We start from the raw sequence: 43,759 nt of genomic DNA on the forward strand, positions 1-43,759 counted from the left end.
GGTTGGATAATAACAAGCGTAATAATCGGATTAAATGCAGTTCTTTTATATTTAACATTTACAGGAAATGTTTAGAGATATTTAGTAAGGTTCTAAAATAAAACCTATAAGCAGTAGTTCATAGATTTACTGCTTATAGGTTTTATTTTTTGCCTAAACATTATAACCATTTCAATAGTTTTTAAAATGGATATAAATATTGAGTATTTGGATTAGGATCTTTTTCTATATGTTCCACTACTATAACTGACTTTACTGCATAGTTAACAGTTTCAGTCTTAAGCTTTCCCTTTATTTTTATCCATGTATCCTTATCATAAGTTTCTAGGTTATTACTATCACATTTAATTCCTACAACTTGTAAATCAGCTGCACAGCATGCCATTACAAATCGACCTATTATAAATTCATTATCTTTTAACTTTTTATCTTTATAAACAAACCCTGTTATTTCTATTTCTTTCCCCTCATATTTATCTGCTTTTTCTATAAGCTTATTAATGGAATGTAGAAAATTGTTAGCATCCACTTCTATAACATTATTTTTTCTGTATAGATTATCATCTTCATCCTGTCCATCACTTTCAGTTTTTTGATCCGATGAATCAACTTTAGAATTATCATAAGTTAAATAAATATTTGATAGTGCATTTGAATTTGTATTTATGTCATCAGTTTTTATTGAAGAATTTGCACTAGCACTTTGCATAAAAAATATCATAATTAATGGAATTATAAAAATCACATAATTTTTATATCTCATTTTCTTTTTTTTGATATGGTAGCTATCTGTAATTAGAAATATTGCAACCATAAACATTGCTACCATCCCAAAAATTGCAAATGGAATAATTCTCGGATGTACATACATTATTATTTCATTATTCCGAATGATTCTAAAGTAAAATACCACAAAACACAATAATATTAGTATTTTAATAATTATATCCGAATTTAATTTTTTCATATACTACCTCTTTCAATCAATCTATTAATATATGGATAATACCTATAAAATATACAACTACATATCCAGTTATTTTTCAATATTCCTAAGCTAATTTACAATTAATCAAAACACCAAATGACACCACAAGAATAATAAATATTAACTTTAATACAAATTTCTTTTTAAAGCTTCCAAAGAGCATAATTGTATTTTTAACATCTAACATAGGTCCAACTACCAAAAATCCCATTATGGAGTTTATCGAAAATAGTTTTAAAAAACCTTTAGCAACAAACGCATCTGAAGTTGAACAAACTGAAAGTAAAAAAGATAATAAAATCATTACTATAAGCGAAATTCTGTTATCATTTGAAATATACATATTACTATTTATAAGTGCTATATTTTGAAAAATACTAGATAAAAAAGTACCAATAATCATAAATTTACCTATATTAAAAAATTCATCTCCTGCATGAATAAATATTGCTTTAATTTTTTGCAGTTTACTTTTTGAATAATCATATTTATCATTACAAAAACCACAATCACATTCAACTATATCAGTATCATTTTTCAAAATCTCTTCATCTTTTTTTATGCTAAATTGCATAATTAACCCTACTAAAATTGATATTATTATTCCAGTAGCTATCCTGTAAATTACTACAGATTTCATTCCTGGAAAAGCATAAATAGTTGCAATAATTGCTATTGGATTTACAATTGGTGCTGCTAACATAAAAGTAATTCCTGCTGCTATAGGAATTTTCTTTTTCATAAGTCCTTTAACTATAGGGATTGTCCCACAATCGCATATTGGAAATAATAAACCTGCAAAAGCTGCAATTATACAAGATACAAGAATATTCTTTGAAAATATTTTAATAAACGTATCTCTAGATATACAAATTTGTATTATTGAAGATACAAAGCTCCCAATAAGAATGAAAGGAAACCCTTGAATCAATATGCTTATAAACACATCATAAAACTTTTTAAATCTATCTAAATATACACTAGATATCTTAATATTTAATGTTGTCAGTGTAATTAAAAAAGTACATAAAAACATTACAAGACTTAAATATAGCAAAGTCTTAAAAACAAAAAAATCATGCTTTTTTATCTCTACATATTCTTCTTCATTTGATTTTCCCTTATTTATTATGGTGACATGTTCCAGAATATTAGCCGTTTCATTAATATTTTCAATTTCTTTTTGTATACTTGAAAATTCTTTTTTCTCTAACTGATTTGTATTGTTTAAGATTATGGTTTCACTATTAAAAATATGAGTACTAACTATACTTTTCATATTTCGAAAATACATAGAAAATTTTATTACATCAATTATACTTATTATGTCATCAATTTTACATATTTTTTTTATACTTTTCTCATTAAATATATTAATAATATTAGTAGAATTTTCCATACCATTTACTTCAATAAAAATTCTATTTGGAGTATATTTACTTATAATTTTTTTTATATAATCTGCATTGATTTCTTCATCTTCATCATTTTTCATTACTATAATTTGGTTTTGATTATTTGAGTTATTTTTTATTTCACAGTTTCCAAATTCATCTTGGATAACTACAATAATTTTATTTTGTAATTCTTCCCCTTGTAACCTAGAATTTATAAAACTCGTTTTTCCAGAGCCAAGAAATCCAATCACTATTTCTACTTTTATGTTCATATTTCACCTCAAAAAATACCATTTAAATTATTTATAAACCTCTTTAAATAAGTAATTTAACTTACTTTTATTTATATTACTTCCAATAATACATATCTTACTAATTTCTTGCTCATTTATATCACTTATTGCAAATTTTCCAGGTACATAATGAAATTGAATGCACTTTCCTGCATCTAATTTTACTATACCTTTACCTCTTAATATAAAACCATAATCTTTGTCTTTTGTAATCTCTTCAAATAAGTCTTTTAATTTATACTTACTAAATTCTTCTTTTGTTTCTAATGACCAAGTACTAAACATACTCTCTGCGCTATGATTATTCTGCTTTACATATGTAGCACTTACTAAATTATTTTTACGAATTACCTTATAATTTTTGAATTGCTCTTCTTCGTCTATTCTTCTATCTTTCTCAAAATTTATTATTTTACTAAAATCTATTTTATTTAATGCTTCTCTAATTATTTTCGCATAAGGATTTATTTCTTCTATTATGCTTACTGTTTCTTTAATTTTTTCTTCAGAAACAGTTTCTATTCTAGTTAAAATAATTATTTTTGCATTTTTAATTTGATCTTTATAAAATTCCCCAAAATTTTTTATATATGTTTTCGCATTAAAAACATCTAAAACTGTAACTAACATATTAAGTTTAATATTACAATCATCATATAAACTTTCACATGCTTTAATCACATCGCTTAATTTTGCCACTCCTGAAGGTTCAATTAATATCCTTTCCGGAGAGTATAAGTCTATTATACTTATAATAGACTCTTTTAAATCACCCGTAAGACTACAACATATACAGCCCGATTTTATTTCTTTTATATTAAGCTTCAACTCTTTTAAAATATCTCCATCAATTGAAACTTCCCCAAATTCATTTTCTATAATTGCTATTTTTTCATCTTTAAATTTCTCATCAATTAACTTTTTTATTAAAGTAGTTTTTCCTGCACCTAAAAATCCAGATATTATATCTATTTTGGTTTCCATATAAGCTCTCCTTATTGCGACAAATTTGCATTTTCATTTAAATAAATTATATCCTCGTATCTATAAAATTACAAGAATAGTACTCGCATATACCATTCTTGTAATAAATTCTTAATATATATTCTATATTTAACTGCATTATAATTTTCTGTACAATAAAAATAGACTGCGCTATTTTCAGTTGGTATTTTTAGCATAAATAGCTCCACAAATATTAACTGAAAATTAACACAGTCATATATAGTTATTTTATAATTTTAAATTCATATCCTTGTCCCTTTAAATACTCTATTATTCCTGGCAAAGCTTTTGCTGTTTCTTCTTTTCCATAAGTATCATGCATTAATATTATTGCTTTTTGTCTACCTGCCACAGTTTTTATAACTTCTTGTTTTAATTGCTCTGCATTTTTAGGCGCGCCTTCTGCATCTCCGGATAACGCATTCCAATCAATTTGATGATAATCTTTGTCATGCAGTGCTTTATCCATAGCTTCTGCACCTTTAGGATCATTTTTATCCCATGTCATTTTTCCACCTGGAAATCTAACAGCTCTTGTTGAAAAATCTTGTCCTAAAATATTTTTTAGAGATTGGCTTGTCTTCTCAAAATCAGACATACAATTCTCCAAATTTATCTTTCCATTTGGATATAAATAGTTATAATCATGGGAATAAGTATGATTACCTATTGCATTACCTTCATCAAATTCTCTTTTTACTAAATCTTTGCTTGCCTGGTCTTTATCTATGTATTTTCCTATAAGAAAGAAAGTTGCATGCACATTTTCTTTCTTAAGAATATCCAATATCTGTGGAGTAACTGTTTCTGATGGTCCATCATCAAAAGTCAAATAAGCAACTTTTTTACCATCAGCACCATCAGGCATTTGTCCTTTCATCTGTTGATCCAAGTATTTTTCTACAAAGGCTGCATTTTCAACTTCAGAATTACTTTCTGTTGTAAGTGCATTACTAACCGTTTCATTTTTATTCTGATTATCACTTGATCCAGACTTTGTATCTTGGTTAGCCTCTAATGCTTGTACTGCTTGTTTATTTGTTGAAAATCTCTGTGCTATTATGGCACTTACTATTACGACAAATATAGAAATAATAATAAATAAAATAGTAATTCTTACTCTTTTGATGTTCTTATATTTGTTTCTATTATACCTATTGCTATACTTCATTTTTCATACCTCTTATGTTTTAATGAATTTTTTACCACTTTAATGATTTATTATCATAAAAAAGACTTTTTCACATTGTCTATATTATAGTATAAGTTTTTAAGTAATTTTATACTATAAAAAAACTGATTTTTTCAACTGGAAATTCAAGTATTTCATACAACTAAAACCATTCTTTACAATAGCTTCTCTTTTTATAAAACAAATTCCTCAAAACTCCAAATCCAAAAGCACGCTCTAACATATCAAAATAATGATATTAAAAAATGCAATTCATAAAAATGAACAGTAATTTTTAGACTGTTCATTAAATTAACTATATAAAATACTTATATCATTACAAGTAATTATTCTAAAATACCTTGTGTAAATTCATCTAAATCTACATTACTGCTTATTCCCTTAACAAATCCTGTATCACTGTATTGATGTCCAACTCTTGAAAACCATATACTATTTGTTGGCAAATTGCTAAGTGGTGTATTATTATAATTTGCTTCCCATAAAGGATAACCAGATAATCTTCCATCTAAATTACTTATGAAACTACTATATGTATATATACCTATATTCATATTACTTATTTTCTTAAATTCAGCTATAAATCTTAAAGTATAGTCCATAACATCAAATCCTGTTGACTCTACATCTAACATTGGTTTCAAATCATTTTTTTTATCTTTTATACTATTATAAAAATTATCAGCTTGAGTTTCTGGAGCGCTTGTCCCAACTAAAAAGTGATAAAACCCAACCTTTAATCCATTAGCCGAAGCCCCATTATAATTAATCTGTAAATATGGATCAACATATGTTGTACCTTCAGTTGCTTTTATATACACTAATTGAACTCCACTTGATTTTACTGCATTAAAATCTATAATACCATCATGATTACTAATATCTATACCATAATATTTACTAGAAGTATTTCCACTGCCAGTAGATACAGAAGAATTTTCACTAGATGTTCCATATCTCTTACCATCAGATCCAATCTTATATCCATCTATTGTAGTGTCGGTAAGCATTCTTCCTGTAGCTATATCTAAATAATAATCACTTCCATTTGATATAACCCATCCTGTTGCCATGGAACCATCATTATTTAAGTAATACCATGTTCCACCAAGATTTATCCATCCTTTTGCCATAGCTCCAGTATCATATAAATAGTAGTTTTTCCCACTTATTGTAATCCATTCTGTTGCCATCTCTCCACTAGCATTAAAATAATACCAGTAACCATTCACATAAATCCATCCATTTACCATCGAACCATTATCATAAAACATATACGTCTTATTGCTTATATTATATAAACCTGTTACCATGCTTCCATCACCTTGAAGGAAATACCAACTGCTATTATCTTTAATCCAACCAGTTTCTATCCTTCCACTTTTGTCAGCATAATACCATTTATTATTTACCTTTATCCATCCACCATTAGCATACATGGCTCCTGAATTAGTTAAATAATATAAGCTTGAACCATCAAATTGAATTCCTGTTGCCATAGCTCCTGAGCTAGTTAAAAAGTACCACTGATTATTTATCTGTTTCCAGCCTGTAACCATAGCTCCTGAGTTATCTAAATAATACCAGGCACTACTATCATATAACCAGCCAGTTACCATCTTTCCGTCACCTTTTAGGTAATACCAATTACTATCAGGTTTAATCCATCCAATTGCCTTAGTATTATCTGATTTATAATAATACCAAGCTCCATTTTCATTTTTCCACTCAATAGTTGATGTTATGTTAGGCTTGCTATCTCCAGTTTTAGTTATACTTTGCGGATTATTTACTGGAATAACATTTAATACATTAAGTGCAGCTGGTTTACTTTCAGGTGTTCCTGGATTTGGTGCTGCACTTGATGATTGACCGCTATTACTTGTATTTTCCACATCCGTAGTAGCAGCTTGTCCCCTTATTGTCGGAATTAAACATAAAACAACAATAAAAGTTAAAATAAATGTAATGAGTTTCTTTTTAATATTCAAACTAACCTACCCCTTATTTATGTAATTAAAATTCTGCTTTTAGGTATTTTATTTAATAACTATCTTTATCATAATGTAATCGACAAATTATTACAACACATAATTTACTTGAAACCAAAATAATTAGAAACTTTTACTTAAATTTTAATTAAATCCATATTTTATTATTAAATTTTGTTTTTATAATAAAATAGTCTTTGCTTCTATTCATTTGATAAACATTTATATATTGCATCTAAATTATATCTCATAGATTCTATATAATCTTTATCATCTTCTTTTGATTCTAGTGTTAAGATTGGCACAACATCTGCACCAACTTCCTTGGCTAAAGTTTCTGATACTTTTGGACTTGCAAGTGATTCAGAGAAAACAATTTTTATATTATTCTCTTTACAAAAGTTAACCAAATCTTCTAATTGCTTTGGAGTTGGTTCTCCTTCCGCAAATAGATTTTCTACTGATTTTTGTGTTAATCCAAAATCTCTGCATAAATATCCAAACGCTGCATGTCCTGTTATAAAGTCCTTTTTACTTAATGTATCAAATTTAGGTTTATATTCATTATATAAACTTTCCAATTCACCTTTAAACTTATTATAATTATTCTCATAATAATCTTTGCTCTTTTCATCTAGTTTAACAAGAGCATTTTTTATATTTTCAGATTGTATTTCTGCATTTTTTAAACTTAACCAACTATGAGGGTCAATAGCATCCCCCTCGTTTCTTGCTTGTGCACCATTACTTGAGTCAACAATAAGCGTATCTTTATCTTTAATTACATCATTAACTTTATCTACCCATGTCTCCATTCCTAGTCCATTATAAATAAAAGTATTACTTGTAGTTAACTCTTCTAGATCTTTAGCTGTAGGTTCATAATCATGCGGCTCCACATTATCTGGCACTAGACAAGTAACATTTGCCTTATCCCCGGCAATCTCTTCTGCAAATTCTTTCAACGGATATATTGAAACCACAATACTTAATTTATCATTCTTTGTATTTTGTGTCGTAGTTTTTGTATTAGTTCCACAACCTATTAGAGTAATACCAATTAGCATAGCTAAAACTCCTGAAATAATTTTCTTTTTCATATTCTCCCTCCACATGCATATGATTTGCATTTGCATTTTTTATTTAATAATATTACTGTTAAAGTTTAAATATGTCAAGAGTAGTTAAAGCTTACTTAATTTTATTTATCATAATAAATCAACAATTTGCATATTAATAAAAATAATATTTTTATGTAAATATCTTTATTGAAATATTCCATATCGGGTAATATAATCCATATGAACACAACTACAAATTCATTGCAACAAGGAGGGCTTATACGAAAACTAAAATCAATATAAATATTTAATTCTCTGAAATTATAATAATAAATCTTTATATCATTATAAATAATTCAAATAACAATAAGCTAAACGGTATATTTAAAAGATTAAATTTATTTAATAAATGTTTTGAGGTAGATTATGAATATAAAAGTTGAAATAGTATTAGGCTTTCTTGAATCAGGTAAAACTACTTTCATAAATTCCATGCTTAAAAGTGATGAACTACAAAATGAAACTATTGTGGTTATTCAAGATGAATTTGGTAAATGTGAAATAAAAGCTGACTTTAATAATTCAAAAAGAAACAATAAAATTATTGCAATAAAAAATGACGGAAATGGTGATATTACTGCAAATTATATAAAACAAATCATACAAGAATATTCTCCAGATAGAATTTTCATCGAAGTAAATGGCATGAAAAATTCTAATGCTATTATTGATATATTTAATGATAAAAATATAAAAAAATTATGCAAAATTGATGACATAATAACTGTAATTGATGTGAAAGAGTTTTCTATACTTTTTAGAAATATGAAAGGTATGCTAGTTCCTCATATTTTTAATAGCAATACTATAGTCTTAAATAATGTAAACAAATTAAACAAAAAAGAATTTATAAATATTCAAAAAGAAATTAGAAATATTAATGAAACGGCTCGCCTTCTAGAACATGTTTCTTTATTAAATGTAAAAGAACTTTATCAAGAAGAATATATAGAAATTAGCCAAAATCAAAATTTTTATTTAAAAACATTATTTTATATAAGTTTACTAATGTTTTTATTTATCTTCTTAACAACCTTATCAATGTCTGATGCTAGTATATATACCAAATATTTTGATGAGTTTAAAAGATTTTATACTGTATTTATAAGTATCTTAATTCAAGGTTTTCCCTTTATCTTAGTTGGAAGTTTTGTATCTGCAATAATACAAATTTGTATATCCAGAGAAACCTTTATTAAAATATTTCCAAAAAATATTTTTTTATCGTGTATAATTGCTGCTTTGGCAGGTTTATTATTTCCTATATGTGATTGTGGGACAATTCCTGTTGTTAAAGGTCTTATAAAAAAGAAAATTCCTCTAGCTGCTGGAGTTACTTTCATGTTGGCAGCACCAATAGTAAATCCAATAGCAATTATCTCAACTGTATATGCTTTTCAAGGAATGAAATCAGTAGTAATTTATAGAATAATTGCCGGAATAATAATCTCTATTTTAGTAGGTTTAATTATGCAATTTTGTACAAAGAAAAACGAGAGTATTTTAAAAAGTGATGATACTATAATTGATTGTAGCTGCGGCTTTTGTGATGATAATTATGTTTATTCTAAAAGTAAATTGGACAAGATTAAAGCAGTATTTATTCATGCAGGAGATGAATTTTTTAATATAGGTAAGTTTATGATTATTGGTACATTTTTATCTAGTATTTTTCAAACTATAGTATCCATAAATAATAATATGTTTGTTCCAAAGGATAGCAGAATTTCACTTTTATTAATGATGCTATTATCCTTCTTACTTTCAGTTTGTTCAACTTCAGATGCATTTATTGCAAAAGGCTTTTTAAAACAATTTTCAATAAATTCAATAATGGGTTTTCTAGTAGCAGGCCCTATGCTGGATATTAAAAACACCATTATGCTTTTTGGCAGTTTTAAAAAGAAGTTTGTACTTAAATTAATATCTACCATTCTTTTAGTATCATTTGGAGTTCTTATTAATCTTAAATTACTCTAGAGTACTGAGAATTATTTATCAGTAAATTATATCATAAGACACCATAACGTTAATTTGGAGATGAATAATATGAAAAAATTAAATTTAGATATAGTTATTAAAATATTAATATTATTGGTTTTTTCGGCGTTTTACTTTAGAATTATTAGAAATAATGAAATAATAATGTATGTACATCCAAGAATGATTCCATTTGTTATTTTTGGAATGATATCAATGTTTATAATTGCACTATTTCTAATTCCAGACAGCTTCCGTAATAAAAAAAAGAAAATCAAGCTTAAAAATTATATAATTTTTATATTTCCATTAATTATGATATTTTTTATGCAAAATACTAATACAAACTCTGCGGTTACAACAGGTGATGTAAATATAAATTCTAATACTTCATCAAATACTGATTCTTCTAAAAGTTCAAATATATCTCCTAATCAAAATAATGATTTGAAGAGCACTTTGCTCGCTAACTCAACCTATGAATTATATAGCGGGAAAACCGAAAGTGACGGACAAGGCATCCAAGATAAAAATCAACTAGACATTGAAAATAATATTATACAAATAAATCTTAAAAATTTCGTACCTTCTCTTGATGTGATTCTAGGAAATCCTGATAAGTATATAGGTAAAGAAATAGAAATGTCAGGTTTCGTATATAAAGGCAAAGATTTAGATTTAAAAGGAAATGAATTTATACTAAGTAGATTTATGATGGTGTGTTGCGCGGCTGATCTACAAGTTGCAGGAATTGAATGTGATAGTAATAATCTAGGATCTTACGATAATGGTACTTGGATAAAAGTAAAGGGGAAAATTAAAACTGATACTTCTGGAGATGAGGTGGATCCAATTATAGTTGCTGAACAAATAGAAAAAGATCCTAATCCAGATACTTCTTATGTATATCCATTTTAGAAAATATGGATATATGTTTTTTTCTAACAAATAGCCTCATACTGATTTCATGATATGAGGCTTTCAATATTCTAACAAAAAAGTCTAAGTTATCTATGGTACAGTTTACCGTAAATAACGTAGACTATTTCTATGCTACAACATTTAAGAATACTGTGAACTAAATTTTGCATTGGCGTGTATTTCAGGTAATATATATTAAACTATAAAATACAATATACGAATAACTACTTTTTATCCCATTCCGGTACCATCAGTTCAGTATTGCCGCAGTTAGGACATTTACCATGCGTTTACCCATTGAATGAAAGGTAAAAATATAATTAAAAACACTTATTTTAAAGCTTGAACCACATTTAAGTCAGATAAAATTTTTATAAAAGTGCAGCCTTTCTTATTTCTTTAAAATCCTACATCAAGATAAAAAAAGCCTTACGATTTAGGCGTTAAATAGTCCGTCCTTTTCTTCAAAAAGAATTTCTACTTGCTTTTTACCTTCGAGTTCATTGTTAAAATATTTTTGTATTCTTTCCATTTCAGAACTTTTTAAAAGTTCTCCAATATCAGATACACGGTTTTTAATTGTTTGATGACTAGGATTGCAAAGCACTGAAGAGTCATTTTGTTTGCTCACATTTCTAAAGGATTCTGCTGACGCTTCGTTTACTAAATTTACAGCTTGCTTAAGAGTTGATTTTCCAAAAAAATCAATATCTAATGCTTCGTCCAATAAAAATGTTGTCTTAGATTCAGCTCTACTTATTTTCTCTCTATAATATCTGCGCTTATAAGTTACACTACCAAAGGAAGTATTTATGGTACGTTTTCTTTTTATATCTATAAATTCCTTTATCTCTGCTATTAAATATTTCATCATCAATGCTTTCTAAAATTTTTCGAAAAATATCAGTACCTATTTCATAGAGAAATTCTGCAATTTTTTTCTCAATAATATTGAATTATAAGTCGCTATATTCTATACTATTACACATATAAATCCCTCCATTCAATATGTTTTGTTCTTAATTATATTGTAATAGGGATTTATATGTTTGGGGAGATATTTTTCAATTATATGGAATATCTTCCTTTATTTTTGCCTACAAAAATTTTACGAACACATGTAAATATTTTGTCAATAATATCTATTTAAACATAATTTTTTGGTTATTTAAATAGTATTTTATCGCTCTATATAAATTATCTAAATACTATCTCTATTTGGTGCAGAAAGATACACCAACTTAATGACTGCATAATTTATGAAGAATATGTACTTATATTTCACAGAATAACTTTTAACTCTTATTTATATAGAATATTAAGAAAAGTATTTATCTTATTTTTGTCATTCTATATATAATTATGAGTATCACAATAATTAAACCTGAACCATATATAAGTTGGTTATATTTTGCTAACCATCTTGGTAGAAATATATCAAATCCAATTTCAGGATTATCAATATATTTATATCCCAAAATTGTTAAAGGGCATTTTCCTTTATAAATTATCAAAATTACAACTTCAATAATTTCAAAACCAATTGCAATCCATAAATATAAATCTATCTTATTATAAATTCCTGCATATAATATATAGCAAAATATAAAAACATAAAAGGCCCATATTATTGTATGTATCAGTTTCAAATAGAATAATTTCTTATCCACATTTCTTCCTCCATTTAAATAAATGTTTACTTCTCCATAATAACTGAAGAATAGAGAAAATTAAAACAGCTACAATATCATGTAATTCTTGTAGCTGTTATTTTAATGATTTGTGAATGGTTTAAATATTAAACTACTTGTACTCAATTACTGCATTGTACTATACAGGTTCATCCTATTTAAAGTGCTTACCTAATAGCTTAATCATGTTTGCTACAAAATCTAACTGATTATCATTCAGATCATGCAAAAGCACCTTAATCTTATCATATTTAGAATTAGAAGTCTGATTTGTATTAAGTAATGAGTCAATAGAGAGTTCAAACACTTCTGCAATCTTGCATAACTTTTCTATACTAACCCCCCTATCTCCTCTTTCAACAAGCCCTAAAAATGAAGGAGATACATTTATGATTTCAGCTAGCTCTTCTATAGTTAGTTTTCTTTTCATACGTTCTTCTCTAATACGTACTCCAAGAATTTTTATATCAAATTCCATTAGAATCACCTCATATTGAGGTTATCTTTTTTATATTACTCACTCCATCAACTATAAGAATTATAATTTAAATTCTTGTAGAATTATTTTTATTATTCGATATAATATATAGTAGGCTTTGTTTTATGTAAAATTAACCTTAAAAATAATTATTATAGCATTAATACATGTCTGGATTATGTTGAAAATTGCAGTAATTTATATAAAAGATGTAGTAATACTCTATCTAATTAATAACTTTAGATGCTATTTATATATATTACATAAGATGATCTACTGTAATTGAGATCAATCGCTTTAGAAAGGACGGTAATGACATGACTGGTTTTGATTTATCAGTATATAGTAACAAAAAGGATTTTTTAATTAACAACTTAAATAAGCTATCAGAAATAGCTTCTGACTTAGGAATTGAGGATACAGCAATCTATATTCAAAAATCAATTTCAGAACTTAAAGATGATAAATTTAAAATTGTAGTAGTAGGTGAATTCTCAAGGGGCAAATCTACTTTTATAAATGCACTCTTAGGTAAGAGAATATTTCCTGCCGCTACTAAACCTACAACAACAATTTTAAATAAAATTTCATATAGTGAAATCCCATCTTACAAAGTTGTGTTTAAAGATAATGAAAACTCATTTAGAAATATTACTGAAGATGAATTCAAAAAAATAGTTGCTCCTAAAGAGCCTATTATTGATGATGAACAATCTGAACTTGATTATGAAAATGCTCTGAGGGAAATAAGTAAAATTTCTTATGCAGATATAGGGTATCCAACAGAATTATGCAAAGGAGGTATTGAAATAGTAGATACACCTGGTACAAATGATCTTGATGCTGCTAGAGAAGAGATTACATATAGATTTATTCCTGAATCAGATGTAGCTATTATGCTACTGTCAGCAAATCAAGCATTAGCAGACTCAGAAATGCATTTTTTAAAAGATAGAATTTTAAAAGCAGATATTCAAAAAATATACTTCGTAATTAACTTTAAAGATAGAATAAGAGACGAAAGAGATCAATTAAAGATAATTGATTATGTAAGAGAACATTTAGAGCCTGTTATAAATAACCCAAAAGTTTTTATGGTATCTTCAAAAGGTGCATTAACTTTTAGGAGATCATTTAATAACGAAGAAGTAAAAGGTGAAATTCCCACTATTGAATCAACTGGATTTGTGGAGCTTGAAGAAAATATGTCAGAATTTCTATCAAATGAAAGAGGTAATATAAAATTATCTAAATATATAGAACGAGGAATTAGGATAAGCTCAGATTTAAGAAAAAACTCTATAGCTATTTCTTTAGGAACATTAGATATTGGTATTAATGAACTACAACAAAAGATAGATAAATTAAAACCAGAAGTTGATAGAGTACGATATATCTGCAATGATTCTATTAATGATTTTAAAAGAATTCTTATGAATCATGGCACTGAAATACAATCAGAATTTCGTAGAGGTCTAGAAAGAATAGCTCATGCTGCAGTAAATGCTATTGATAACTACACCGGTGATCTAAATAAAAATGATATCGCTAGAGCTGTTGAAAATACAGTTGCACCACTACAAACAGATTTGCAAGATAGAATAAGTAAGCACCAGCAGGATTTAATACTTGATGAAATTAATAGATTAAATAGAAAACTTGCCTATGAGTGGGAATCTATCAACGACTCAATTTATAATGAATTAATAGCTGGATCATCACAAATTACTCTTTTAGAAAACCAGAAAAATAATTCATCAACCTATTCAAAAGATGATCTTAAACAATTACTTGCTAACCCTCTATTCCTTTCAGCATTTGTATTTAGAAGTATATTAATTAATCATCCAATTTTTGCAATAGGGGCTTTTATAGCTGGTTCTATATCATCTGTTTTTAAGAAGCTAAATAGAGGTAAAGAACTTACAAAAATAAAAGCCGAAATTGATAAGGATCATCGCGAATCTATTCCCAAATTAATAAATTCATTTAACTCTCAATGGCAAGAAAGCGTAACTGATATAGTTGAGATTATTAAAGAAGAATTAGATAGAAAATACGATGGTATTGAACAACAATTAAATTCAATTTTAGGTGAAAGGTTCAAGGAAGAAGTAAAAGTTGATGAAAAAAGGAAAGTTCTACATGAACAAGATAAGTTGTTAGAGGCTATAATTAATGATTTAAAAGAACTATCCACTAGTTTGACATAAACAATAAAGTCACAGAAGGGAATTTTAATGGGTAAATTATCTAGTATGTTATATAATTTTCAAAGGTGGCAGAGTTTTAAATTATTTTAAAACACTATCTAGTGTTGATAAAAATAAGATAATCAAAAGAGCAGTAATAAATCTGTAAATAAAGTAGTGTATAAAAACACACATAAGATTATAAGAAAACTAAAAGACATAGGATTACAGGAGGTCTGTATGGAGTTCAAACATAAATTAATGATTGCAAGTCTTATTATGATATTAGGGATTTTCTGCCCTATAATATGGATTATAGCTTTCATTGTGTTATATTTTAAGTTTAATAAAAACAATTAGAGGATGATTTACAATGTTTACAGATGTAGATAAAAAAGCAGAAGATAAATGTGGAACAGGTTGTTTAATCATTAATGCTGAAGGCAATCTACTATTAAGGTTGAGATGCAAAAGGGTGTTCACCATTAATGAAATTAAGGAGGATTATTGTTAATGAAAAATTTTGAAGACTTAAAAAATGAAATGCAACATTGTATTGAACGGTTAATTAGCGAAGTTATCGTCTTTATTCCCGAAACAATACAAAAAAAATATGCTGAAGACTTGTTGGAGGATTTACAAAATGAATTCTATACAGTTGTAATACTTGGTGAATTTAAGAGAGGTAAATCAACATTTGTAAATTCTTTATTGGGAGAAAATATATTACCTGTTGATGTCACTCCAACCACAGCAACAATAAATGCTATACTTTGGGATAATGAAAAATATATGTCTGTTTATAAAACAGATGGGTCAGTTGATACTTTAGAACTGAAAAATGAAAATTTAAAGAATTACGTTGCAGGCGCTGAATTTGATCCTGCTTCAATTCAGTATATAAAGCTAGGAATGTCTGCTAATATTCTAAAAAACAAAGTTGTTTTAGTAGATACTCCCGGTGTTGATGATTTGAATCAACAAAGAGTTGATATTACATATAAATTCATTCCAAGAGCTGATGCGGTACTATTTCTACTTGATGCTACTAACCCGGTAAGAAGGACTGAAAAGGAATTTATTGAAGATAATCTTTTAAGTAATGGAATTGATAAAATAGTATTTATTGCTAACTTCTTTGACCAGATAGACGAAGAAGAAGCTGAAGATGCTATTGAAGATATATCAAATAGACTTAGGAATGCATTAGGAGACAAAGACGTTCAATTGTTTGGCCTTTCCGCTAGACAAGCTCTTGATGCTAAAGTAAATGAAGACAACGAACTTCTTGAAATGTCTGGACTTTCAAAGGTGGAAAATGCACTAACCAAAATAATTGAATCAGGAACTCAAACTGAAGAAAAGATGGTCCGCTATAAGAAAAGATTACTAATGATATTAAATGCTTTGGAGCGAGAACTCAATTCATTAATTCACTTAGAAGGTTCAAGTATAAAATACCTTGATAATGAACTTAAAAGTATATCCCAATTAATAAAAGAAGAAGAAAAGCGTAAGGCTTCTTTAGATGAATATGTACGAAGACAGGAAAATGAAATGCTTGCAATAGTACGTAAATCTGTAAACTATTTTGGAGAGAATCTCAGAAACGACCTATATGATATGGTAGAAGATTATAAAGGTTCAGATTTCAAAAGTTTTATTGAAAGACAAATACCTAGAATAATAAAAAGAGATATTAATAGATGGATTCAACAGAACATGGCCGCTATAAGCAAAATGCTTCAAATGCTTGAAAATGAGCTTGCTTTAGGCTTAGCAAGACACTTTAACACTGCAATAACTAAACTTAACACTCATAAAGTGGGTAATGATATAGATAGCAATAATTTATTCACCTTTCAAATTGAAGCAGAAGATATATCAAAAACTCCATTAATGGCTGGAATATTAGCTGCAGCTGCATCAGGCTTAGCATCCATCCTTGCCGGTCCTATTTTAATGCCTTTTATAGGAATGGCTGGATTTCCATTTATTCAGAAGAAAATGCTTGAAGACAAACTCGCAGAAGCTAAGAATAAGCTAAGACCAGAGTTAAATATAGCAATAGATAACGTTATAGAAAACTTTAGTTCCTGTTTAGATGAACTAATTCTCAATAAAACTCATGAAATTAAAAATGCTTGCAGCATAACCTACGATCGCCTTCTATCTTCTATAAGCTTAAAAATTCAAAATGAAATTAATGAAAAGCAAAATGTAAAAATAAACTCACAAGATAAACTTAACAACCTTAACAAAGGTATAAGCATAATTAATGAAATTATGACTATTTTAAACTAAAGGAGGATCTTATCATGAATAGTGGTATTTTTAATGTATTTGATAATATTTTTGGCGATCATGATGTATACTCAGATGGCCATCAAATATCTCATTCTGAAAAGAATATCTTTGGTGGAGAAGATATATATTCCAATGGTCATAAAGTAATCCACACAGAAGCTAATTCGCTTGGTGGTAAAGATATTTATACTAATGGTCATCAAATTGTACATACAGAACCCAATATATTTGGAGGTGATAATATTTATAATCACGGACATTTGATAAGTCATACAGAAAGTAACATCCTAGGCGGCAATGATTTATATGCTGGCGGACATATGATAGCACAAACACAACAACTTGGTAATGGAATATCTATACTTAAATATTCTGATCCACTTGCACATATTGACTCTTATGAAATGCCATCTTTTCACTTATAAGGAACATAAGAATGAAATCTATTATAATAATACTTTTAATTAGTTTGTGTTGTTTGTGTGCATTATTTATTATCTACAATAATTATAATAAAAAAAGAAAAAAGAACTCAATTCAAAACACTAAAATAGCTGAAGTTGAAACAATTAATATAGACAAAGTTTCTAATTCAACTGATAAAAAAGAAAATAAAAATATAATAATAAAGAGACCATTAGTACCAATAAAAAATAGTCCTTTAATACTAGATGGTACACCTACTATGGTCATAAAAACAGTTCTCGATAGAGTCGCTGAACATATTAATAAGTTTGAAGAACTTAAGGCTAACTATAACGAAATAAATAGTTTATCTAAAGATAGTAAATCACCCTTGCTAGTAGTAATCATTGGAGAATTTAAAACAGGAAAATCTACTTTTATAAATGCTATATTAAGAGAAGAGTTATTAAAGTCAGACGTAACGCCAGCCACTGCAGTAGTGACTATGATAAAATATAGTTTAAATAGAGTTTTAATAGCATATCTAAAAGATGGCTCAACTAAACAATTTCCTTTAGATATGCTTGAAAAACTCTCTGCTGAAGGAGACTCATCAGCAGAAGAATTTAGATCTAATATCAGTTATATTGAAATAGGAATTCCTAATGATATTCTTAATGATATAACAATTGTAGATACTCCAGGATTAAATGCTGATAAACCTCTTCATACTATTGCTACTAAGGATTTCATGAACCGTGCTGATATTGTATTATGGATGTTCTCATATGCCAAAGCTGGTTCAAGAACTGAATTGGCTGAAATAAAAAGCTTGAATAATAATCTTAAACCCATAGGCGTTGTAAATAGAATAGATGAAATTGATCCTGAAGAAGAAGATGCAGATGAACTATTGGATGACCTAAAAAAGAGATTAGGAGATGCTGTAAGCCATGTTGTTGGAGTTTCAGCTTTAGAAGCAATTGAATCTCGAAGAAACAATGATATTAGTAGATTAAAATCAAGTAGATGGGATCAATTTGAAATAATACTCAAAGAGCAAGTTATCTCTAAACATGAACTAAAGAAATGTACCAGCATTCTATTAAAGTTAAAAGGGTTTATAGATAGACTAAATTCCATAATACTACTAAATGAAAATAAATATAAAGAAGCTACAGAAGACTTTAATAAATTAAGTGAATTATTGTCTCATACGAAACATAGAAAATTACAATTGGATGCACTTGCTAAGTGCTGGAACACAAATAGTACCCATTTTTATCTTCAACATATTATAAAGCTTGATGACTTACCTAACTATATAGAGAGTTATGAAAAACTAAATTCACAAAAAAAGTTAATTACGGAAGTCTATTCGGTACTTTCTGAAGAGAAAACTAAACTAGATTTTAGTGATGAAGTGAAATTAAAAGTAGATAAGGATGCTTATAAAAAGGAATACGACAGCTTTAAATATGAACAGGATAAATATAATTCTTCTGGCTTTTTTGGTGGAAAACCCGTTTTTGATTTTAATGGCGAAGGTAAGAGACTTCAAGTTAAACAAGCTTTCCTTAAAAATACACAGGAAGTACTTTGGGCTCGAGAAGAAGAATTAAAAGATAAAATAAACGCCTTAAATTCCCGTATAGACCGAAGTGAACGAGATGCTAAAGAACTCTATTTAAATGTAAGAAATAACATTAAATCTAGCGCAGAACTTACTAAAGCCAAATTAGTATCCATAAATAATGAATTAGCTGAAAGTAAACAAAGAGTAGATAAATTAAAATGGGTATTAAATGCTAAAAATGCACTATATAAAAATATAGCTCCCGATATTAATTCAGGTCTTGTATATATAGAGCAATATATTCAAAAGGGTCGTGGTATAACACCTATTGAAACAACTATACATAATATAGATAATTTAACATCTAAAGTATTAACCAATGTAGATTAATTTATAATCCAAGTACTGCTATGTAAGTATATACCGCAGTTTATGTTTTCTATCAAACCCATGTAGCCATCCAGTGATGGCATGCATGGGTATTTTACTCATTGCAAGATTGTGATAAACTTAGAGATTTAATTATTGATGAAATAGGCTGTATAGTTGAGTACTGGTGATTCGTTATGTCAGGATACTCTTTGCTTAGATAGTATATCATATTAATTATAATTCTCTAAAGATCCTCTATTGAATAATTAGTCTTTAAAGCATAAAGCGGTTATAACTTAACTTGCTTTATGCTATTTCTTTCAATAATAGCTTTAATACCGGTTTTTAGTGAAAAATCATATATCAATGTTACAAATACAGCAATATTTTTGTTCTAAAAAACTATAAATAAATAATACTTAAATAAATGTAGAACTTGTAACTCTGAATTTGTAAGTCACTATAGTACATAAAAATCCATATATAATTTCTCTCAGTACCTGGTATCTAGCAATCAATATTAATAGACCGTTTCATGCCCCACCATTCAATATTATCCTCAATCAATCCCTTGTATCAATAAAAGGTGCTGGGATTTTTCATGCTATGATGATAAAAAGTACCCTAGAAACAAGTTTTATCAATACCTGTATTCTGCAACTCTATTTTAATGCATTCTTCAATATATTTTATTGGAAGAACTATATCGTATGATGCAAGTTTTCATCTACGGAACTTCATATGTTTTAGCTTAAAGAATAAAACCTTTCTGCTATGTCTTATAATTTAATAGGCAATTAAAGGACATTGCGACCTAACAATGCAAGCCCATCAAGGGCCATTAACTTCTTAAAAAACTCTCCGCTTCCATCATCAAAATAGCCCTTATCATTACCAAATCACAAGCTTGATCTCCAACTCCAAGTATAGCAAAGTCTATAACCCCACATAATCTGCCTTAAATAAACTTTTGTACTGAATTATAAACTTTACCTATCTCGCCTGCCTGAATACAATTGCGGTACCAAGTGCTGTACTAGCTGGTACAAAAATATCTCCTTGAGGTGTTTCTTTCACTTGAAATCCATTACTCTCTATATACTTGTGTGTCATTGAAATATCACGCACTTTCACCACATATCCCGCAAAGGCTGGCAAATCAGGTACTGCTTCACCTGATAATATTCTATTTAAATGAGATCCAGGTACAATTGTTATTCGTGCATTTTCCATATCAAAGATACGAGCTGCTCCATCAACTTTCACATCGCAACCTAGGTATCGCTGATATCTCTTGGTGAAATCATCAATCTCGGTATCAGCAGCACAAAGTATCACCTCAACTAGCTCAATTGCGCCATTTGGATGATCCATATGTGTTTGCGCCTGTAAAGTTTCTAATGGTGGAATATCGGCTATAGCTAATCTTCCTTCTGGAACATCTTCTCCGTCAATTTCCAAAACCTTCAGCGACAAAACCTTCACACCCTCTGTAGTCTCGATAGGGCGTTGGACCGGATTTACACCACTATGCCCAATTCCATTTTTATCGAAACGTGCTGCAGAAGCCTCCACATCTGGTGAATAGAAGCATAAAATATGTGTTCCTTCAAAACGCGCTAAGCAGCTGGAAACAGTATCAACGGTACGTTTGATATTTTGAAGAACAAGAGGAAGTGCTGCTGATGGAACCTGAATAGGAACCATTTTTGCATCTTCGGGAATCTTTACTCCCTCTTTTACCACAGTAGCAATCTCAACAAAGTTGCGTAAAAATGTAATGTGTGTATTCGCAACACCAAGAGTTTTAGGTTCCTCACCTTCTTTTTCAGCCATCAAGGGATAGGCTGGTGTAAGACAAACAAAGCCTAACTTCTTATAAAGTTCTAGTGCAGCACTCATATCTGTTACAACATGGCCTGCATGATGTATATGCTTAATTTCAGTATTCATAAAAATCTCTCCTTTTTCTAAAATTTTTAAAGTATTCTTTCTATCTATTATTAGCTATCGCACCACTACCAATACTAACCGATTGGTATGTACAACTTTTAAGCTATGCGTACTTATCTGTTTTTTCATCGGTTGTTTTAATATGTGAATTTTCAATAATTGGCTTTTCCCAATATTGTCCTGTCCTTGTATCTAATAAAACTATATTTTTTTCATCCATCTTAATCATTTGATATACCCCAGTTTCACTATTTTCACTGATTCTTAAAATATACCTTCCAAGTATAATACTTGCACATATCATAAATACCCCTATTATTACTGCTGACAGTATAATATACATTTATATTAACCCTCCCCTCAAAAATTTACTTATAGCCGATTCTATAAATCTATAATTAATGAACAATAGTTTACAAGAACGTCAATTTATTAATATCATTATACTTACAATAATTAAATAGATCAGAATAATCATTCCTGCAAACTTGCAAAGTTAGTTTTAATATTATCAGTATCAATAATTGCAGAATGTATTAATTTCACTTTGCGAGATTACACTTATAATAAAAAAGAATAACTCATTAGACTTAACAGCCAACTTCTGTATTCGGTAAATTAAGAATGTATAAATACGCAGTCAATACAGGCTTATAATTATTAAAATAGCGTCATAAATATTCAAACATAAAAGATACACCTCCCAATGTTATATATTGATAACATTGGGAGGTGTACTTCAGTAATGCTCTTAAAATAATGGGACTTATGACGTTTTATAAGAATAATGGGTCATACCATTAAAAAATGGCTCGCTTTCCTTCACTATTTATAAATAATATATATATTAGTTCAGTTAAATATTATGATTTAACTATATTATTTATCAAATACTAAACTTTTAACAACTGCAAAGGCCTCCCTAATATAAGTTGAAGGAATTAAAGGCCCTCTCAAAGTACTTGAATAATTATCAAAATTAGTATATCCATTTTTCTTAGCCAAAAGACTACTTCTAAATGCATGATAATCCGTTGTCACTATTTTTACGCTGACGTTAGATATTGATTTGTTGCTGTGCTCTTCTATCTTCTCCTTAGAAAATTTCAAATTTTCGTCAGTGTCTCTCGACTTATCCTCTAATATTATTTTGTCTTTATCTATACCTCTCTCCTGTAAATATTCACTCATAGCTTGAGCTTCTGACACCTTTTCATTTTCACCTTGTCCACCAGATACAACGATATATTGATCAGGATTTTTTTCTTCACACTTTATTACTGCATCTAATCTTTCACTAAGTATTGAATTAGGAGTTTTTCCATTATTAAGACCTGCTCCAAGCACAATAATATAATCATCTCTTTTCTCATTATATTTTGGATAACTTATTATTGCAGCTTCTATACCTATGAAAAGTATACCTAATATGCATAGAGACACCTTTATAAATTTATATATGTTTAAGTAAAACTTGCTTTCTTTTATTCTGTTTTTGAAAAAATAGTGGCCCAGTATTATTCCACCCAAGATTAGGAATGGTATACTAACTGCACTCCACAGGGTTATAATACCCATATATATCCTCGTCAAATTTATCTCCCCTATCCTATCTATTTCTCATAATACCTTCTTTCAGATTAAACACTCATTATTATAGTACTGCAAAACAAAAACTTATATCATAAGAAATTTCTTAAAAAACCTTAAGATTTTATTAATATAGGCTTTAATCTTTGAGTAAGCTATTTAAATATTCATTAAAAATCTCTAATGCTTTTTATATTATAACACATACTCTTCAAAACTCTTTTGATATTCTTTATTGGGCTTGGATAAAAACAAATCTTTTATAAATCAATCATCCTTTCTTTAAATGTCTTAATTCGTAAAATCTTACAACTGTGAACTAAATACTTTACAAAATAGTTATATCATAGATACCCCATATATTAATATTATAACTATATTTTTTCTCTTTTACTGAATAAGTATTCAGTTTTTAAATCACAGTATAGGCTGCCGAAAGTTACATTTTAAAATTGCAATCTACAGAGGGCAGACTTTCCCCCTTGAAAATCTGTTTTCCTTAACTTCATTTGTAACTTCTGTAGCAAATGAGCCTAACACAAACACTTCTTCAAGATAGTGCAGTATTTCCTCTTGTCCTGCTGTTCCTAAAGCCTCTATATCATTCTTTACTGACTCTACAGTTGGCATAATAAGACATCCGTAATCATTCGTATATTCTTATTATAGCCAATTCAACAGATTGTAGTCAAATTTCAACACTATTCTTGAACAGAGCCAAAATTAAAAAGCACCCTTGTTTTAGCGGACAAAGTGCTTTTTAATTCCTCAAATACATATTCACATAAGACAGCCGAGTGGCTTTCCTATATTTATATTATAGCACGGAAACATAAAAAATAAACAATGCCCTAATAATCTTACATAAGAAAACGAACTATACAATAGTAAGCTTGATTTACACCATAATTCTTGTTCTTTACAGAATTGAAATTATTTTATTAACCAATATCTTAAATTGAGTATTTACTTCCTACTTATAAATAATGCTGCTATATATTAAATATCAATTTAGGATAACGATACTAAACACTTCTGTCCTTATCCCTCCCTTAAACATTACAACAAATAATCCTCTATGCTATAATTCAGCAATACTATAGAAAGTATTCTATATATCTATAAATATAAATAATTGTAGATAATTATATTTATTTATCTTTAATTATAGATAAATATCTTTACCCATAATTATCTATAATTATATTTTATTAATTTTTCAAATGAACTGGTAGACCATTTAAATTCTTAGATTTCTTCTTAACTATATCTTCAATTTATTAGCAACTATCTCAATTGACTTATATATTCTAAAAATTATATATAGTTTCTCCCGGTACCAGGTAGTTCAAATTGAAATAATTTATATCGTTTCATGCCCCACCCCTATTATATTACTTCATATATTCCACATTATATTTCCTACCTATGTATAAGTAGTTAACTCTTACATCATTCAATATACTTGCCCCAATAAATTCAATGGATTCATTCGTGTACTAAACTAAAGCTTAACCTTCGGTAATTCTTCTTTAACTTTCTAGGTAAATAAAATCTCTCTCTAATATTTTAAATGGTATAGTATCTTACTATTTAAATTCAATGTCTTACAATCCTACTGTATACATCTCTAATAATTTTATTTTTTGATATCCGTAGCCGGATAGCTTGGATGGACTTTTTATTGACTATATTCATCAATATAATATTAATGCCATTAAACCGTTGGTTATTACATTTTGGAATAACCAACGGTTATTTGTCCTGAGCATGACATTAAACTGCTCTATATTTTTAAAAGGAGGTCATATAATGACTATTTCAAAAACAAGTAAAAAAAGCAAAAAAGGGGTGAACTTATTAGGTCCTTATAAACCTGTAAAAAGAACTTCAAGTGATGATTACAAAGCTGAATACAACAGGATGTTTCCAACTAAAATGTCCAGCTCCAACTTCTTACTATTTTATACACTATTTTTACTAAACAAGAAGTCTGAGCCTTTATATGGTAAAGAGATGTTAATAGAGATACAAAGGAGTGTAAGTGTTGATATTTGGAAACCTTCACATGGTACTTATTATCCCCTTTTAGAGGAGATGGTCAAAGCTGGCTATATAGAAATTGTTAAAAATACTACGTCTAAGAAGTTCTATTCTATTACCGAATTAGGTAAAAAAGAATTGGAATTGAGACTAGCTGAATTTAAACCTATGCTTATTAAAGCTTCTGATTTCTTTTCTAAAGTTTCAAACATAATCTATGATTCAGATCAAATTATTAATGCTACCATAACTAATATTCCAAAATCTAATCATAAACTAGTTCTTGGATCTGATGATAAATTTCTTGAAATGTTATCTAATATAAACATTAAAATTGAAGAACTTAAGAAAATGATTGAAAATGAATGTATTGAAATTAAAGTAATAAAATCCATTAAATAATTTAATGATGCCAGTGTATTTGACCTGGCATCAATTTATTACTTTTTATTATGTGGTCTTTTCATCTAAAGGTAATCTGTCACCATGAAGGCAGTAATTAAAATATGTAAAACTATATTTGTCCTTGAATTGCTGAACATTCAATGCACGAAGCTTCATATCCATTACTTTCTTCATAGCTTCAGTATAAAGATTGTTACCTAAGATTATTTCATTAGAATACTTATTATATAATTTCTTTAAGGCTTTCTTTACCGATTCAGGATTGCACACATTATCGTCCCTAATTAGCAGCTCACATTCCTTGGTGTTATAAAATTTCACATCTAAATTCCAATAATAATTAACTAAAAATCCGGCACACTTATAAAATAATAAAATATTATCCTCCATGCTAACACTCCCCTCACATGAGATAATATAGCACATTAATATGTAAATTCAAATACAAAAATAAAAGTGTATATGCCTTTAAATGTAAAGATAGTTTTTATTAATTGTTCGTTTCCAATCGTTACGTTAAAACTAATATTATGATCAAATATTATACTGGAATCTAACACTAAAGCTATTATAATGATAACAAGAGATATGTTTATCTAACAATAATTATATATTGTATATGTAATTCTGTATTCAATAAAGCTATCTCTTAACAATGATCAATTTCTATAAAAAACACTTAATAAATATGTATTATTAAAGGAGATTAAAATCATGAGTGATACAAATATTTCTATTTATACTGATGGATCCTATAGGGATAACATTGGTGGATATGGTTTTTATATTCAATCAAATACTCCTGTCTTATCTAGTAAGGCCGTATACGGAGTATGTCCTGCAAGCAGCAGTACTGCTATCGAAATAATAGCAATTACAAAGGCAATACAATATCTAAATACTATAAGCCTTAGAAATACTAATTTAGCTATTAACTGTGATGTAATAAACATAGTTCAAACTCTTAACAATAAATTTTACGAGAAATGGGACAAGTATTACTGGAAGAATGGGAATAATCAGCCTATTACCTCTAACATTGATGAATGGTTTGCTCTTATAACTACTATCAAAAATTATGGAGAAGACCTGATAAAATTCAAAAAATCTAAGATTGGCAGACCAAATACAATCGCTCATTGTTCTGCTCGCTTAGGTTTGGACCTATCAATAGATTATGATATCAATACATTTCATATAGTTGATAAAGTTACTAGTATAATAAAGAATAATCCCAAGTTATCATCTAGATTACCTATTTTAAATGATACCTTAACTTTGCAGAAGCCTTGGGAATCAAATAGCACTTATTCAGAAAAAATAAGTTGGTTCAATCCTGAATATATGCCTATTGAATATATAGATATAAATAACATCATCCTAACTGAAGAAACTCACTTGCAATGTAGATCCATTCCATTTAATGGTTCTCTTCAAAAGGTTAAAGAATCTGGAGAAATAATCAATCCTCTAGCAATTCGCCCAGTAGATAATGAAAAGTATAGCCTTGTAGCTGGAATGAAGAGTTTCTGTGTATCCAAATTATTATTCTCTACTAAACTTGTGCCATGCTATATTACAGAGCTAACCCATGATGATTTTATTGCTAAATATGGTAAAATAGTAGACTAATATACATTTATTAATAAGTCCTGATTTAACTCTAATCAGGACTTATTATAATCAGTGCCTAATTTTAGAATTTATAATTAGATTTTGTAATATCATATAGCAACTTACGACCAATTTTTATTTGGTTACTGTAATATTGCTGTCAATTTTCTTAGGCTGCATATTCAATTTCTCGCTTTTTTAACTTTCCATTTTCTATTTCATATACACACTTATCCTTAACATACATATTTTTATATACATGATCATTGAAACAATTGTTGTTAATTTTCTTATACACAAGTTTCTTAAGATCATGAGGTCTTATAGTAAAACCTACAAGGAATTCATTAAATGATACAACATAAGTATTTTTTGTTTTTATATTCTTAAAATTAAATACATCTCTCTTTTCAGCATTAATACCTGCATTACGCGAAGCAAAACTAAATCTGTTTTCCATATATCTTCCTTTATCTATTACTTTATTTAACTGATAGCAAACTTTATTATATTGAATTATTAACTCTACAAGATAGTCGTACACTTCTGTAAAGTTATTCATACAACTAATATCTCTATATGTTTCAGTTTCCAATAAAACCCATATACCTAGATGATTGCTTCTCCCTTTTAACCAATATAGCAGAGATAGAAATATTGGTGATCTATCAGCATTGATATTCTCAATTTCACTAATATTATCAAAAAGTTCTAAAGTAAATGCATGTATAATTTCATGACAAATAACTTCCTGTATTATACCTTTCCAATACCTTCTAGTAAAATACTTATTGAATTTACCGATAAAGTATTTATCGATTATAGTAATGTCTATAGATATTTTATGCAAATATCTGTGAGGATCCTTTTCTCTTTGAATCTTTTGATACAACCCACTGGCATTTATTTTACCTAAATTGGCTGCCACAATCACTACTGGATGTGTTAATAGCTTTCTATGTTCAAATTTAAAACATATCTTCTTTAATCTGTTCATTTCTTTTTCTAATAATTTATTTAGTAAATCCTGTCTCATTTTGTTGAGTTCTTCACTAGCTTCTCTCATGATCATCGTTCCTTTCATAATTTAATTTTTATAGTTCTCATCTTAAAGCCGTCCTTTTAATCCATATCTTTTATATTGCATTCAGTTATATATTAACTAAAATATTAGATTGAAATCCTCAATCATGTACATCAACTATATTTATAAATTTATCCTGTTCTATACACATAAATATATCCTTTTCTGTAATTGGTTCTAATTCACCATCTGAATATAAATAGTGATATCCCGTTTTAATAATCAATTTCTTATAATCGCTAATTGTTTTATCTGATAAACTTATACTATAGATTTCTCCATTCAAATATCTAATTACTCTCTTAGCTGCTTTCTTCTTTGTTCTTGTAAAAAGTTCACTCTCATCTATAATCTTATACAGCTTGTCTTTCGTTGTAATTCTTTTATTAAGACAGCATTGGTTTATGAAATGATTAATTAAATTATATTGATACTCTTTACTCATTAAAATTTCAACATTTGACTTATTATTAAATTTAGAATACTGAATATATATAGATAAATTGTTGCAATTATACATCTGAAAACTAGTAATATTTATATCAATATAAAAACGTCTGTTACAAAATACCGATTTAAAATCTGGTGTAATTGTTGTAGCTGGTATAACACACATATTCATATCAATGCTTGTCTTAATATCAAAATCTAAGCTTTTGTAACAATTAGCATTAATCATAGGATATGCTATTTCTCTCATCCTAATTAAATTCCTAACCCTCTCTACTTTTTTATTCAATGAATATCTCATATTCTTAAATTCAATTCTTAAGTCTTCTTTGCCTTCATCTATATTTAATAATCTGTAGATACTATTATTTCTATGCTGCTGCTCTCTTCCCTTAAAGTAGATAATAATTACAGCACTACTTTTATTTTTATCCTTACCACTATAAAAGTACAAGGTCCCATCATTTCCTAGTTTACAATCTAACCTTCTGTGTGGAATCTTTATCTTTTTAAATAGTTTAAATCTTGCTTCAATGTTTTCGATAGTATCTATAATATCAATATTAGTTTCATCCTTTGTTATCTTCATTGTTTCAGATGAAGGAAGACTATCTACATACACTATACTATCAATCCCATTATAAATCCGTTTAATAAGATCAGCTGTAAAGATATTAGATTTAGGTGTACTATTGTTACCGTTGTAGAGCTTAGCTATACTAAATGAAATATACATATCACCATATGTATTGGAGTACCTTAAATAACTCACGTTAAATATGCCTAAATTACATATCATACTCCCATAACTATAATAACTCATCCTACTCTTGTATTTATCACCTAAGTCCTTATTATATTGGATACTCCATTGGGATTTATCATTACGTAAGCTATTAATATTTACTCCTTTAATACTTATTCTTATCCTATCTTTTCCCAATTCAATTTCTCCCCTTAAAACAGTAGCTAAAGCCTTATGAATAGTGGCTTTAGCTACTATTGCTAAAATAAAAAACTTCTAAAAACTTCACTATATTATAAGACCTCTTCCAGTACCTTATAATTTAAATTAGAATTTCAAACTATTCTTTGTTAATGCTGCAGCTTGTAATTTGAATATCATATATTCTCGCTCCTTAAAATTAAACTCTCTACCAATGGACAATAACTTATAGTTTATATTTAAAAAAATAAATGCTTTATACCATGTTAATGTATTAAAAAAATTCAAGGTAATTTACACATTCTTATAAGCGAATCACAAATAAACTTTTCCTTATTATTTTAAAACGATATATATTCATCTTCACTGCTACCCATATTTTCTCTATATGATGAATTTATAGCTTCATTTAATTCTGTAAAAATTCTAGCTGAGAGCCTTAAAATCTCTTTTATATCTTCTGTATCATATAAAACATCACCATTATTTATAGCATGTTTATTCTCATCTAAATAAACCATTACTTGTTCAATATAATCATAAATCGAAGCATCATTTATAAGGCTCCTAGATTGAATCATCCCCATCATTAAGTTTTGTTTATTAATTTCACAACATCTTGGTATATTCTCATTTTTCAATAAAATTTTCATATGCTAGTTCCTCCCCTTTTTCAATAAAGTATTCAACCTTAATACTATTGAAAGTTTCATATATATGCTTGTTGCTATTTTAAACTTACTCTGTCGGAATTGACATAAAAGCCTATTAGCACCTATCTTATTTCTTTGTTATTGCAAATTATATAGCATGTAATTGATCTTTTAGTTCATCTACCTCATAGTAGTATTTTTTAGGTACTCTTCCTGCAATAACAATGTACCCTTTAGATTTTAATTCATTATTAAACTGCCTAATTATCACATATGCTTTTGAAGCACTTACTCCTAAAATTTTTTTAATGTCTGTAACCGCGCTAACTCATACTTTGATATTGTTTAATTTGATTTTTCAGAATCAGGCTATATCCATTTCAGACGTAGATTCTTTCTTACCACATGCCTTTTTAATAATTCCTGCATCAATAAGCCCTTTAACTAATGAATCAATAAATTGTATATCAAAGTCATCTGGTATTACTTTTGTACCTGTTCTTTCTTCTTTTAATTTAGTTCTTGATTTTCTATCATAAGTTATTCTATATGTTACTGCGTCCATCTATCATTTCTACCTCTCGCCTACATAATCTTGAAATATTGTTTCTTCATCAACTTCTAAAAATTCTGCTATACGTTTCCTCCATCCAGGAAAACAATACTTTTTTCCTCTTATTACTTGGTTAATATCTGAAGGAGAAATCTTAGTCATTCTTGATAATTCTAGTTGACTGATTCCTCTTTCTCTAAGGATAAGTTTAATATTATTTTTCATATTCTCACCTCCAAAAACTATTGACTAATGACAAACTCTATAATAAAATAGATCTCGTAATCAATCAACAGTTAAGATTGATTACATATTTAAAGGAGGTATAAACAATGAAAGATAATATTTTTTCAACAGAATTTTATTCTATTACATCAGAACTCGAGAAATATAGTGAATGCAGATTAGATAAACTATCTAATGACATGTATGGGATTGTCGCCCCTACAAATTCAAAACTAATTCCCATAAACATCTTTGAAAATAATATTTATAATACTGAAGAAGTTGAACATAACTTTATTGTTGATTTATTAAATATTGAAATGTTAATTCCATCAAATATGAGAGGTAAGCTTCATAAGTATAATTATAAGTTAGATGAGTCTTTGGAAATTAGTATTAACTCAGCTATTTTAGAGTATATAAATAACTATGGATTCTTAGGATTAATTACACTGACTAAAAATAACAATGGAAAGTTTGATTTAATCAATAGAAATTATAAAGAGACTAAGTCTAATTACTATGGTAATATTCTTAGTAATGTTCAAATCAATCGTTATAAAGACTTAAAGCTTTCAAACTCAGAAGGTTTCAGAGAAGATTTTTACATTCTACCTAAAAACATACCAACTAATGAATTTATTTATGCTGAACCTGTATATATGATTCTAGATGCTATAGAATCCCTTCATAGATTTAAAAAAAGTTGGGAATTTTATTTAGATAAGCAACTTAAACCTGAAGATAAGTTTAACTCTTTATTTGATGAGCCTTTAAAAGACATAGAAACATGGGGAGAATATTTTAGTACATTTGGCTACAACAAATATAATGTATTTGAAAACACTACAAATTATAAAATTGGTTTGGAATTTAATAAACATATAAATATGAGTTATACTTGTAAGTCTCTAATTGATTTAATCCGTTTATACCTTATATTAGATATTGTTTTCAAAGATCAAGCTATTTCATTTTGCAAGACCTGTGATAAGATGTTTATTAAAACTAATCCTAAAAAAGAGTATTGTAGCGATACATGTCGTTCCTACTACAATGTTAATAAGATAAGAGGAAAGAGAAATGTTAAGAAATAAATTTAAAATACTTTCAATAAATACGGAGGAAATACAATGAAAGCAGCCATATATGCTAGATACAGTTCTGATAACCAACGTGAAGAATCCATAGATGCTCAAATTCGTGCCATAAAAGAATATGCTGATAAAAATGGAATAATAATCACTAAAATCTATACTGATGAAGCAAGATCAGCAACAACAGATAATAGACCTAGATTTCTTGAAATGATAAAAGATAGTGAATTTGGATTATTTGACGCTGTAATAGTTCATAAACTTGATCGTTTCTCAAGAGATAGATATGACAGTGCGCATTACAAGAGAATTTTAAAAAAGAATAATGTAAGGCTCATATCAGTCCTTGAACATTTGGATGATAGTCCTGAAAGTATAATACTTGAATCAGTTCTTCAAGGTATGGCTGAATACTATTCTAAAAACTTAGCTAGAGAGGTTATGAAAGGAATGAAGGAAACAGCTCTTCAATGTAAACATACTGGAGGTAAACCTCCTTTAGGCTATGATGTAGATCCTGCAACTAAAAAATATATAGTAAATCAGTATGAAGCCTCTTCAATAAAGCTCATATTCCAAATGTATTCTGAAGGTTATGGCTACAGTCAAATTATTAATAAACTTAACCTATTAGGTTATAAAACCAAAACAGGAAAACCTTTTGGTAAGAATAGCTTATCAGAAATACTTAGAAACGAAAAATATATAGGTATATATGTATTCAACAAAGTACCTAAAATGGTTGATGGTAAGAGAAACTCTCATAGATTTAAAAATTCTGAAGAAATAATAAGGATTCCAGATGGATTGCCGGCTATTGTTGATGAGGAAACCTTTAATAAAGTTGCTAAAAGAATGATAGGGAATAAAAGAAATGCAACAAATAAAGCTAAAGAACCCTATATATTATCAGGTAAGATTTTCTGTGGATCTTGTGGTGCTGCTATGATAGGACATACCAGCCATTCTGGCAGAAATAAAACAAAATATTCAACATATAACTGCGGCACAAGATACCGTACAAAACAATGTAAAATGAAAAATATTCAGAAAGAATATATAGAAGATTTAACTTTAACTGAAATTAAGAATAAAATCTTAAATCCAAGTTCAATAAAAAAACTAACTAAAAAATTGATAGCTCACTATTCTAAAATGATAAATGATAATGCTGATGAGTTAAAGCAACTAGATAAACGTCTTAAAGAGCTTCAATTTGAAATAGATAATATTGTGGAAGCTATTTCTAAAGGAATGTTTCATATATCCTTTAAAGAAAAGATGGATACTCTTGAGACTGAAAAGATTAAAATATCAGGGTATATCAATGAACTGCAAGCCGCAATGAATAGTAGCCAACTTAACGAAAAACTTATAGAGCAATATTTAATGAAAGATTTTAAGGCTATAAATGAGAAAAGTGCTAATGATTTAAAAACAATCATTAACACCTATGTAGAATCAATTCAAGTTTATGACGATAAGGTTGACATTAACCTTATCCTATTTTTTGTACATTTAAATGGTGGAGGCGAAGCATGACCAGCAACTACATCTATTTAATTATTCAACTTTTTAGCTTCAGAAACTAATCTGTATAAGGTATTCATAGCTTCCATTGGATTTAAATTTAATATATCAACGTCACTAATTTCTTTTAGCAACGCTTCCTTTTCGATAAAAGTAAAGTCTAACTGCATGTTACTTGAAGAATCCTTATTCTTGTGTTTCTTATGTGTATGCTCTAATTTATTTTCAATAACATTTTCATTTAAAGGAGCTTTTTCATGTTTAACTTCTTCAACATACTCACTCTTATTTTCAGAAACTGTTTCTGTAACAATAACCTTATTATCTGAAGTGCTTATATCTACAGAAACTTCACTTTCTTTAATAGCATTATTGGTTACCTTATGTATATCAAAAGTATTTTCGCCTTCAAGGCTTAAAAGAATCTCTTTAGCTCTATTAATTACCCCCTCAGGAAGTCCTGCTAATTTTGCAACCTCAATTCCATAAGATTCATCTGCGCCGCCTTCGACTATTTTTCTTAGGAATATTACACTATCTTTCATCTTCTTAACTGCTACAGAATAGTTTTTAACTCCAGGCAAAACTCCTTCTAATTTTACTAGTTCATGATAATGGGTAGCAAATAATGTCTTGCATCTTAAATTTTCATTACCTGTAATATACTCAATGACAGACCAAGCAATAGAAAGTCCGTCATATGTTGAAGTACCACGGCCAACCTCATCTAGTAATACTAAACTTTTAGACGTTGCGTTCTTAAGTATATTAGAAACTTCCCACATTTCCACCATAAAGGTTGATTTACCACCTGCCAAATCATCTGATGCACCAATTCTAGTGAATATCTTATCACATATTGATATATTGGCACTAGCAGCTGGAACAAATGAACCTATTTGAGCCATTAAGGTAATCAAGGCAACCTGTCTCATATAAGTAGATTTACCAGCCATGTTTGGACCTGTTATAAGCAATAATTCTTTATCACTTTGATTTAAGATAGTATTATTAGAAACAAACTCTCCTCTACCAATTACTTTTTCAACTACCGGATGCCTTCCTTCTGCTATTTCAATTAAACCATCTTCATTAATTTCAGGTTTAACATAATCATTTTCAAGAGCTATTAGTGCTAATGTAGATATACCATCTAAATTTGATATAATTCTAGCACTTTTTTTCAGTCTAGTAATTTCATTTTCAATTTTATCTCTTATTTCACTAAATAGTGTATACTCTAAATTTATAAGCTTTTCTTCAGCTCCTAAAATCTTATCTTCCATTACTTTAAGTTCTTCTGTAATGTATCTTTCAGCATTAGCAAGGGTTTGTTTTCTAACATACCTTCCTTCTGGAATAGAACTATAATTAGATTTTGATATTTCTATATAATATCCAAAGACCTTATTATAACCAACCTTTAAAGATTTAATTCCTGTAAATTCTCTTTCACGATTTTCAAGAGCAGCAATCCACTCTTTTCCATGTAACTTAGATTGCCTTAATTCATCAACTTCTGCATTATATCCATCCTTTATTATATTTCCTTCTTTAATACTTAATGATGGATCCTCCTTAATTGACAATTCCAATAAATTTCTTATATCTGCAAGTTCATCTAAACTTTCATAATACTCCTTTAATAAATCAGAATTAGTGTTCTTTAAAAGTCCTTTTATAGCAGGAATTTTATCTAAAGATGCTTTTAGTGATAATAAATCTTTTGCATTGACATTTTTATTTGATATTTTACCTACGATTCTTTCAATATCATAAATATCTTTTAATGAATTTCTCAAATCTTCGTTTAAACTAATTGAACTAAATATCTCATTTACACCATTTAGTCTCTTAATAATTTCAGATTTAATTATTAATGGTTCTTCAATCCATTTTCTTATAGTTCTACCACCCATAGATGTAGCACTTTTATCAAGAACCCATAAAAGAGAACCCTTTTTACTTTTTTCTCTTATACTTTCAGTAAGTTCTAAGTTTCTTCTCGAATTTCCATCTATAGTCATGTAATTAACTATTTCGTATTGCTCTAATAAATTTAAATTTGTCAAACTCATTTTTTGAGTTTCATATATGTACTTAAGTAATACTCTGCTGGCAATTTCTCGTTCCTCATTTAGCCCTGCTACTTCCATTTCAGAAAATTGCTCCATAAGTTCTTCTTTTCTAACAAGAAACTCATCGAATTTCTTTTTTGATAAAAGTGCTGATGTGACTCCGCTTATATCATTTATTAAGGTTTCATCTAAACTCTCATCAATTAAAATTTCCTTAGGTGAAACTTTTGAAATTTCATCTAATAAGCTAATTTTTATATTATCAAAAGAAGTTACTTTAAACTCACCTGTGCTTATGTCTGAAACTGATATACCAATTTTATCATCATTTATGTATATAGCCATTAAATATGTATTATCATTTTCTAAGGAACTATTTACATCAACAAAAGTCCCTGGTGTAATTATTTTTACCACACCTCTTTTTACAATTCCCTTACTTTCTTTAGGATCTTCAAGCTGTTCACATATAGCAACTTTATACCCTTTATTAACTAATCTAGGAATATATGCAGCAGCTGCATGATGTGGAATTCCACACATAGGAGCCCGTTCTTCAAGGCCGCAATTCTTTCCAGTTAGTACTAATTCTAATTCTCTTGATACTGTAACAGCGTCATCAAAGAACATTTCATAAAAATCACCTAATCTATAGAAAAGAATACAATCGCTGTATTCCTCCTTAGTTTTCATATATTCTACCATCATTGGCGTTAAAGCCATAATTAATTTCCTCCTTTAAGGCTAACATTTTTAAGGGAAGATATAAATATATTTACTTTATCCTCATGTCTAGCTACTGTAATCACCTATTTTTCATGGTAGGAGATAACAGTAATTAGAACCTGGACAAACCAAACTAAGATTCAGATGGAAATTAAGTTCCACTTGAATCAAATTTTACTTTATAACCTAAAAATCCCTAGAACAATTATAACAATTATCTTAGGGATTTTCATTATTATTTTTTATTTCATTTTTGTTAAACTCATTATCTTACTAAATTTATTACAGTGGCTTTAGGTCTAGACATCGATTCAATAGAATATCTTATTCCTTGTGTTCCAATTCCTGAAGCTTTTACACCTAAGAAAGGAAAATGATCAGGACCTCTTTCTGTTTTATTATTAACTTGAACAGTTCCAACCTCTAATCTATCTGCTACATAAAATGCATCATCTATTTTTTCTGTAAATACTGCTCCTTGAAGACCATACTCTGATTTATTTGCAATTTCTATAGCTTCGTCTTTGTCTTTTACTCTAATAATAGGTAATACTGGTCCAAATGGCTCTTCCCAAGCAATTCTCATGTCTGTAGTTACATTATCAAATAGAGTTGGGTATATTAAATTGCCATCCCTGTTTCCACCTACAATTAAATCTGCACCCTTATCCTTGGCATCTTTAATCAGTTCCTCAACATAATCAGCTGACTTAGTGCTTATTAATGGTACTATATCTACATCTTTATCAAGAGGATTTCCAACAGTAAGTTTGCTCATTTTTTGCTTTACTTTTTCAACTAACTCATCAGCAACTTTTTCTAGAACTAAAATTCTTTTTACAGCTGTACATCTTTGACCAGAATATGAATATCCTCCTGCTACTATATTATTAGCAGCAAGTTCTAAATCTGCATCTTCTAAAACAATAGCTGCATCTTTACCTCCTAGTTCCATAAGCAGAGGAACCATACTTGTTATTTTAGAAATTCTTACTCCTACTTCTGTACTACCTGTAAAATTAATAAAGTTTATACCTTTATGTGTTACAGCATAATCACCTATATCGCTGCCTTTTCCTGTTATAGTATTTAAAATACCTGCAGGTACACCTGCTTCTTGAAATACTTTTGCTAAATATAAACCACATAAGCTTCCTTGAGTTGCAGGCTTAAGTACAACAGAATTTCCTACAATTATTGCTGGGGCTATTTTAGATGCTGATAAATTTATTGGATAATTAAATGGAGAAATTGCAAGTACAACTCCTAGCGGCTCTCTATTTACAACTGAAATTTTATTTCTTTTAAATCCAGGGAATGTATCGCCTGGTATACTTTCACCCGCCATATTTTTAGCTGTATCTGCTGTAAATCTAATAAAATCAGCAGTTCTATGAATTTCTGATTTAGAACTTTTTCTATCCTTACCAATTTCTCTTATCATTATATCAACAAGTTCGTTAGTGTTTTCTACTAAGATATTAGCAGCTTTGTATAATATTTCTGCTCTTTCACTTATTGGCACTTTACTCCATTCTCTTTGAGCATCTTTAGCAATCTTTATTACATAGTCAACTTCTTCTTTTGTCATAGCTGGAACTGTGCCTACTAGAGAATTATCCAGTGGAGAATGTATTTCTATTAAATTATTCTCTTTGGCACCTACCCATTCACCGTTTATTAAATTTTTGAAATTATTATTCTCACATTTTATACAATTAAACATTATTTCACCTCTTCCCGATAAATTATATTAATTAATATTAATTACTCTTTAGTATTATATTACACCAGTTATTATATTATATCCATATAAAAAAATATAATAAGGCAAATAAATTTAAAATATTGCAAAAAATAACTTGAAATTAATCCGTTCTTAATACTTTTTCAATATAATATTTACAAAAGGAGTGATAGTATGAAAAAATTAAATATATGCATTGATATTGATGGAACTATAACAGATCCTTATTATTGGTTAAGCCATGCAAATAGCTATTTTAACTGTAACATTTCAGAAGAACAAGTTACATGCTATGAAATTGCTAATGTTCTTAATGTAAAAGAAAGTGACTACCTTGAATTTTATGATAAGCTTAAAGTAAAAATTCATACTGAAGAAAAATTAAGAGATGATGTTAAAGAAATATTGAATAAAGTTTTTGAAAATAATAATATCTATTTTGTAACAGCTAGAGAAAAATCTTTAGAACTTTTGACTTTTCTTTATTTAAAAGAACATGGAATTCCCTTTGATGAACTTTATGTTTTAGGTACCCACAATAAAGTTCCTAAAGCTTTTGATTTAGACTGTGATATTTTTATAGAAGATAGTTATGACAATGCTCTTCAATTATCGCAAAGTGGATTTTTTGTTATATTGCTTGATACAAATTATAATAGATTTGAGTTAAATGAAAATATTGTAAGGGTTTCAAATTGGACAGAAGTATTACAAATTATAAATGAATTTATAAAAGAAAGTGAAGCAATCTAATATAAATTCATTATCCTACCAGATATATAAAAAATAGTGCACAAAAGACATTCCTTATTTTTTAAATATATTTTTGTTTCAAATCTTATTTCTTAAACTTCTTCTTTAAGTAATCCCCCCTCCTTTCCCTCATATCTTAAATTTACTTTAATCTATTATCTTTAGTAAAAAATGTTCTGTAACCAAGTGTTACAAATAATACAGTTGTAATAGCTGTACTTCCTAAAATTGCAAGCATAATCCCAATTTGATATTTTATTGCAGTAAGAGGATAAGTTCCAGAAAGAATTTGTCCTGTCATCATTCCTGGCAAGGACACAATTCCTATAGTAAGCATATTGCTCATTGTAGGCAAAATTGCACTATCAAAGGCATTATTTACAATTTCTTTAGCTGCTGCCACTGGTGTTGCACCAAGCATTAAAGAATTTTCAATTTCAACCCTTTTATCTTCAAAATCGTTACATAGTCTATTGGCCCCTAAAGAGATACCTGTCATACTGTTACCAACAATCATTCCTGAAATAGGTATAAAATATTGTGGATTGAACCAAGGTCGCACGTTTAATACGATAATTATAAAAAATGCAGCAACTAATAAGCATCCAACTATCATAGAAAAAGCAATAATTATCTTTAGTTCCTTTGACATTTTAGTTTTTACTCTTTCAATCGAACTATAAATAGCAAAAGAAATCATTATAAAAATCATTAATGAAGTCAGCCACCATCTAGGGTTTTCAAAGACAAACATTAAAATATATCCCATTATTGTTAGCTGTAAAGTCATTCTAGTTGAAGCAATCAAAATTTGCTTTTCACGTTTTATTCCTCTTGCTTTAAATATAATCAGCATTATAAATACAAATACATAAGCTATTGAAAGTTGAACTACAGATAAGTTCATTACCGAATTATTATTCATAATATGCCTCCGTTACCTTTCCTTCTTCAATCCTTATTAATGAATCTGGAAATTTTCGAGCAATTTGTTCTGAGTGAGTAATCATAATAAGTTCTTTATTATTTTCCAAAACAAACTTTGAAAAATTATCAATTATAAACTGCTCTGTTTCTTTATCTAATGCTGCGGAAGGTTCATCTAGTAAATATGTATCAGCATCCATTAACATGACACGCGCAAGACATAACCTTTGTTTTTCTCCCCCTGAAAGATTACCACACCCATCAGATAGCTGTTTATTAAGTTCCACTCTTTCAAGAGTTTCCTTTAATATATCTTGAGATGCTTCTTTCTTTTTTGAAAATTCTAAACCAATTTGCAAATTATCTTCAATTGTACCACTGTATATTACAGGAGTCTGTCCAAGCATCACAACATTTCGTCTGAGCTTTATCGTATCCATTTTAGAAATATCATTATTATTATAATAAATAGCCCCCTCGTCAGGCACATTTAAACAATTTAACATTCGTAGAAGTGTGGTTTTTCCACTACCTGAAGGCCCTATAATACATGTTATGGGTTTATTGATACGCAAAAAAGAAATATCTAATATATTTTTATATTTCAAATTCCTTATTTCAAACATATTTCTCACATCCTTTGTATATATTTAGTATGCATAATTAAAAAATAATAGACCTTGTAACAATTATAACAATTATTACAAGGTCTTTCATTAATTTTACTAATTTTTAACCAGCCCGATAGCTACTCCAAGAAAACTAAATTGCTGATCTGTGATAAAAATAGGTTCATACTTCTCATTTTCAGGCATAAGAACAACTTGTCTATTAATAATATTGTAGGTCTTTAATGTAGCTTCACCATCAATATCAACTGCAACTATATCTTTAACCTTTGGCATACCTTGTTTAATTATTACAACATAGTCTCCATCACAAATATTCTTATTAATCATAGAATCACCTTTAACTTTAAGCATAAATGTATCCTTCGAACTACGTATCCATTCTTTTGGTAAGTAATAATTGTCTTCCATATACTCATTTATAGGAATAGGACTACCTGCGGCAATTTCACTAAATACTGGAATACTCACTACTTCTTCAACTTTTTCTTCAATTCCGTTATATTCAATATATATATCATCTATATTTCCAGAATCTTTTATGAAATTATGATGTATATTTCTTTTCAAATCAATATACTTAATAGTGTCCAATCTTAAAGGCTCTTCTATTTTAATATCCCTTTCTATAGTGTTATCTTCTAATAAGACATCCTTAGCATCATTAGATTCATTTATTTCTTTAATCTCAACACTAGAATAATTCGTCTTTAAGGTAATACTTTTTCCTTTCATATCATAGCCTAAACTAGCAAAGGACTTTCCATTTGTAAGCCAACTATCAGATTCGTTATTATTAGATGTATCCATTATAAAAGTAATGCTTGAATATGTTTTTTTATTATATATTGCACCTAAGAATTCTAGTTGAGCTTTTGTTAACATTTGGCTATCATCAATAAAAATATGCACATATGATTTTACCATCTTACTTTTTGCTGCTTTTAAAGCTAATAAAACTAAATCCTGATCATCAACTTTGTTTGCTTCATTTAAGTTTTTATTATACTCATTAAATATTTCAAATATAGCTTGTCTTTGCTCAGAATTTTTTCTAAGTACTTTAGGATAGCTGCTATTAACCAAGTTACTTATTTTTTTAGACCTATTGGCATTTTGATATTCATTAAGCTTTGTAAAATTACACGACTTTATCCATGTAATTTCTTTTTGTATAAAGTCAATATATTTCAAGTCTAATATATTAAGCTTTTTTTTATTATTTTTATTTATTACAGCCATTATTGCTTTATTAAGGCAACCTTGTCTTTCGTCTAAAGATGCAATAGTAAAATTCTTTTTATGATTCTTTTTGTATTGATTAAAGTAATACATTATTAGTGAATCTATTGTACTAATTTCTAATTTATCACTATTATCTTCGTCAAAAAAACTGCTTTGGTGGTACTTTTCAGTTTCTATATTTTTATAAATAAATGAAACATCCTTTGATACTTCTTCACTATACGTAGCAATAAGTATTTTATCATCCTTAGTTATGCAATAATTGTTAAGTAATGATGGAATTTTATTTATAAATGTTGTAGTTTTTCCTGTTCCCTTTTCGCCTTTTATTAGCATATGGCCATTAGGCTTGCTTCTAAGTATCTTCTTTTGCTCTCTATTAAACTCCACTTTTTCACTCCTTCCATTTATTACTTACACTTAAAATATCTTACGAACAAATATTTTAATTATTGTTGTAATTATACTATATTATCAGGGAAAGTGCAAAATTTAGGCTTTCGCCACTATGAATGTATCATGGTAAAACTATTGAAATGTTGTATTACTTAAGCAAAATATGTATAATTGACAAAGAAACTATTTTATACGGAAGTAAAAATATCCAAAGAATGTACAAGCAGATCTGGAAGGAGAAAAAAATGAAACCTAACATAATATTTTTTGATATTGATGGAACCTTACTTAGCGAAGAAACTTATACAGTTCCAGAAAGTGCAAAAAGAGCAATAAAAATGGCACAAGAAAATGGACATCTTGTATTTATTAATACGGGAAGGCCAATATTGGAAATTGATGATTGTATTCAGGAATTAAATTTCGATGGATATATATGTGGATGTGGTACATACATAGAATTTAAGAATAAAGAGTTATTTCATAAAAGCCTAGGAGTCGAATTATCAAAACTAGTTGCTAAAAGATTAATTGAGCATAAAATTGATGGTATCTTAGAAGGAAAATTTGGTGTTTATTATGACGATGATAATAATATATGCTCGAAGGAAGTTCTAAGAATTAAAGCTCGCCATATTAAAGAAGGTTTTTATAAGGGACAAACTTTTGAAGATCCAGAAATAGATTTTGATAAATTTGTAATATGGGCAAATGAAAATAGTAATTTTGAATCCTTTCATGAAGAATTTAAAAGTTATTTTGATTTTATACACCGCGGTGAAAATTTTTATGAACTAGTTCCAATTGGTTTCTCAAAGGCCACTGGCATTAAATATTTAATTGATATTTTAAATATCCCTCATGAAAATACTTACGCTATTGGTGACAGTACTAATGATTTAACCATGCTTGAATATGTTAAAAACAGCATTGCTATGGGTAATAGTAATCCAGTATTATTTGATTTAGTTTCATTTGTTACAAAAGATATTGAAGAAGATGGAATTGAACATGCTTTAAAACACTATGAGATCATATAAGCGAAAAATATTTATTCCTAATTCAATATATAGAACTATAGCTTTTTTGAAGCATACTTTAATAGCGGCATAGTAATTTAAAAGAGTGAGATTAAAATAAATTCTCACTCTCTTAGGCACAATCAAAAAAATAACAAGTCCATTTGCCAGCCTATTTTCCATGGCA

Annotated in this window: 38 protein-coding genes; 13 read left to right on the forward strand and 25 right to left on the reverse strand. The window is 28.2% G+C overall.

From position 1 onward, the window contains the following. Nucleotides 1-181: 181 nt before the first annotated feature. The 6 genes from COL3_RS21890 to COL3_RS21915 form a co-directional block, all read right to left on the reverse strand. Entirely contained in the window at nt 182-967 is a 786-nt protein-coding gene (locus tag COL3_RS21890) for a TIGR03943 family protein (RefSeq protein WP_008419987.1), read from the reverse strand. 85 nt (nt 968-1,052) lie between these two features. Further along, nucleotides 1,053-2,657 carry a permease gene (locus COL3_RS21895; RefSeq protein WP_008419988.1) on the reverse strand — a complete coding sequence of 535 codons (1,605 nt, stop codon included), beginning with the start codon at nt 2,655-2,657 and terminating at the stop codon, nt 1,053-1,055. A gap of 27 nt (nt 2,658-2,684) precedes the next feature. Next, entirely contained in the window at nt 2,685-3,662 is a 978-nt protein-coding gene (locus COL3_RS21900) for a GTP-binding protein (RefSeq protein ID WP_008419989.1), read from the reverse strand. Nucleotides 3,663-3,906: 244 nt separating this feature from the next. Further along, entirely contained in the window at nt 3,907-4,854 is a 948-nt protein-coding gene (locus COL3_RS21905; protein ID WP_008419991.1) for a polysaccharide deacetylase family protein, read from the reverse strand. Nucleotides 4,855-5,201: 347 nt separating this feature from the next. Further along, nucleotides 5,202-6,866, reverse strand: a complete 1,665-nt coding sequence (locus COL3_RS21910) for a GH25 family lysozyme (protein WP_008419992.1) — start codon at nt 6,864-6,866, stop codon at nt 5,202-5,204. A gap of 203 nt (nt 6,867-7,069) precedes the next feature. Further along, nucleotides 7,070-7,966: a zinc ABC transporter substrate-binding protein gene (locus COL3_RS21915; protein ID WP_008419993.1), complete on the reverse strand. Its 897-nt coding sequence runs from the start codon at nt 7,964-7,966 to the stop codon at nt 7,070-7,072. A 387-nt stretch (nt 7,967-8,353) separates the two neighbouring features. Here COL3_RS21915 and COL3_RS21920 point away from each other — a divergent pair, with 387 nt between their 5' ends. Together COL3_RS21920 and COL3_RS21925 are read left to right on the forward strand one after the other, a co-directional pair. Then, entirely contained in the window at nt 8,354-9,967 is a 1,614-nt protein-coding gene (locus COL3_RS21920) for a permease (RefSeq protein WP_008419994.1), read from the forward strand. Nucleotides 9,968-10,036: 69 nt separating this feature from the next. Beyond that, nucleotides 10,037-10,885: a TIGR03943 family protein gene (locus tag COL3_RS21925; RefSeq protein WP_008419995.1), complete on the forward strand. Its 849-nt coding sequence runs from the start codon at nt 10,037-10,039 to the stop codon at nt 10,883-10,885. A 439-nt stretch (nt 10,886-11,324) separates the two neighbouring features. Here COL3_RS21925 and COL3_RS21930 read toward each other — a convergent pair whose 3' ends face one another. The 3 genes from COL3_RS21930 to COL3_RS21940 all read right to left on the reverse strand — a co-directional run bounded on the left by COL3_RS21930 (nt 11,325) and on the right by COL3_RS21940 (nt 13,057). Beyond that, complete coding sequence (locus tag COL3_RS21930; protein ID WP_008419997.1) at nt 11,325-11,762, reverse strand: UPF0236 family protein; 438 nt, start codon at nt 11,760-11,762, stop codon at nt 11,325-11,327. A gap of 457 nt (nt 11,763-12,219) precedes the next feature. Beyond that, nucleotides 12,220-12,558 (reverse strand): hypothetical protein, encoded by a 339-nt coding sequence (locus COL3_RS21935; RefSeq protein WP_008419998.1) that lies wholly within the window; start codon nt 12,556-12,558, stop codon nt 12,220-12,222. A 175-nt stretch (nt 12,559-12,733) separates the two neighbouring features. Beyond that, complete coding sequence (locus COL3_RS21940) at nt 12,734-13,057, reverse strand: helix-turn-helix transcriptional regulator (RefSeq protein ID WP_008419999.1); 324 nt, start codon at nt 13,055-13,057, stop codon at nt 12,734-12,736. 317 nt (nt 13,058-13,374) lie between these two features. On the opposite strand from COL3_RS21940, the gene COL3_RS21945 reads away from it, so the two are divergent. From COL3_RS21945 to COL3_RS21960, 5 genes are all read left to right on the forward strand, one after another. Beyond that, nucleotides 13,375-15,270: a dynamin family protein gene (locus COL3_RS21945; protein ID WP_008420000.1), complete on the forward strand. Its 1,896-nt coding sequence runs from the start codon at nt 13,375-13,377 to the stop codon at nt 15,268-15,270. Nucleotides 15,271-15,622: 352 nt separating this feature from the next. Beyond that, a complete protein-coding gene (locus tag COL3_RS28945) occupies nt 15,623-15,763 on the forward strand; it encodes a hypothetical protein (protein ID WP_008420001.1) in 141 nt (46 codons plus the stop codon). Beyond that, a complete protein-coding gene (locus COL3_RS21950) occupies nt 15,763-17,553 on the forward strand; it encodes a dynamin family protein (protein ID WP_008420002.1) in 1,791 nt (596 codons plus the stop codon). Before COL3_RS28945 ends, COL3_RS21950 begins: the two co-directional genes overlap by 1 nt. Nucleotides 17,554-17,567: 14 nt before the next feature. Continuing rightward, on the forward strand, nt 17,568-17,981 hold the full coding sequence (locus COL3_RS21955) for a hypothetical protein (protein WP_008420005.1): 414 nt from the start codon (nt 17,568-17,570) through the stop codon (nt 17,979-17,981). A gap of 11 nt (nt 17,982-17,992) precedes the next feature. Beyond that, entirely contained in the window at nt 17,993-19,927 is a 1,935-nt protein-coding gene (locus COL3_RS21960; protein WP_008420006.1) for a dynamin family protein, read from the forward strand. A gap of 975 nt (nt 19,928-20,902) precedes the next feature. Here COL3_RS21960 and COL3_RS21965 read toward each other — a convergent pair. The 4 genes from COL3_RS21965 to COL3_RS28950 form a co-directional block, all read right to left on the reverse strand. Further along, nucleotides 20,903-21,862, reverse strand: a complete 960-nt coding sequence (locus COL3_RS21965) for a VOC family protein (protein ID WP_008420008.1) — start codon at nt 21,860-21,862, stop codon at nt 20,903-20,905. Nucleotides 21,863-21,965: 103 nt separating this feature from the next. Next, entirely contained in the window at nt 21,966-22,205 is a 240-nt protein-coding gene (locus COL3_RS21970) for a hypothetical protein (RefSeq protein ID WP_008420011.1), read from the reverse strand. Nucleotides 22,206-22,741: 536 nt separating this feature from the next. Beyond that, nucleotides 22,742-23,440: a YdcF family protein gene (locus COL3_RS21975; RefSeq protein WP_008420013.1), complete on the reverse strand. Its 699-nt coding sequence runs from the start codon at nt 23,438-23,440 to the stop codon at nt 22,742-22,744. Between the two features lie 471 nt (nt 23,441-23,911). Further along, nucleotides 23,912-24,082: a hypothetical protein gene (locus COL3_RS28950; RefSeq protein ID WP_008420015.1), complete on the reverse strand. Its 171-nt coding sequence runs from the start codon at nt 24,080-24,082 to the stop codon at nt 23,912-23,914. Between the two features lie 1,182 nt (nt 24,083-25,264). Here COL3_RS28950 and COL3_RS21980 point away from each other — a divergent pair. Then, nucleotides 25,265-25,897: a PadR family transcriptional regulator gene (locus COL3_RS21980; RefSeq protein WP_008420017.1), complete on the forward strand. Its 633-nt coding sequence runs from the start codon at nt 25,265-25,267 to the stop codon at nt 25,895-25,897. Nucleotides 25,898-25,945: 48 nt separating this feature from the next. Here COL3_RS21980 and COL3_RS21985 read toward each other — a convergent pair whose 3' ends face one another. Beyond that, entirely contained in the window at nt 25,946-26,290 is a 345-nt protein-coding gene (locus COL3_RS21985) for a hypothetical protein (RefSeq protein ID WP_008420019.1), read from the reverse strand. A gap of 324 nt (nt 26,291-26,614) precedes the next feature. On the opposite strand from COL3_RS21985, the gene COL3_RS21990 reads away from it, so the two are divergent. Continuing rightward, on the forward strand, nt 26,615-27,532 hold the full coding sequence (locus tag COL3_RS21990; RefSeq protein ID WP_008420020.1) for an RNase H family protein: 918 nt from the start codon (nt 26,615-26,617) through the stop codon (nt 27,530-27,532). Nucleotides 27,533-27,683: 151 nt separating this feature from the next. Here COL3_RS21990 and COL3_RS21995 read toward each other — a convergent pair whose 3' ends face one another. The 6 genes from COL3_RS21995 to COL3_RS22020 all read right to left on the reverse strand — a co-directional run bounded on the left by COL3_RS21995 (nt 27,684) and on the right by COL3_RS22020 (nt 31,425). Next, nucleotides 27,684-28,598: a hypothetical protein gene (locus COL3_RS21995; protein ID WP_143327556.1), complete on the reverse strand. Its 915-nt coding sequence runs from the start codon at nt 28,596-28,598 to the stop codon at nt 27,684-27,686. A gap of 100 nt (nt 28,599-28,698) precedes the next feature. Beyond that, nucleotides 28,699-29,991 carry a hypothetical protein gene (locus COL3_RS22000; RefSeq protein WP_008420025.1) on the reverse strand — a complete coding sequence of 431 codons (1,293 nt, stop codon included), beginning with the start codon at nt 29,989-29,991 and terminating at the stop codon, nt 28,699-28,701. 344 nt (nt 29,992-30,335) lie between these two features. Next, nucleotides 30,336-30,647 (reverse strand): hypothetical protein, encoded by a 312-nt coding sequence (locus COL3_RS22005; protein ID WP_008420027.1) that lies wholly within the window; start codon nt 30,645-30,647, stop codon nt 30,336-30,338. Between the two features lie 148 nt (nt 30,648-30,795). Beyond that, nucleotides 30,796-30,957, reverse strand: a complete 162-nt coding sequence (locus COL3_RS22010) for a transcriptional regulator (protein WP_099716722.1) — start codon at nt 30,955-30,957, stop codon at nt 30,796-30,798. Nucleotides 30,958-31,011: 54 nt separating this feature from the next. Then, nucleotides 31,012-31,212 carry a hypothetical protein gene (locus tag COL3_RS22015; RefSeq protein WP_008420029.1) on the reverse strand — a complete coding sequence of 67 codons (201 nt, stop codon included), beginning with the start codon at nt 31,210-31,212 and terminating at the stop codon, nt 31,012-31,014. A 9-nt stretch (nt 31,213-31,221) separates the two neighbouring features. Then, nucleotides 31,222-31,425 (reverse strand): helix-turn-helix transcriptional regulator, encoded by a 204-nt coding sequence (locus COL3_RS22020; protein WP_008420031.1) that lies wholly within the window; start codon nt 31,423-31,425, stop codon nt 31,222-31,224. Between the two features lie 107 nt (nt 31,426-31,532). On the opposite strand from COL3_RS22020, the gene COL3_RS22025 reads away from it, so the two are divergent. Both COL3_RS22025 and COL3_RS22030 read left to right on the forward strand, forming a co-directional pair. Further along, on the forward strand, nt 31,533-32,522 hold the full coding sequence (locus COL3_RS22025; RefSeq protein ID WP_008420033.1) for a hypothetical protein: 990 nt from the start codon (nt 31,533-31,535) through the stop codon (nt 32,520-32,522). Nucleotides 32,523-32,558: 36 nt separating this feature from the next. Then, nucleotides 32,559-34,064 (forward strand): recombinase family protein, encoded by a 1,506-nt coding sequence (locus COL3_RS22030; protein ID WP_008420035.1) that lies wholly within the window; start codon nt 32,559-32,561, stop codon nt 34,062-34,064. A 17-nt stretch (nt 34,065-34,081) separates the two neighbouring features. On the opposite strand, the gene mutS is transcribed toward COL3_RS22030, so the two are convergent. Both mutS and COL3_RS22040 read right to left on the reverse strand, forming a co-directional pair. Next, nucleotides 34,082-36,853, reverse strand: coding sequence for a DNA mismatch repair protein MutS (gene mutS, locus COL3_RS22035; RefSeq protein WP_008420037.1), 2,772 nt, complete (start codon nt 36,851-36,853; stop codon nt 34,082-34,084). Between the two features lie 268 nt (nt 36,854-37,121). Further along, nucleotides 37,122-38,582: an NADP-dependent glyceraldehyde-3-phosphate dehydrogenase gene (locus COL3_RS22040; RefSeq protein WP_008420039.1), complete on the reverse strand. Its 1,461-nt coding sequence runs from the start codon at nt 38,580-38,582 to the stop codon at nt 37,122-37,124. Nucleotides 38,583-38,777: 195 nt separating this feature from the next. Between COL3_RS22040 and COL3_RS22045 the strand changes: the two genes are divergently transcribed. Further along, a complete protein-coding gene (locus COL3_RS22045; RefSeq protein WP_008420041.1) occupies nt 38,778-39,356 on the forward strand; it encodes a hypothetical protein in 579 nt (192 codons plus the stop codon). 142 nt (nt 39,357-39,498) lie between these two features. On the opposite strand, the gene fetB is transcribed toward COL3_RS22045, so the two are convergent. The 3 genes from fetB to lexA form a co-directional block, all read right to left on the reverse strand. Next, complete coding sequence (gene fetB / locus COL3_RS22050) at nt 39,499-40,281, reverse strand: iron export ABC transporter permease subunit FetB (RefSeq protein ID WP_008420043.1); 783 nt, start codon at nt 40,279-40,281, stop codon at nt 39,499-39,501. Beyond that, a complete protein-coding gene (locus tag COL3_RS22055) occupies nt 40,274-40,909 on the reverse strand; it encodes an ATP-binding cassette domain-containing protein (protein ID WP_008420045.1) in 636 nt (211 codons plus the stop codon). The genes fetB and COL3_RS22055 overlap by 8 nt, the downstream gene beginning before the upstream one ends. A 99-nt stretch (nt 40,910-41,008) precedes the next feature. Continuing rightward, the gene (gene lexA, locus COL3_RS22060) at nt 41,009-42,547 is read right to left on the reverse strand and encodes a transcriptional repressor LexA (RefSeq protein WP_008420047.1); all 1,539 of its coding nucleotides are present in this window, start codon (nt 42,545-42,547) and stop codon (nt 41,009-41,011) included. 251 nt (nt 42,548-42,798) lie between these two features. Between lexA and COL3_RS22065 the strand changes: the two genes are divergently transcribed. Beyond that, nucleotides 42,799-43,593 carry a Cof-type HAD-IIB family hydrolase gene (locus COL3_RS22065; protein WP_008420049.1) on the forward strand — a complete coding sequence of 265 codons (795 nt, stop codon included), beginning with the start codon at nt 42,799-42,801 and terminating at the stop codon, nt 43,591-43,593. The last annotated feature ends 166 nt before the right edge of the window (nt 43,594-43,759 follow it).

The organism is Clostridium sp. LS (assembly GCF_002760435.1).
Classification (GTDB): Bacteria; Bacillota; Clostridia; order Clostridiales; family Clostridiaceae; genus Clostridium.

What these genes read in the sequence shown, in the direction of transcription:
- COL3_RS21890 (WP_008419987.1), bottom strand. Translation starts at nt 967, where the DNA reads ATGAAAAAATTAAATTCGGATATAATTATTAAAATACTAATATTATTG.
- COL3_RS21895 (WP_008419988.1), bottom strand. Translation starts at nt 2,657, where the DNA reads ATGAACATAAAAGTAGAAATAGTGATTGGATTTCTTGGCTCTGGAAAA.
- COL3_RS21900 (WP_008419989.1), bottom strand. Translation starts at nt 3,662, where the DNA reads ATGGAAACCAAAATAGATATAATATCTGGATTTTTAGGTGCAGGAAAA.
- COL3_RS21905 (WP_008419991.1), bottom strand. Translation starts at nt 4,854, where the DNA reads ATGAAGTATAGCAATAGGTATAATAGAAACAAATATAAGAACATCAAA.
- COL3_RS21915 (WP_008419993.1), bottom strand. Translation starts at nt 7,966, where the DNA reads ATGAAAAAGAAAATTATTTCAGGAGTTTTAGCTATGCTAATTGGTATT.
- COL3_RS21920 (WP_008419994.1), top strand. Translation starts at nt 8,354, where the DNA reads ATGAATATAAAAGTTGAAATAGTATTAGGCTTTCTTGAATCAGGTAAA.
- COL3_RS21925 (WP_008419995.1), top strand. Translation starts at nt 10,037, where the DNA reads ATGAAAAAATTAAATTTAGATATAGTTATTAAAATATTAATATTATTG.
- COL3_RS21930 (WP_008419997.1), bottom strand. Translation starts at nt 11,762, where the DNA reads ATGATGAAATATTTAATAGCAGAGATAAAGGAATTTATAGATATAAAA.
- COL3_RS21940 (WP_008419999.1), bottom strand. Translation starts at nt 13,057, where the DNA reads ATGGAATTTGATATAAAAATTCTTGGAGTACGTATTAGAGAAGAACGT.
- COL3_RS21945 (WP_008420000.1), top strand. Translation starts at nt 13,375, where the DNA reads ATGACTGGTTTTGATTTATCAGTATATAGTAACAAAAAGGATTTTTTA.
- COL3_RS28945 (WP_008420001.1), top strand. Translation starts at nt 15,623, where the DNA reads ATGTTTACAGATGTAGATAAAAAAGCAGAAGATAAATGTGGAACAGGT.
- COL3_RS21950 (WP_008420002.1), top strand. Translation starts at nt 15,763, where the DNA reads ATGAAAAATTTTGAAGACTTAAAAAATGAAATGCAACATTGTATTGAA.
- COL3_RS21955 (WP_008420005.1), top strand. Translation starts at nt 17,568, where the DNA reads ATGAATAGTGGTATTTTTAATGTATTTGATAATATTTTTGGCGATCAT.
- COL3_RS21960 (WP_008420006.1), top strand. Translation starts at nt 17,993, where the DNA reads ATGAAATCTATTATAATAATACTTTTAATTAGTTTGTGTTGTTTGTGT.
- COL3_RS21965 (WP_008420008.1), bottom strand. Translation starts at nt 21,862, where the DNA reads ATGAATACTGAAATTAAGCATATACATCATGCAGGCCATGTTGTAACA.
- COL3_RS21970 (WP_008420011.1), bottom strand. Translation starts at nt 22,205, where the DNA reads ATGTATATTATACTGTCAGCAGTAATAATAGGGGTATTTATGATATGT.
- COL3_RS21975 (WP_008420013.1), bottom strand. Translation starts at nt 23,440, where the DNA reads ATGGGTATTATAACCCTGTGGAGTGCAGTTAGTATACCATTCCTAATC.
- COL3_RS28950 (WP_008420015.1), bottom strand. Translation starts at nt 24,082, where the DNA reads ATGCCAACTGTAGAGTCAGTAAAGAATGATATAGAGGCTTTAGGAACA.
- COL3_RS21980 (WP_008420017.1), top strand. Translation starts at nt 25,265, where the DNA reads ATGACTATTTCAAAAACAAGTAAAAAAAGCAAAAAAGGGGTGAACTTA.
- COL3_RS21985 (WP_008420019.1), bottom strand. Translation starts at nt 26,290, where the DNA reads ATGGAGGATAATATTTTATTATTTTATAAGTGTGCCGGATTTTTAGTT.
- COL3_RS21990 (WP_008420020.1), top strand. Translation starts at nt 26,615, where the DNA reads ATGAGTGATACAAATATTTCTATTTATACTGATGGATCCTATAGGGAT.
- COL3_RS21995 (WP_143327556.1), bottom strand. Translation starts at nt 28,598, where the DNA reads ATGAAAGGAACGATGATCATGAGAGAAGCTAGTGAAGAACTCAACAAA.
- COL3_RS22005 (WP_008420027.1), bottom strand. Translation starts at nt 30,647, where the DNA reads ATGAAAATTTTATTGAAAAATGAGAATATACCAAGATGTTGTGAAATT.
- COL3_RS22015 (WP_008420029.1), bottom strand. Translation starts at nt 31,212, where the DNA reads ATGGACGCAGTAACATATAGAATAACTTATGATAGAAAATCAAGAACT.
- COL3_RS22020 (WP_008420031.1), bottom strand. Translation starts at nt 31,425, where the DNA reads ATGAAAAATAATATTAAACTTATCCTTAGAGAAAGAGGAATCAGTCAA.
- COL3_RS22025 (WP_008420033.1), top strand. Translation starts at nt 31,533, where the DNA reads ATGAAAGATAATATTTTTTCAACAGAATTTTATTCTATTACATCAGAA.
- COL3_RS22030 (WP_008420035.1), top strand. Translation starts at nt 32,559, where the DNA reads ATGAAAGCAGCCATATATGCTAGATACAGTTCTGATAACCAACGTGAA.
- mutS (WP_008420037.1), bottom strand. Translation starts at nt 36,853, where the DNA reads ATGGCTTTAACGCCAATGATGGTAGAATATATGAAAACTAAGGAGGAA.
- COL3_RS22040 (WP_008420039.1), bottom strand. Translation starts at nt 38,582, where the DNA reads ATGTTTAATTGTATAAAATGTGAGAATAATAATTTCAAAAATTTAATA.
- COL3_RS22045 (WP_008420041.1), top strand. Translation starts at nt 38,778, where the DNA reads ATGAAAAAATTAAATATATGCATTGATATTGATGGAACTATAACAGAT.
- fetB (WP_008420043.1), bottom strand. Translation starts at nt 40,281, where the DNA reads ATGAATAATAATTCGGTAATGAACTTATCTGTAGTTCAACTTTCAATA.
- COL3_RS22055 (WP_008420045.1), bottom strand. Translation starts at nt 40,909, where the DNA reads ATGTTTGAAATAAGGAATTTGAAATATAAAAATATATTAGATATTTCT.
- COL3_RS22065 (WP_008420049.1), top strand. Translation starts at nt 42,799, where the DNA reads ATGAAACCTAACATAATATTTTTTGATATTGATGGAACCTTACTTAGC.